At 64.9% G+C, this 51,633-nt stretch carries 48 protein-coding genes and 1 pseudogene (1 of these 49 running past the window's edge); 26 read left to right on the plus strand and 23 right to left on the minus strand.

The window, feature by feature from the left end; genetic code table 11:
• From B3P22_RS15485 to B3P22_RS15520, 8 genes are all read left to right on the plus strand, one after another.
• Positions 1-318: the 3' portion of a chemotaxis protein CheW gene (locus tag B3P22_RS15485; RefSeq protein WP_296271591.1), read on the plus strand. 177 nt of this gene lie to the left of the window's left edge; the window shows 318 of its 495 coding nt (coding positions 178-495); its start codon lies off the left edge, out of view; it ends in the stop codon at positions 316-318.
• A gap of 4 nt (positions 319-322) precedes the next feature.
• Complete coding sequence (locus B3P22_RS15490; RefSeq protein ID WP_296271592.1) at positions 323-1,570, plus strand: CheR family methyltransferase; 1,248 nt, start codon at positions 323-325, stop codon at positions 1,568-1,570.
• Positions 1,563-2,246, plus strand: coding sequence for a chemotaxis protein CheW (locus B3P22_RS15495; RefSeq protein ID WP_296271593.1), 684 nt, complete (start codon positions 1,563-1,565; stop codon positions 2,244-2,246). The genes B3P22_RS15490 and B3P22_RS15495 overlap by 8 nt, the downstream gene beginning before the upstream one ends.
• Positions 2,243-4,507, plus strand: a complete 2,265-nt coding sequence (locus B3P22_RS15500) for a hybrid sensor histidine kinase/response regulator (protein ID WP_296271594.1) — start codon at positions 2,243-2,245, stop codon at positions 4,505-4,507. The genes B3P22_RS15495 and B3P22_RS15500 overlap by 4 nt, the downstream gene beginning before the upstream one ends.
• The gene (locus B3P22_RS15505; RefSeq protein WP_296271595.1) at positions 4,504-5,508 is read left to right on the plus strand and encodes a chemotaxis response regulator protein-glutamate methylesterase; all 1,005 of its coding nucleotides are present in this window, start codon (positions 4,504-4,506) and stop codon (positions 5,506-5,508) included. Before B3P22_RS15500 ends, B3P22_RS15505 begins: the two co-directional genes overlap by 4 nt.
• A 60-nt stretch (positions 5,509-5,568) precedes the next feature.
• Positions 5,569-6,591, plus strand: a complete 1,023-nt coding sequence (locus B3P22_RS15510; RefSeq protein WP_296271596.1) for a response regulator — start codon at positions 5,569-5,571, stop codon at positions 6,589-6,591.
• A 208-nt stretch (positions 6,592-6,799) separates the two neighbouring features.
• Positions 6,800-7,240: a type II 3-dehydroquinate dehydratase gene (aroQ, locus tag B3P22_RS15515; RefSeq protein ID WP_296271597.1), complete on the plus strand. Its 441-nt coding sequence runs from the start codon at positions 6,800-6,802 to the stop codon at positions 7,238-7,240.
• A gap of 4 nt (positions 7,241-7,244) precedes the next feature.
• Positions 7,245-8,096, plus strand: coding sequence for a shikimate dehydrogenase (locus B3P22_RS15520; protein ID WP_296271598.1), 852 nt, complete (start codon positions 7,245-7,247; stop codon positions 8,094-8,096).
• A 60-nt stretch (positions 8,097-8,156) separates the two neighbouring features.
• Here B3P22_RS15520 and B3P22_RS15525 read toward each other — a convergent pair whose 3' ends face one another.
• From B3P22_RS15525 to B3P22_RS15550, 6 genes are all read right to left on the minus strand, one after another.
• On the minus strand, positions 8,157-8,828 hold the full coding sequence (locus B3P22_RS15525) for a TetR/AcrR family transcriptional regulator (protein ID WP_296271599.1): 672 nt from the start codon (positions 8,826-8,828) through the stop codon (positions 8,157-8,159).
• A 98-nt stretch (positions 8,829-8,926) separates the two neighbouring features.
• Entirely contained in the window at positions 8,927-10,834 is a 1,908-nt protein-coding gene (gene quiC / locus B3P22_RS15530; protein WP_296271600.1) for a 3-dehydroshikimate dehydratase QuiC, read from the minus strand.
• A 190-nt stretch (positions 10,835-11,024) separates the two neighbouring features.
• Positions 11,025-11,909 carry a DMT family transporter gene (locus tag B3P22_RS15535; RefSeq protein ID WP_296271601.1) on the minus strand — a complete coding sequence of 295 codons (885 nt, stop codon included), beginning with the start codon at positions 11,907-11,909 and terminating at the stop codon, positions 11,025-11,027.
• 104 nt (positions 11,910-12,013) lie between these two features.
• Complete coding sequence (locus B3P22_RS15540; protein WP_296271602.1) at positions 12,014-12,832, minus strand: sugar phosphate isomerase/epimerase family protein; 819 nt, start codon at positions 12,830-12,832, stop codon at positions 12,014-12,016.
• 13 nt (positions 12,833-12,845) lie between these two features.
• Positions 12,846-13,895: a Gfo/Idh/MocA family protein gene (locus tag B3P22_RS15545; protein ID WP_296271603.1), complete on the minus strand. Its 1,050-nt coding sequence runs from the start codon at positions 13,893-13,895 to the stop codon at positions 12,846-12,848.
• Between the two features lie 325 nt (positions 13,896-14,220).
• Complete coding sequence (locus B3P22_RS15550; RefSeq protein ID WP_296271604.1) at positions 14,221-14,997, minus strand: IclR family transcriptional regulator; 777 nt, start codon at positions 14,995-14,997, stop codon at positions 14,221-14,223.
• Between the two features lie 297 nt (positions 14,998-15,294).
• On the opposite strand from B3P22_RS15550, the gene B3P22_RS15555 reads away from it, so the two are divergent.
• From B3P22_RS15555 to B3P22_RS15570, 4 genes are all read left to right on the plus strand, one after another.
• Positions 15,295-15,498, plus strand: coding sequence for a hypothetical protein (locus B3P22_RS15555; protein ID WP_296271605.1), 204 nt, complete (start codon positions 15,295-15,297; stop codon positions 15,496-15,498).
• Between the two features lie 35 nt (positions 15,499-15,533).
• Positions 15,534-16,004, plus strand: coding sequence for a tripartite tricarboxylate transporter TctB family protein (locus B3P22_RS15560; protein ID WP_296271606.1), 471 nt, complete (start codon positions 15,534-15,536; stop codon positions 16,002-16,004).
• A gap of 13 nt (positions 16,005-16,017) precedes the next feature.
• Positions 16,018-17,532, plus strand: coding sequence for a tripartite tricarboxylate transporter permease (locus tag B3P22_RS15565; RefSeq protein ID WP_275547562.1), 1,515 nt, complete (start codon positions 16,018-16,020; stop codon positions 17,530-17,532).
• A gap of 67 nt (positions 17,533-17,599) precedes the next feature.
• Entirely contained in the window at positions 17,600-18,601 is a 1,002-nt protein-coding gene (locus B3P22_RS15570; RefSeq protein ID WP_197855539.1) for a tripartite tricarboxylate transporter substrate binding protein, read from the plus strand.
• Between the two features lie 93 nt (positions 18,602-18,694).
• On the opposite strand, the gene B3P22_RS15575 is transcribed toward B3P22_RS15570, so the two are convergent.
• Positions 18,695-19,561 carry a helix-turn-helix domain-containing protein gene (locus tag B3P22_RS15575; RefSeq protein WP_419096439.1) on the minus strand — a complete coding sequence of 289 codons (867 nt, stop codon included), beginning with the start codon at positions 19,559-19,561 and terminating at the stop codon, positions 18,695-18,697.
• 121 nt (positions 19,562-19,682) lie between these two features.
• Here B3P22_RS15575 and pobA point away from each other — a divergent pair, with 121 nt between their 5' ends.
• The 8 genes and pseudogenes from pobA to B3P22_RS15610 all read left to right on the plus strand — a co-directional run bounded on the left by pobA (position 19,683) and on the right by B3P22_RS15610 (position 29,471).
• Complete coding sequence (gene pobA, locus B3P22_RS15580) at positions 19,683-20,873, plus strand: 4-hydroxybenzoate 3-monooxygenase (protein WP_296271607.1); 1,191 nt, start codon at positions 19,683-19,685, stop codon at positions 20,871-20,873.
• Positions 20,874-21,078: 205 nt separating this feature from the next.
• Positions 21,079-22,131: a TRAP transporter substrate-binding protein gene (locus B3P22_RS15585; protein ID WP_296271608.1), complete on the plus strand. Its 1,053-nt coding sequence runs from the start codon at positions 21,079-21,081 to the stop codon at positions 22,129-22,131.
• Between the two features lie 58 nt (positions 22,132-22,189).
• The gene (locus tag B3P22_RS15590; RefSeq protein ID WP_197855543.1) at positions 22,190-22,720 is read left to right on the plus strand and encodes a TRAP transporter small permease; all 531 of its coding nucleotides are present in this window, start codon (positions 22,190-22,192) and stop codon (positions 22,718-22,720) included.
• Positions 22,717-24,039 (plus strand): TRAP transporter large permease, encoded by a 1,323-nt coding sequence (locus B3P22_RS15595; RefSeq protein ID WP_296271609.1) that lies wholly within the window; start codon positions 22,717-22,719, stop codon positions 24,037-24,039. Before B3P22_RS15590 ends, B3P22_RS15595 begins: the two co-directional genes overlap by 4 nt.
• Positions 24,040-24,210: 171 nt before the next feature.
• Entirely contained in the window at positions 24,211-25,434 is a 1,224-nt protein-coding gene (locus tag B3P22_RS15600; RefSeq protein ID WP_419096440.1) for an OprD family porin, read from the plus strand.
• A 179-nt stretch (positions 25,435-25,613) separates the two neighbouring features.
• A pseudogene (locus tag B3P22_RS23930) lies at positions 25,614-26,612 on the plus strand (methyl-accepting chemotaxis protein); the annotation flags it as partial.
• The gene (locus tag B3P22_RS23935) at positions 26,604-27,467 is read left to right on the plus strand and encodes a methyl-accepting chemotaxis protein (protein ID WP_419096441.1); all 864 of its coding nucleotides are present in this window, start codon (positions 26,604-26,606) and stop codon (positions 27,465-27,467) included. The pseudogene B3P22_RS23930 and the gene B3P22_RS23935, both read left to right, overlap by 9 nt.
• A 309-nt stretch (positions 27,468-27,776) precedes the next feature.
• A complete protein-coding gene (locus B3P22_RS15610) occupies positions 27,777-29,471 on the plus strand; it encodes an FAD-dependent oxidoreductase (protein WP_296271612.1) in 1,695 nt (564 codons plus the stop codon).
• Between the two features lie 80 nt (positions 29,472-29,551).
• On the opposite strand, the gene pcaC is transcribed toward B3P22_RS15610, so the two are convergent.
• From pcaC to B3P22_RS15690, 16 genes are all read right to left on the minus strand, one after another.
• Entirely contained in the window at positions 29,552-29,947 is a 396-nt protein-coding gene (gene pcaC / locus B3P22_RS15615) for a 4-carboxymuconolactone decarboxylase (protein WP_296271613.1), read from the minus strand.
• A 113-nt stretch (positions 29,948-30,060) separates the two neighbouring features.
• Positions 30,061-30,849, minus strand: a complete 789-nt coding sequence (gene pcaD, locus B3P22_RS15620; protein WP_296271614.1) for a 3-oxoadipate enol-lactonase — start codon at positions 30,847-30,849, stop codon at positions 30,061-30,063.
• Between the two features lie 9 nt (positions 30,850-30,858).
• Positions 30,859-32,211 carry a 3-carboxy-cis,cis-muconate cycloisomerase gene (locus tag B3P22_RS15625; protein WP_296271615.1) on the minus strand — a complete coding sequence of 451 codons (1,353 nt, stop codon included), beginning with the start codon at positions 32,209-32,211 and terminating at the stop codon, positions 30,859-30,861.
• Positions 32,212-32,498: 287 nt separating this feature from the next.
• Positions 32,499-33,704, minus strand: coding sequence for a 3-oxoadipyl-CoA thiolase (pcaF, locus tag B3P22_RS15630; RefSeq protein ID WP_296271616.1), 1,206 nt, complete (start codon positions 33,702-33,704; stop codon positions 32,499-32,501).
• Positions 33,701-34,483, minus strand: a complete 783-nt coding sequence (locus tag B3P22_RS15635; RefSeq protein WP_296271617.1) for a CoA-transferase subunit beta — start codon at positions 34,481-34,483, stop codon at positions 33,701-33,703. Before B3P22_RS15635 ends, pcaF begins: the two co-directional genes overlap by 4 nt.
• Positions 34,483-35,334: a CoA transferase subunit A gene (locus tag B3P22_RS15640; RefSeq protein ID WP_197855553.1), complete on the minus strand. Its 852-nt coding sequence runs from the start codon at positions 35,332-35,334 to the stop codon at positions 34,483-34,485. Before B3P22_RS15640 ends, B3P22_RS15635 begins: the two co-directional genes overlap by 1 nt.
• Positions 35,335-35,658: 324 nt before the next feature.
• Positions 35,659-36,501, minus strand: coding sequence for an IclR family transcriptional regulator (locus B3P22_RS15645; protein ID WP_197855554.1), 843 nt, complete (start codon positions 36,499-36,501; stop codon positions 35,659-35,661).
• A 185-nt stretch (positions 36,502-36,686) separates the two neighbouring features.
• On the minus strand, positions 36,687-37,634 hold the full coding sequence (locus B3P22_RS15650) for an AEC family transporter (RefSeq protein WP_197855555.1): 948 nt from the start codon (positions 37,632-37,634) through the stop codon (positions 36,687-36,689).
• A complete protein-coding gene (gene zapE, locus B3P22_RS15655; RefSeq protein WP_296271618.1) occupies positions 37,628-38,647 on the minus strand; it encodes a cell division protein ZapE in 1,020 nt (339 codons plus the stop codon). The genes B3P22_RS15650 and zapE overlap by 7 nt, the downstream gene beginning before the upstream one ends.
• Positions 38,637-39,245: a protocatechuate 3,4-dioxygenase subunit alpha gene (gene pcaG, locus B3P22_RS15660; protein WP_275547575.1), complete on the minus strand. Its 609-nt coding sequence runs from the start codon at positions 39,243-39,245 to the stop codon at positions 38,637-38,639. Before pcaG ends, zapE begins: the two co-directional genes overlap by 11 nt.
• A gap of 154 nt (positions 39,246-39,399) precedes the next feature.
• A complete protein-coding gene (pcaH, locus tag B3P22_RS15665) occupies positions 39,400-40,119 on the minus strand; it encodes a protocatechuate 3,4-dioxygenase subunit beta (protein ID WP_296271619.1) in 720 nt (239 codons plus the stop codon).
• 125 nt (positions 40,120-40,244) lie between these two features.
• Entirely contained in the window at positions 40,245-41,177 is a 933-nt protein-coding gene (gene pcaQ, locus B3P22_RS15670; RefSeq protein WP_275547576.1) for a pca operon transcription factor PcaQ, read from the minus strand.
• Between the two features lie 68 nt (positions 41,178-41,245).
• Positions 41,246-41,857, minus strand: a complete 612-nt coding sequence (locus B3P22_RS15675; RefSeq protein WP_197855559.1) for a hypothetical protein — start codon at positions 41,855-41,857, stop codon at positions 41,246-41,248.
• A 2-nt stretch (positions 41,858-41,859) separates the two neighbouring features.
• Complete coding sequence (locus B3P22_RS15680) at positions 41,860-43,326, minus strand: aspartate aminotransferase family protein (protein ID WP_296271620.1); 1,467 nt, start codon at positions 43,324-43,326, stop codon at positions 41,860-41,862.
• 13 nt (positions 43,327-43,339) lie between these two features.
• Positions 43,340-43,972, minus strand: a complete 633-nt coding sequence (locus tag B3P22_RS15685) for a class II aldolase/adducin family protein (protein ID WP_296271621.1) — start codon at positions 43,970-43,972, stop codon at positions 43,340-43,342.
• Positions 43,969-45,567 carry a xylulokinase gene (locus B3P22_RS15690; RefSeq protein WP_296271622.1) on the minus strand — a complete coding sequence of 533 codons (1,599 nt, stop codon included), beginning with the start codon at positions 45,565-45,567 and terminating at the stop codon, positions 43,969-43,971. Before B3P22_RS15690 ends, B3P22_RS15685 begins: the two co-directional genes overlap by 4 nt.
• Before the next feature lie 84 nt (positions 45,568-45,651).
• Between B3P22_RS15690 and B3P22_RS15695 the strand changes: the two genes are divergently transcribed.
• The 6 genes from B3P22_RS15695 to B3P22_RS15720 all read left to right on the plus strand — a co-directional run.
• Positions 45,652-46,320: a TetR/AcrR family transcriptional regulator gene (locus B3P22_RS15695; RefSeq protein ID WP_296271623.1), complete on the plus strand. Its 669-nt coding sequence runs from the start codon at positions 45,652-45,654 to the stop codon at positions 46,318-46,320.
• A gap of 76 nt (positions 46,321-46,396) precedes the next feature.
• The gene (locus tag B3P22_RS15700; RefSeq protein WP_296271624.1) at positions 46,397-48,196 is read left to right on the plus strand and encodes a DUF1302 domain-containing protein; all 1,800 of its coding nucleotides are present in this window, start codon (positions 46,397-46,399) and stop codon (positions 48,194-48,196) included.
• Between the two features lie 14 nt (positions 48,197-48,210).
• Complete coding sequence (locus B3P22_RS15705) at positions 48,211-49,575, plus strand: DUF1329 domain-containing protein (RefSeq protein WP_296271625.1); 1,365 nt, start codon at positions 48,211-48,213, stop codon at positions 49,573-49,575.
• Between the two features lie 306 nt (positions 49,576-49,881).
• Entirely contained in the window at positions 49,882-50,658 is a 777-nt protein-coding gene (locus B3P22_RS15710; protein WP_296271626.1) for a sulfite exporter TauE/SafE family protein, read from the plus strand.
• Positions 50,659-50,803: 145 nt separating this feature from the next.
• Positions 50,804-51,046, plus strand: a complete 243-nt coding sequence (locus B3P22_RS15715) for an exodeoxyribonuclease VII small subunit (RefSeq protein WP_013717293.1) — start codon at positions 50,804-50,806, stop codon at positions 51,044-51,046.
• Positions 51,043-51,633: polyprenyl synthetase family protein (locus tag B3P22_RS15720; protein WP_296271627.1), on the plus strand; the 591-nt coding region annotated here is incomplete at its 3' end. The genes B3P22_RS15715 and B3P22_RS15720, both read left to right, overlap by 4 nt.

Below are 51,633 nucleotides of genomic sequence, written 5' to 3' on the forward strand. Positions count from 1 at the left end.
ACCCCGGTGATCGACCTCAGCCGCCGCGTGCTCGACCGCCCGGCCAGGCCACGCAGCAGTACCCGGGTGGTGCTGGTGCGCTTCGACCGGCAACTGGGCGAGCTGTCACCGGTGCTCGGACTGATTCTCGAGCAGGCCACCGACACCCTGCGCCTGCCCAGCGAAGCCTTCAAGGCCAGCGGCCTGGAGGCTGGCCAGGCGGATTACCTTGGCCCGCTGCAACGCGACGCTCAGGGCATGATCCAGCGCATCGAGGTTGCCGGCCTGCTCGACGCCGACGTGCGCGCCCTGCTGTTCCAGCCGACGGATCAGGGCTGACGGCATGATCGAACATATCGAACGCCTGCTGAAGAGCCGCATCGGTCTGGACGCCGAATCGGTCGGCCGCAGTGTGATCGAGCGCGCCGTGCGCCAGCGCATGAGCGCACTCGGCCAACAGAACCTGGAAGGTTACTGGACCACCCTCGGCGGTTCGCCACGCGAGCAGCAGGCGCTGGTGGAATCCGTGGTGGTACCGGAAACCTGGTTCTTCCGCTACCCGGAATCGTTCAATGCGCTCGCCAGCCTGGCCCAAGAGCGTCATGCCCACCTGTACGGCGCCCGGCCGCTGCGCCTGATCAGCCTGCCCTGCTCCAGCGGCGAAGAGCCCTACTCCATCGCCATGACCCTGCTCGACGCCGGCTTCACCGCCGAGCAGTTCCAGATCGATGCGCTGGATGTCAGCGACAAGGTGCTGGATCAGGCGCGTCAGGGCCTGTACGGCCGCAACTCGTTCCGTGGCGAAGCCCTGGCCTTTCGTGAACGCTTCTTTCAGGAGCAGGCCGCGGGTGGTTTTCTCCTCGACGAGCGGGTACGCAGTTGCGTCAGGCTGCGCACCGGCAACCTGCTCGACCCCGGCCTGTTCGCCGGCGAGACCGGCTACGACTTCATCTTCTGCCGCAACCTGCTGATCTACTTCGACCGGCCGACCCAGGTGCGTGTGCTGGAGCTGCTCAAGCGCCAGCTGCAGCAAGGCGGCACGCTGTTCATCGGCCCGGCCGAAGCCAGCCTGGCCAGCCAGAACGGCCTGCAGGCGCTGGGCCGGCAGCAGACCTTCGCCTTTCACCTGGTCGAGGCCAAGCCGGTTGCAAGCGCGCCAACCCGCGCGCCCGGCAGCCGTACGCGACCAGCCGCCTTGGTTGCGCCGCGCCCCACCCCGCCAAGCAGGTCACGCCCTGCGACGCGGACGCGCAATGCAGCGGCACCAGCCATGGTCGCGGTGGATATCTGGACTGAGGTTGCCAACCTGGCCAATGCCGGGCGTACCGACGAGGCGCGCCAGCGCAGCGAGCAACATCTGCAGCAAAACGGCCCCAGCGCCGCTGCCTATTACTGGCTGGGCCTGCTCAGTGATGCGGCAGGCCAGGGCGACCAGGCCTGCTCCTACTACCGCAAGGCGATCTATCTCGAACCGCAGCATCGCGAGGCGCTCACGCACCTGGCCGCGCACCTGCAGGCACAGGGTGATGAGGCCGGCGCCCAGCGCCTGTATCGGCGCGCCCAGAACCCCGAGGTAGGCGAACGTGACTGATCAGGACCTGCTGCACAGCCAGCCGGCGGTGGACGATTGCTGGAATCGCATCGGCGTATTCGGCGATAAGAGCTGCCCGCGTCTGGAGCGACACATCCACTGCCGTAACTGCGAGGTCTATGGCGCGGCGGCCATCGCCCTGCTCGACCGTTACGGCAGCGCCCTGGAGCGTGGCGATGACGATTATGGCCAGGGTGAAACCGAGGAGACACAGGGCGAACAGCGCTCACTGCTGATCTTCCGTCTCGGCGAGCAATGGCTGGCCATCGCCACACGCTGTCTGGCCGAGGTCATGCCGGTCTCGCCGATCCATGTTCTGCCGCACCGTAAGAATCGCGGCCTGCTCGGCGTCACCAATGTACGCGGCACGCTGGTCGCCTGCCTGTCGCTGGGCGACCTGCTCGACCTCGAGCCCCAGCAGGACGCCCGCCGCGGGGAGCGCCGGGTAATCCCGCGCATGCTGATTCTCGAGACCGACAGCGGCCCGCTGGTAGCCCCGGTGGACGAGGTCAGCGGCATCCAGCGCATTCCCCTGGCACGCATCAGCAGCGCCAAGCATGATGACAAACGCACCATCAGCCGCTTCACCGCGGGTGTCCTGCAATGGCGGGAACAGAGCATCACCCTGCTGGACGACGAACAGTTGCTGCAGAACATGATCGGGAGCCTCGCGTGACACCGGACCAGATGAGAGATGCGTCGCTGCTCGACCTGTTCCGACTGGAGGCCGAGGCGCAGAAGCAGGTGCTCGACACCGGCCTGCTGGTGCTCGAGCGCGATCCGGCCAATGCCGGCCAGCTCGAAGCCTGCATGCGCGCTGCCCATTCACTCAAGGGCGCGGCGCGGATCGTCGGCCTGGACAACGGCGTGCAGGTCGCACACGCCATGGAGGACCTGCTGGTCGCCGCTCAGGAAGGCCTGTTGCGCCTGCTGCCCGATCACATCGACGCGCTGCTGCAGGGCTCCGACCTGCTCCTGCGCATCGGCCAGGCGCAGCAGGATGAAGAACTGCAAGCGCGGGTGGAAAGCATCACCGCGCGCCTGCAGATGCTGCTCGGCAACGCCGTACCGGCACTGCGCGCTCAGCCCGAAAATAGCCCCGTGCTGGCGCAGGAAAACGCCGAGCGCAGGCAGCCCGAGGTGCCCGTAGCACTCAGCGCGCAGGTTGCCGAGAGCAGCAGCGACGAACGCACCAGCCGTGTCCTGCGGGTATCGGCCGAGCGCTTCGACCATCTGATCGACCTGTCCGGCAAGTCGCTGGTGGAGTTCCAGCGCACCAAACCGCTCAACGACTCGCTGCACCGCCTCAAGCGCCAGCAGGAATCGGCCCGGCGCACGCTGGAGACGTTGCGCGAGCACCTGCTCGGCAGCGACCTGGACAGCACCGCGCAAGCGCTGTTCAGCGAAAGCCGCAACCTGTTGATCGACTGCCAGCAACAGCTACAGGCGCACCAGGAGCTGTTCGACGACTTCGTCTGGTATGGCGGCCAGCGCACGCAGCAGCTGTACGACCTGGCCCTGGCCTCGCGCATGCGCCCCTTCGCCGATGTATTGGCGGGACAGACGCGGATGCTGCGCGACCTTGGCCGTTCGCTCGGCAAGCAGGTGCGTCTGGAGATCGAAGGCGAGACCACCCAGGTCGACCGCGATGTACTCGAGCGCCTGGAAGCGCCATTGACACACCTGCTGCGCAACGCCGTGGACCACGGCATCGAGCCGCCGGCGCTGCGTGCGCGTAAGGGCAAGCCGGAGGAAGGCGTGGTGCAACTGCGCGCGCGCCATCACGCCGGCATGCTGGTGCTGGAGGTCGGTGACGATGGCGCCGGTGTCGACCTCGAACGCGTCGGCCAGGCCGTGGTCAAGCGCCGCTTCGCCACCGCCGAACAAGTGCAGCAGATGACCGAGGAGGAGCTGCTAGCCTTCCTCTTCCTGCCCGGTTTCAGCATGACCCAGCAGGTCACCGAAGTCTCCGGGCGCGGCGTCGGCCTGGACGTGGTGCAGCACGAAATCCGCCGCATGCGCGGCAACGTACGGCTGTTGCAGCGCCCCGACCAGGGCTGCCTGTTCCACCTCGAACTGCCGCTGACCCTGTCGGTGGTGCGCGCCCTGGTGGTGACCATCGGCGGCGAGGCCTACGCCTTCCCGCTGGCGCAGATCGAGCGCATGCTGCGCCTGCCACGCAGCGCCATCGTCCAACTCGAGGGGCGTCAGCACTTCTGGCTGGAGGACGAACACGTCGGCCTGATTTCCGCCGCCCAGTTGCTGCAATGCAACGAGAAACAGGGTGACGATGACAGCATCCCCATCGTGCTGATCCGCGACCGTGAGCAATATCACGGCCTGGCGGTCGAGGCTTTCCTCGGCGAGTTCACCCTGGTGCTGATGCCGCTCGACGCACGCCTGGGCAAGGTGCGCGATATCGCCGCCGGGGCCCTGCTGCACGATGGCACGCCGGTGCTGATCCTCGACGTCGACGACCTGCTCAATTCGGTGGGCAAACTGCTCGGTGCCGGCCATCTGGAGCGTGTCGACCACGCCAGCCATGCACGCCAGGCCATCAGCAAGCGCGTGCTGGTGGTGGACGATTCGCTGACCGTGCGCGAGCTGGAGCGCAAGCTGCTGCTCAGCCGCGGCTATCAGGTGGCGGTGGCCGTGGATGGCATGGACGGCTGGAACGCCCTGCGTGCCGAGCCCTTCGATCTGCTGATCACCGACATCGACATGCCGCGCATGGACGGTATCGAACTGGTCACCCAGGTGCGCCAGGACCCGCGCCTGCGCTCACTGCCGGTGATGGTGGTGTCCTACAAGGACCGCGAAGAGGATCGCCGCCGCGGCCTCGAGGCCGGTGCCGACTATTATCTGGCCAAGGCCAGCTTCCACGACGAAGCGCTGCTCGATGCCGTACAAACCCTGATCGGTGAGGCCCGCGAATGAGGATCGCCATTGCCAACGACATGCCCCTGGCGGTCGAAGCCCTGCGCCGCGCGCTGGCGGCCGAACCCGAATATCAGTTGATCTGGGTCGCCAGCAATGGCGAGGAAGCGGTCAGCCGCTGCCGCGAGGACCTGCCCGAGCTGCTGCTGATGGACATGCTCATGCCCGGCATGGACGGTGTCGAGGCGACGCGGCGGATCATGAATGACACGCCCTGTGCCATCCTCATAGTCACCTCCGATGTCGAACGCAACATGTCACGGGTGTTCGACGCCATGGGCGCCGGCGCGCTGGATGTGGTCGCCGCACCGTCGCTCGGCCCGCAGCAGGTACTCGATGCCGCCGCGGTACGGCGCAAGATCCACAACATCGCCTGGATGATCGGCCACAAGACCTCGCGCTCGGTCAAACCGACGCCGCTGCGCCGCACCGATAATCGCGGCAAGCGCCTGGTGGCGATCGGCGCCTCGGCCGGCGGCCCGGCTTCACTGGTGGAGCTGCTGCGGCAGATACCGGCGGACTTTCCCGCCAGCATCGTGCTGGTTCAGCACGTCGACGAAGTCTTCGCTGCGGGCATGGCGCAATGGCTCGGCAGCGAAGCGCACATCCCCGTGCGCCTGGCGCGCGAAGGCGAGGTGCTGCAGCCGGCCAGCGTGCTGCTGGCCGGCACCAACAACCATCTGTACCTCGCCCCGGAAGGGCGCCTGGTGTACCGCCCCGAGCCAGTCGACCAGATCTATCGGCCATCCATCGATGTATTCTTCGAGAGCGTGGCCACCCATTGGCGAGGGGAAGCGATCGGCGTGCTGCTGACCGGCATGGGGCGCGACGGCGCCAGGGGCCTGAAGCTAATGCGCGAGCGCGGCTTTCACACCATCGCTCAGGATCAGGCCAGCAGCGCCGTCTACGGCATGCCCAAGGCCGCGGTGGCCCTGGACGCTGCGACAGAGGTACTGCCCCTGGACAGAATTCCGACGCGCCTGATCGAGCGCCTCGGCTAAGAACGCCAACCCGCGGCCCATGTAGCCGCGACTTACCAAAACGCAGGCGGAGAAGCACTTATGCAAGGGCCCCAAGCTAACCCCAACCATCATTACGGTCTGCCCGACTATTCGATGATGGTGCTGCTGGTCGACGATCAGGCGATGATCGGCGAAGCCGTGCGACGGGCACTGAGCGAAGAGAGCGATATCGACTTCCACTTCTGCTCCGACCCGCATCAGGCGCTGAGCGTGGCCCAGCAGATCAAGCCGACGGTAATCCTGCAGGACCTGATCATGCCCGGCGTCGACGGTCTCGATCTGCTCGCCCAGTACCGCACCGCGCCGGGGCTGCGTGACGTGCCGATCATCGTGCTGTCGACCAAGGAAGACCCCAAGGTCAAGAGCGCCGCCTTCACTGCCGGTGCCAACGATTACCTGGTCAAGCTGCCGGACTCGATCGAACTGCTGGCTCGCATCCGCTACCACTCGCGCTCCTACCTGACCATGCTGCAGCGCGACGAGGCCTACCGTGCCCTGCGCGAGAGCCAGCAGCAGTTGCTCGATACCAACCTGGTGCTGCAGCGCCTGATCAAGTCAGACGGCCTCACCGGCCTGGCCAACCGCCGCTACTTCGACGAGTACTTGGAGATCGAGTGGAGCCGCGCCCTGCGCGACCAGAGCGAGCTGTCGCTGCTGATGATCGACGTCGACTATTTCAAGGCCTACAACGACCAGCACGGCCATGTCGCCGGCGACGAAGTGCTGCGCCGCGTCGGTGAATCGCTGCGTGGCAGCTGCACGCGCGCCACCGACCTGGCAGCGCGTTACGGCGGCGAGGAATTCGCCGTGATCATGCCTGGCACCGCCGCCGGCGGCGCGCGCCTGCAGGCGGAAAAGATCCGCCGCGCAGTGGAGGCGATGGGGATTCCCCACGACCTGCCCAAACCGGGCTCGCCGATCAGCGTGAGCATCGGCATCGCCACCATCCGGCCTTCGGCCGAGCATGATCCACTGAGCCTGGTGATCAAGGCCGACGAAGGCCTGTACCTGGCCAAGCACAGTGGCCGCAATCAGGTGGTACAGGGTGGCGAGCGCAGCTGACCAGGCAACAACCGAACCAGCCGGTCGATAACCGCCCACTTTTCCTCCTTTCATCGCCCCCTGCGTAGCCCGCGTATCTACTGACGTTGTCGCCCTGCCGGGGGGCGTGACGCAGCGCTGCGCCCAGGGTGAGCGCACCCTCCCGATTGACTGAATTAACCAGTTAGTACATTTTTCACGGCGCCCCTCACAACAACAAGAGACAGCCATGACGCCCTGCATTCTCGTTCTCAACGGCCCCAACCTAAACATGCTCGGAACGCGCGAACCGGCCACCTACGGGCACGAAACCCTCGCCGATATTTCCCAGCTTTGCGCCGACACCGCTGCCGAACATGGCCTGGCAATCGAGTTTCGCCAGACCAATCATGAAGGCGAGCTGCTCGACTGGATTCATGCCGCGCGCGGACGCTGCGCCGGCATCCTGATCAACCCGGCGGCCTGGACTCACACCTCGGTGGCGATTCGCGATGCGCTGGTGGCCAGCGAGCTGCCGGTTATCGAAGTGCACCTGTCCAACGTGCACAAACGCGAGCCGTTCCGTCATCACTCCTTCGTCTCGCAGATCGCCGTGGGTGTCATCTGCGGGCTCGGCAGTCAGGGTTACCGGCTGGGCCTGCAGTACTTCGCTCAATCGCTCAAGGGTTAAGACCATGTCATCCGTTACCAGCGGCATCCTTGCCGGCCTCATCGGCAAAGGCATTCAGGCCTCGCGCACGCCCGCCATGCACGAGCGCGAAGGCGATGCGCAGGGCCTGCGCTATCTCTATCGGCTGATCGACCTCGACCAGCTGGGCCTGGATATCGATGCCCTGCCGAACCTGCTCGAGGCCGCGCAGCACATGGGCTTTACCGGCCTCAACATCACCTTCCCGGCCAAACAGGCGATCATTCCGCTGCTCGATGAGCTGTCGGACGAAGCACGGGGCATTGGTGCGGTGAACACTGTAGTACTCAAAGATGGCAAGCGCGTCGGCCACAACACCGACTGCCTGGGCTTCGCCGAAGGTTTTCGGCGTGGCCTGCCCAATGTGGCCCGCCGGCGCGTGGTGCAGATGGGCGCTGGTGGCGCTGGCGCCGCCGTGGCGCATGCCCTGCTTGCCGAAGGTGTCGAGCGCCTGTGCATTTTCGAGGTGGAGCCAGGCCGCGCTCAGGCCCTGGCGGACAATCTCAACGCACACTTTGGTGCCGAGCGCGCTTTCCCGGGTGACGACCTGGCCGGTGAAGTCGCCGCAGCCGACGGCCTGGTCAACACCACGCCGGTGGGCATGGCCAAGCTGCCGGGCACGCCACTGCCAAGCGAATTGCTTCATGCCGGATTGTGGGTCGCGGAGATCATCTACTTCCCGCTGGAGACCGAGTTGCTGCGCCACGCCCGCGCCCTCGGCTGCCGCACGCTGGATGGCGGCACCATGGCGGTGTTCCAGGCGGTCAAGGCGTTCGAACTATTCAGCGGCCGCCCGGCCGATGCCGAACGCATGCAGGCGCACTTCGCGAGCTTCTGAGCCTACGCATGCAAAAAGCCCCTGGCAGCGACAACCTGCCAGGGGCTTTTTCATATCTGCTCAGCCCTGGATATAGCGCAGCACGGCGTCGCAGATCATCGTCTTGTGGCGCAGCTTGACCTGTTCGTCAGGCAGGTCGATCTGGAATATTTCGCCGAAGGTGTGACGGTTGGACACCCGGTAGAAGCAGAACGAGCTGATCAGCAGGTGCACGTCGAGCACATCGATACCAGGTCGGAAAATCCCCTCCTCCTCGCCGCGACGCAGGGTCTTGCCGAGGGTATCGAGCACCACGTTACTCATCTGGCGGATGGCCGGCGACTGCTTGACGTACTCACCGTAGTGAATGTTCTCGATACTGACGATACGCACGAAGTCGACGTTGCGGTCGTGGTGATCGAAGGTGAACTCCACCAGTCGGCGGATCGCCAGTACCGGCGGCAGCGAGGCCAGGTCGAGGCGACTCTCGGTACCGCGGATATCGCCGTAGACTTTGACCAGCACCTCGAGGTAGAGCTGCTCCTTGCTGCCAAAGTAGTAGTAGATCATCCGCTTCGAGGTCGCGGTACGCTCGGCGATGGCGTCCACACGAGCCCCGGACAGGCCCTGCTGGACGAACTCCGTGATGGCGGCCTGGAGAATGCTCTCGCGGGTCTTCTCCGGGTTGTTCTTACGTACCTTGCGCACCACCTCGGTAGGTTGGCTGGCCAGGTTGGCAACGGCTTCGGTCATACGGCGATGTCTTTTTTATAGGTATTGGTAGTGCGGATTATGGCAGGCCGGACAGCCGCCAGGCAGCGGCAACCGAGCGGTTGCCGCATCGCCCGGTTTTACAGCCGGGGCCGCTTCAAGCCACCGCTGCGCGCCTTGGCCATGGCCGCCAGGCGTACCGCGACGTTGGCGGCGCCGTAGCCCACGTAGCCGCCCTTGCGCTGAATGATCTCGAAGAAGAAGCGTTCCTCGAACGGCTCGGTGTAGACGTGGAACAGCTCACCGCCCTGAGCATCACGATCGTACAGCACGTTGTAGTAGGCCAGCTCGCTGAGGAACTCGTCGTCGAAATCGAAGCGCGCGGCCAGGTCGTCGTAGTAGTTCAGCGGAATCTCCAGCAGCGGCACGCCGGCCTCCTTGGCCCGCGCCACCTCGGCGAAGATGTCGTCGCAGGAGAAGGCGATGTGATGCACGCCGGAGCCCTGATAGCTGGACAGCGCGTGGGCGATGGCGGTGTTGCGGTTCTCCGAGATGTTCAGCGGCAGGCGGATCGAGCTGCAGCGGCTGCGGATCGCCCGGCTTTTCACCAGGCCGTAGGGATCGGGCAGCACCACTTCGTCGTCGGCTTCGAAATCCAGCAGGCTCTTGTAGAACAGCACCCAGCTGTCGAGCGAGTCGGCCGGCAGCGCCAGGGCCATGTGATCGATGCGTTGCAGCCCGCCACTTGCCTGGGCCTTGGCATCTAGGCTGAAATCGGTGTCGTAGATGGTCTGCCCTTCTCCGCCCTGCTCTACCAGATAGATCAGGCTGCCGTCCGGTGCTCGCACGGCTGGGATTTCCCGCTCGTTGGGCCCTACCAGGCCACGATAGGGCTGGCCGCGGTAGTCGCAAGCACGCTGCAGTGCCTGCACGCCGTTCCTTACCCGCAGCGCGGTGGCGCAGAGCGAAGGGCCGTGCGACTCGAAGAAGTTGTGCGCGAAGGAATAGGGCTCGGCATTGAGCACGATGTTGATATCGCCCTGACGCAGCAGGCTGACGTCCTTGGAGCGGTGCTGGCCGGCGTGGGCGAAGCCCAGGCGCTCCAGCCAGCCGGAGAGACGCGCGCCGACGGCCTCGTCGACGGCGAACTCAAGAAACTCCACGCCGTCGTAGCGGTGCGCCGCAGGCGGGGTGAAGAGCACGCCCGACTCGATCTGATAACCCTCTTTCTCCAGACGCTTGTGGGTCTTCTCCTCCAGATAGAGCAGCGAGCGCAGGCCGTCGGCGGCGTTCTGCCGGGGCGGCGCGGCGCGGAAGCCATCGTTGAAGATCTCCAGCGACAGCGGGCCGCGATAACCGCTACGCAGGATTGGCGCGAGGAAACCCGCCAGATCGAACTCGCCCTGCCCAGGGAAGCAGCGGAAGTGACGGCTCCACTCCAGCACGTCCATCGCCAGGATCGGCGCATCGGCCATCTGCACGAAGAAGATCTTGTCGCCGGGAATATCGGCAATGGCGGCAGGGTCGCCCTTGAGCGACAGCGTATGGAAACTGTCGAGGATCACCCCGACAGCCGGATGGTCGGCCTGGCGCACCAGGTTCCATACCTGCTGGTAGGTGTTGACGTGACGCCCCCAGGCCAGCGCTTCATAACCGATACGCAGGCCACGCGCGCCGGCACGCTCGCCGAGCAGGCGCAGGTCGTCGATAAGGATTTCGTCATCGCCCAGCGAGTCGGCGGCGACGTTGCTGCACACCAGCACCAGGTCGGTGCCCAGCTCCTGCATCAGGTCGAACTTGCGCTCGGCACGGTCGATGTTGCGCTGCAGGCGGTCGCGGCGACAGCCCTCGAAATCACGAAACGGCTGGAACAGGGTGATGGCCAGGCCAAGGTCGGCGCAGCGCTTGCGAATCTCGCCGGGGCTGCCGTCGTAGTAGAGCAGGTCGTTCTCGAAGATTTCCACGCCGTCGAAGCCGGCGGCGGCAATGGCTTCGAGTTTCTCGGGCAGGGTACCGCTAAGGGAAACGGTGGCAATTGAACGCTGCATAGACGGCTCCGGGCTGAGGCGGCGCCGTAGCGGGCGGAGTGGAGGGATCGAGACGTGCTCATGAGCCCTCACTCGGCCGGTTGGTCGGCGCTCATGGATTGTTCGTAGCCTGGATTATTGGCAGGGCTGGGGAGATCAGCAATTCAAAATGAACGAACTGGTTAGTTTTCCGTTCGATAATCGAACACTGTCATTTGCGAGACTGCTGCCGGCTCTGCCAGGCCGCAGCCAGGCCACTGAGGCAGATGATAAGGATGCCGATCAACGCTGTGGTATCGGGCATGTGCTGGAACACCAGCAGACCCAGCAGGCCGGCGAAGACGATCTGCACGTAGCCGAACGGCGCCAGCAAGGCGGGCGCCGCGTGGCGGAAGGCGTGGGTCAGCATCAGGTGGGCAGCCATGCCACAACCGCCCAGCGCCAGCATCATCAGGCCGTGTGTGACGCTCGGTACATGCCAGAAGAACGGCACCAGCAGGCTCATCACCAGGGTATTGACCAGGCCGGCGAAGAAGTTGCTGGTGGTCGCACTGTCCACTTCGCTCAAACGCCGGGTGAGGATCTGGTAGACGCTGAAACACAACGCGGCGCTCAGCGGCAGCAGCACCGCCGGCGTGAACAGGTTGCCGCCCGGATGCACGATGATCAGCACGCCGATAAAGCCGATGATCACCGCCGCCCACTGCCCCGCGCTGACGCGCTCGCCAAGTAGCGGCACCGATAGCGCAGTCACCAGCAAGGGCGCGAGAAAGATCACCGAGGTCGCCTCGGCCAGCGGAATGAACATCAGGCCGGTGGTGAACAGCAGGCTCACACCCAATAGACAAAGCGCCCGCAGCACCTGCAGGCCAGGACGCTTGGTGCGCAGCACGCGTAGCCCGGATTGCGGCAGGAAGATGCCCGCCATCAGCAGGGTGTGCACCAGATAGCGCGCCCAGACGATGAGGATGATCGGGTAGAAACCCGACAGGTATTTGGACATGGCATCGTGACTGGCGAACAGGAAGGTCGCCAGCACCATCAGGCCGATCCCCTTGAGCGGATGATTGGCGCCGGACAATGCAGTGGTGCTCATGAAATACCCGAAAGCGGACGCGCCGCAAAAAGATAGCAAGACAACTAACTATACAGGCCGCAACCGAGCAGCGCCTATCTCGGCAGCGGCAACTGCTGGCGGGATTACGACTGACGGTCAAGCACCTGCCGTGTCGTCTCCAGCGCCATGCTGGCTCGCTGCAACGCACTGACGCCCTGCTCCAGCAACTGCCGGGTAGGAATCTCCAGGCTCAGCGGGATGTTCGCCGGCAGGGTTCGCAGCAGGCCCGGCAGGTCGCAATCGCCCTCGCCGGGGAAACGCCGCTCGTTGCGCGCCTGGCGCAGGATCTCGTCCATGTCATCCGGGCGCGGCCCGGCCACGTCGCACAATTGAGCGTAGCGCAGGCGCTCGGCGGGCATCGCCGCCAGGTCCTGCAGACGCGAGGCCGAACGGTCGAAGTGAAAGGCATCGACCAGTACGCAACCATTGCTGCGCCCCGCCGCGTCGACGATACGCGCCGCCTGGGGCAGGTCGCGAGCGTCGGTCCAGGGCATGAACTCCAGATGCGGATGCAGGCCGTACTGCGCGGAAAGGTCACAGAGTGCGGCGAAGTTGTCGGTCAGGCGCGCCTCGTCCGGGTCGTTGCCGGCCACCAGCAGTTCGCTGGCGCCGCATTCGGCCCCCACGGCGAGAATGGCCTCGAAATCGCTGACACCGGTGTCCGGCTTCAGGCGCAGGATCTCCACATCCAGCACCCGGATGCCGGTATCGCGCAGGCGCTGAAGGGTCTGCGCGCGCAGCGCGGCATCGGCGACCAGCGGGAAGTGATGCTCCTGCGGCGTGGCCGGCACCAGACGCAAGCCAACATGGCTGTAGCCGGCGCGCGCCGCGACTTCGACCATTTCCGGCGGTGACAGCTCGAGTACGGTCAGGGCGGCCAGGGACAGAATGCGTTCGCTCATGATGACTCTCTGCTCAGATGGTTTCGGGAATGCAGGCGCGGCCCGTTTCCGCCGCCTGGCGAATGGCCTCGACCAGCGCCAGGGTACGACCGGCATCGGCAGCGCTGACCAGCGGCTGCGCCTGGCCGCGGGCGACTTCGATGAAATGCAGGAGCTGGCGGCGCAAGGCTTCGTCGACGTCGAAGCGCTCCTGCACCTGCTGCAGCGGCTGATGCCAGCCGGCGCCGGCCTCGGCGTAGTGCCAGCATTTGAGCTGCGGAATGCTCAGGGCCCCGCGCGTGCCGGCGAGCAGGTAGCAGGGCTGGTCGGCCTGGCGCGGGTAGACCGGGTTCTCGCCCGATGTCAGCTCCCAGCTCCAGGGTGCGGCGGCGGCATCAGAACCGGTCAGGCTGCCCAGCGCACCGCCTTCGAACTGCAGCAGCACCGCCGCGCTGTCCTCGTTGGCGAAGCCGCGCACGCCGTTGCTGGTGATGGCCTGCACCTGGCGCACCTCGCCGCACAGGTGACGCAGCAGATCGAGATCGTGGATCAGATTGGTCAGCAGCATCCCGGCACCGGCCTCGCGGCGCCATGGAATGTCGTAATAGCTGTCGGGCTTCTGTACCTGCCACAGCGCGGTCACTGTGGTCAGATGGCCCAGCGTGCCTTGCTCGATCAACTGGCGGGCGCGGGCGATCAGCGGATTGTGCCGGCGATGATGGCCGACCAGCACCGGCACGCCGCTGCGCTCGCTGGCAGCGACCAGCTCGCGCACCTCGTCCAGATGCACGCCGACCGGCTTTTCCAGCAGCACCGGGACACCGGCCGCGATGCAGTCGAGTGCGGTGCCGACATGCAGGGCGTTGGGGTTGGCAACGATTACGGCCTCGGGCCGAACCTGCTCCAGCATCTGCCGGTGGTCGGCGAAATACGCCACGCCGCACTCGTTGGCAAACGCCTCGGCCTGCGGGCCAGGGTCGGCGATGGCGCACAATTGCGCTTCGGCCAGGTTCTGCAGGTGCTGATAGTGCTGACGACCCATGATGCCGGCACCGATCAGGGCAATACGTAGGGGAACGGTCACGCGGTGATCCTCTTGTTGTCGTGCTCGCGTGGGTGCGCCGGATGCAGTAGGCGCTTTTTAATATTTAGAACTTAGTTCCAAAAATTACGCAAGACGAAAATGCGAGGCGTGCGACAGCACCCAGGAGCCGGTGTAGTGAGTTCATTGCGCGAGGCCCCGCCGCAGCGTCAAATCGTGATTAACAACACGTGGGAGGGGCTTTAGCCGCGAGCCTTTGTCGCGGCTAAAGCCCTCCCACGTTTTTTGTGCTGATCAGTGCGTGGCTCAGGATTTTCGCGGCTGAAGCCGCTCCTACGATGGGGTCGGCGTGTCGCTTGCTAACTGCTCAGGCAAACAACTCGGAGGCGGGGCTGGCGGCGGACAGCTCGGCGGCAGCGGCCAGCAGTTCGGGCGCCAGCTGCTCGATGCGCATCAACGGCAAACGGGCGCTGGGCCCGGCAATGCTCAGCACACCGATTACCCGCCCTTCGACAGGGTGGCGGACCACGGCGGCCAGGGCTGCGGTGCCCAGCGACGAGCTTTCCATGACCCAGGCGTATCCTTGCTGACGCGCCAAATCCAGACGCTGCAACAGCTCCTGCTCGCTGCGCGGCGCGTTGGGACCGAGTTCGGCAGGATCGGCGATACCCTGCCGGGCGACCAGCCCCAGGGCCTCGGCATCGCTCATGCTGGCCAGCCAGGCATGCCCCGAGGCGGTGTAGAACAGCGGCGCGTCACGGCCCATGTCGGGGTCGTAGCGCAGGCCGGAGCGTGCGCCCTGGCTCTTGGCGATCCAGGTCTGGCGCTCGCCCTCGATCACGCCCAGACGCACCAGCTCGCCGCTGCTCTGCGCCAGACCGTCGAGGATCGGCTGCAGCACATCGGCGCCGCTGCCCGCCAGGTAGCGAAAGCCCAGCGCCACCAGCTTGGTCGTCAGCCGATAGCGACTGGTCAGCGCATCCTGGCGCACATAGCCCAGGCGGCTCAGCTCGGCGAGCATGCGATGCGTAGCACTCTTGGGAATGCCCAACTCATCGGCCAGCGCCTGCATCGGCACGCCACGGGCGTCGCGAGTGAGACTTTCGAGAAGGCTGAGCGCACGTTCGATCTGACTGCCGGCCATGGGAGGATCCTGGAAAATTTGCGCCGATTCTAAGAGACAAGCGCCCGCCGATGCGAGCCAGACGGGCGCGTACCTCTGGATGCTGAGCCGCTGACGCGCGATACTGCCAGCGCAACGCATAATGTACTAACCGGTTCGTTCTTGTTCGGTTATCGAACAAAACCCCGTTTGGCGAATTGAAATGGCCGGTATGGTCGGCCCACTATTCCAACCACGCCTGAAAACGAAGTGATCTTCTGCCTGTGCATCACGCTTCGAAAGTTTCAGCAGCCAATAAATATAAGAAGGTCAATTGTCATGTCACAGCCTTTGCACCTGCGTGCCCCGACCGCCCGGATCGCTCCTCGCCCGGCGCCCAGCTCGTCGCTCGACGACTGGTCATCGCTGTCCACTCTGGCCATGCCCATCCTCATTCCCGCCTGTCATGACATGCCCAGGGTTTCCTGGCTGCGCCCGATCAGCACGCTGATTGCCAAGCTGCCGCCTGCGCGCAAAGCCTGACTCGGCCCTTACCTCCCCACTGTCGGAGCGATTGCATGAACAAGACAGAAAAGATGCTGGTAGGCGAGCGCACATTCTGTGTCCTGCTGCTGGTTTTCAGCCTGGCGATCTTCTACCTGGCCTATCAGATTTCCGGTTTTTCCTCGGTCAATTCGCCAGGGGCATTTCCTCTCGGCGTCGCGCTGGTGATGATCCTCTCCGCGCTCAAGATCGCCGGCGAGCTGATCGGCAAGGCCAAGCCCGATTGCAGTGGCTGGCTGGATGCGTTCCGGCAGTTTCGCGTCACCCATTTCCCCCGCCGCACGCTGGTCTTCGGTCTGCTGGCAGTGGTGTACCTGGCGGCGATCCAGTGGGTCAGTTTCTACGTCAGCACCTTCCTTTTCCTGGTGCTTTCGATCGTTTACCTGCGCAGTGGCCGCGTCCTCAATGCAATTCTGATCGCGGCGATGTTGCTGGTGCTGATCTACCTGCTGTTCAGCCTGGCCTTCAGCGTTTACCTGCCATAACGAGGCACCCGAGATGAGCGATACCCTTTCCTACCTGCTGATGGCCTGGAGTGACCCGCAGCTGCTGATGCTGACTGCTCTGGGCACCTTCGCCGGCATCTACATCGGCGCCATCCCGGGCCTGTCGGTGACCATGGCAGTCTCCATCCTGGTGTCCTTCACCTTCGCCTGGGACGTCAACGACGCGCTGGCGCTGATCGTCGGCATCTTCATCGGCGGCGTCTACGGTGGCTCGCGCAGCGCCATCCTGCTGAACATCCCCGGCGCACCTTCCTCGGTGGCGACGGCCTTCGACGGCTACCCGCTGGCGCAACAGGGCGAAGCCGGGCGCGCGATCGGCCTGAGCACCGTGATGTCGGTGGTCGGCGGTATCGTCGGCACCCTGATGCTGGCCAGCGCCGCACCGCTGATCGGCGACCTGGCCCTGCGCTTCGCCCCACGCGACTACTTCCTGGTCGCCGCCATCGGCCTGTTGCTGGTCGGCAGCCTGGCCGAAGGCTCGCTGGCCAAGGGCATCTTCGCCGCCGCCCTCGGCGCGGTCATTGGCCTGGTGGGCATGGACCCGGTCACTGCCGAAGGCCGCTTCACCCTGGGCCAGGTCGAGCTGATGGGAGGCATCCATTACGTGGTGCTGATGATCGGCCTGTTCGGCGTCGCCGAGGCCTTCTATCAACTGCACAACCTCGACAACCCGGTGATCCGCCAGAAGGTGGACAAGATCCTGCCCTCCTTCGCCATGGTGCTGAAGTTCCTGCCGCTGTCGATCCGCACTTCGGTCATTGGCGTCATCGTCGGCGTGCTGCCGGGTGTAGGCGGCGACATCGCCGCGCTGATGGCCTACGACCATGCCAAGCGCACCGTGAAGAACCCGACCAAGCCGTTCGGCAAGGGCGCCTACGAGGGCCTGGTGGCGCCGGAAACCGCCAACAGCGCAGCGGTCGGTGGCGCCTACGTGCCGATGCTGACCCTGGGCATGCCCGGGGACGCGGTCACCGCGGTGATCATCGGTGCCCTGGTGGTGCACGGCCTGAATCCCGGCCCGATGCTGATGGTGGAAAACCCGCACATCTTCTACTTCACCGTCGGCAACCTGCTGCTGGCCAATGTGTTCCTGATGATCTTCGGCCTGATGGGCATCAAGCTCTTCGCCAAGTTCGTGGAGATGCCCAAGGCCGTGCTGATTCCGCTGATCCTGGTGCTGTGCGTGGTCGGTACCTACTCGATCAACAGCAGCATGACCGAGGTGTACTGGATGCTCGGCTTCGGAATACTCGGCTACCTGTTGAAGATCTTCGGTTTCCAGATGGGCCCGATCATCCTCGGCGCCATCCTCGGCCCGCTGATGGACACCTCGTACCGCCAGGCCATGTCCTCGGCCGGCGACAATCCGGTGGAGCTGCTGCAGGGCCTGATCAGCAGTCCGCTGTCGCTGATCCTCACCGCCGCGGTGGTGCTGATCCTGCTGGGCAACACCCCGCTATTGAAGAAGATCAAGAGCAAGTTCAGCCCGGCTTCGGCCCGCGGCTGATACCGGTTTCACCAGGCGTGCCCCGGCCTACAGGGGCTCACAACAACAACCGATGGAGAGTCTCCACATGTTCAAATCGCTACTGACTGGCGCCGCTCTCGGACTCAGCGCCCTCACCATGGCTCTGCCAGCCCACGCCGAATACCCCGAGCGCAGCATCCAGGCGGTCATTCCCTGGGGCGCGGGCGGCGCCACCGACAACGTCATGCGCAGCCTGACCCCGTACGTGGAGAAGGAGCTGGGCGGCAAGTTCATCCTCAACAACCGCCCGGGCGGCACCGCAGTGATCGGCAGCACCTTCGTCAAGACCCAGCGCCCCGACGGCTACACCGTCCTGCTTGGTGCGGAAAACCCGCAGCTGTACAAGGTGCTGAAACTGGCCGACTTCGACTATGCCGACTTCTACCCGGTCAGCATCATCGGCCAGAACGTCGTGGTGATCGCCGCCAACGCCGATGCGCCGTTCAACAACATGGCCGAGCTGCTGGCTGCCGCCAAGGCCAACCCGGACACCCTGCGCATGGGTTCCACCGGCGCCGGCGGCCTGCCGAGCACCGTCAGCGCGATGATCAACGCGGTGGACGAACTGAAAGTGCGTGAAGTGACCTTCGGCGGCGACGGCCCCGGCATCACCGCACTGATGGGCAAGCACATCGACTTCATGCCACTGAGCCTGGCCGCCGCGCGCGAGCTGGTACGCAGCGGCAAGCTCAAGGCCCTGGCCGTGTTCGCCACCGAGGAAACCCCGGAGCTGCCGGGCGTGGAGCCGATCACCAAGTCGCTGCCGGCGATTGCCGAGTACCTGCCCTGGGGTCCGTTCTGGGGCGCCTTCGTACGCAAGGACACCCCGGATGACGTCAAGCAGAAGCTGGTCGATGCCTATGCCAAGGCCGTGGCCAACCCTGAGTTCCAGGGCTTTCTGAAGAACTTCGGCGCGCAGAGCCTGAACCTCAACGGCGCCGAAGCCGAGGAGTTCCTCAAGCGCTGGCAGTCGGTCACCACCTGGTCGATGTACAAGGCCAAGGCCATCGAGGTCGCCCCGGACTCGGTCGGCATTCCCAAGCCGTGATCCGTGCCTGAGCCGAAAGGCTCGTGGCAAAAGCCGCTGCCACGGTAATCGTGGCAGCGGCTTTTTGCATTTTGCTCCACGCCTGGCCCGTGCTCAGCGCTGAATGCGGAATACCTTGGGCGACACGCCCACCTCGCGCTTGAAGAACCGCGAGAAATAGGCCGGCTCGGAAAACCCCAGGCTGTCCGACACCTGATTTACCGTCATCACCGTGTAGACCAGACAGCGCTTGGCCTCCAGCACCAGCCGCTGGTTGATCATACGCAGCGCCGACTGCCCGGCCAGACGCCGACACAAGGCATTGAGATGCGCCGCGCTGATGCCGATCGCCTCGGCATAGCGCTCGATGGTCCAGTGCTCGCGAAAGTGCATTTCCAGCAACCGTGCGAACGCCGCGATGTGCTCGCGCCCGCGATCCTGGGTCGATTCGCGAGCGCTCGACACGGCCAGCCAGCGACGATTGACCGACACCAGCAAGACGCTGATCAGCGACTGCAGCATCAGGTCGCGCCCCGGCGCCTGGCGGCCGTACTCCTGAGAGATCGACTCGAACAGCGCATCCAGGTGACGCACCTCATCGCCCAGCGCATAGCAGATCGGCATTCGCGTCACCTGACTGTCCAGGGTGCCGCTGAGCTGCTCCACCAGCGGCAGCGCCATGCTCAGCACATAGCCGCGGATGTCCTGGGAGAAGCGAAAGCCGTGCACGCTCATCGCCGGAATCAGCTGCAGCGACGGTCGCTCCACGCAGTGCACATGGCCCTCCACCTCGAGCTCGGCGCGGCCAGCCTGTACGTACAGCAGCTGCACCAGATCGCCATGCCGGTGCGGGCGGATTTCCCAGCCATGCAAGCGGCTGCGCTCGGGGATCGACTCGCAATGGATGAGATCCGGCGTCGGCCAGGCAGCGGTCTCGCCATAGAGTTTAAAGACCGGTACCGCCACCTCGGGGGATTTCAGCACGCCGCCCTCCAAAACCATGAAAAGTCCAAGAAACGATACCGATAGTGCCTTCAAAGCCCTGCCCTATCCACAAAAAATACAGGCACGGCGCTCAGGCTCCGTCGACAGGAGAACAATAATGAAGACACAAGTCGCCATCATCGGCGCCGGCCCTTCCGGGCTGTTACTTGGCCAACTGCTGCACAATGCCGGCATCGACAACGTCATTGTCGAGCGCCAGAGCCCGGACTATGTACTCGGCCGCATCCGCGCCGGCGTGCTCGAGCAGGGCATGGTCGATCTGTTGCGCGAGGCCGGCGTGGCCGCCCGCATGGAGCGCGAAGGCCTGCCGCACGACGGTTTCCAGCTGGCCTTCGATGGCCGCTGCGAACGCATCGATCTCAAAAGCCTGACCAGCGGCCAAGGCGTGATGGTCTACGGCCAGACCGAAGTCACCCGCGATCTGATGGAGGCCCGCCAGGCCAGCGGCGCCGTCACCCTGTACAACACCAGCCAGGTCCGGCTGCACGAACTCAAGGGCGAACGCCCTTATCTGACCTTCGAGCACGAAGGCCGCGCGCAGCGTCTGGAGTGCGACTACATCGCAGGCTGCGACGGCTTCCATGGCGTATCCCGGCAATCCATACCGGCTGGTGTGCTTAAGGAATTCGAGCGGGTGTACCCGTTCGGCTGGCTGGGCATCCTCGCCGACACGCCACCGGTGCATGAAGAGCTGATCTACGCCAATCATGAGCGCGGCTTCGCCCTGTGCAGCATGCGCTCACCGACACGCACCCGCTATTACGTGCAGGTCGCCGCCGAAGAAAAGGTCGAAGACTGGCCCGACGAACGCTTCTGGGACGAGCTCAAGCGGCGCCTGCCGGAGCCGGTTGCCAGCCAGCTGATCACTGGCCCCTCGATCGAAAAGAGCATCGCGCCACTGCGCAGCTTCGTTGTCGAACCAATGCAGTATGGCCGCCTGTTTCTGCTCGGCGATGCCGCGCACATCGTGCCACCAACCGGCGCCAAGGGCTTGAACCTGGCCGCCAGCGACGTCAGCACGCTGTACCGCATCCTGCTCAAGGTTTATCGCGAAGGCCGAAGCGATCTGCTCGAACGCTACTCGGCGATCTGCCTGCGGCGTATCTGGAAGGCCGAGCGCTTCTCCTGGTGGATGACCTCGATGCTGCATCGCTTCCCTGACACCGACGCCTTCAGCCGCCGCATGCAGGAGACCGAGCTGGACTACTTCGTCAGCTCCGAAGCTGGCCGCAGAACCATCGCCGAAAACTATGTCGGCCTGCCCTACGAACCCATAGAACAGGAGTAATGAGCGCTATTCGCCCGGCACGTTCATCAGCGCGCCGGGCCCATGCAATTCGTTCGTTTATCGCACACTAAGTCGTTAATCGAATTGAATAGCCCCTCGCTAACTCGCACCATGCGAACAGCGAATCCTAGCGGCGGCAGTATTGCAGCCGAATTTGGCTGTACCTGAGTCGCCTACTAACAATGAATAAGAAAGGACATTTGCGATGCACAAGCTTTCCAAGGCTTTGCTGACGCTGCTTGCCACCAGCGTCATGACCTGGGCCAACGCCGACGAGGCCGAGGTCACCCTCAAGGTTCACCACTTCCTGCCCGCCCACTCGGTGACCCAGGCCGACTTTCTCAAGCCCTGGGCAGAGAAAATCACCGCCGAATCCAATGGCCGCATCCAGTTTCAGCTCTACCCGTCCATGCAGCTGGGCGGCACCCCGCCGCAACTGATCGACCAGGCGCGTGATGGCGTCGCCGACATCGTCTGGACCCTGCCTGGCTACACCAGCGGCCGCTTCCCTCTGGCATCGGCATTCGAGATGCCTTTCATGAGCCGCTCCTCCGAAGCCAGCAGCCAGGCCATGTGGGATTTCCTCGAAGCCCATGGGCAGAAGGAGTTCGCCGACGTTCATCTGCTCGCCACTCACCTGACCGACGGTGCGCTGCTGCACACGGCGAAAAAACCGGTGCGCAGCCTGGCCGACTTCCGCGGTCTGAAACTGCGCTCGGCCAACCGCGTGTCTACCAAGCTGATCTCCATGCTTGGCGCCACCCCGGTGGCCATGCCGGTGCCGCAGGTGCCGGAAGCGCTGTCCAAGGGCGTGGTCGATGGCGCCGTGCTGCCCTGGGACGTGGTCCCGGCTCTGAAACTGCAGGAGCTGGTCAAGTACCACACCGAAATGGCCCCGGGCCAGCCGGCGTTGATGCACACCGCCCTGGTGCTGGCGATGAACCCTGCCAAGTACGCCAGCCTGCCCGATGACCTGCGCAAGATCATCGACGACAACAGCGGCCGCGAACTGTCACGCCAGGCCGGGCATATCTGGGACACCAACGTGATCGAGACCGGACACAAACTGGCCGAATCGCGTGGCAACGAGATCTACGTGCTGCCCGCCGACGAGCAGGCCAAGTGGATGGCCATCGGCCGCAAGCTGGACAACGACTGGATCAAGGAAGTCGAGAGCAAGGGCAACGAAAACGGCGCCGCGCTGCTGCAAGAAGTGCGTGACCTGATCGAAAGCTACAACGCCAAGCTGTCGAACTGATCGCCAACCCTCGTTGTCCTGGCCGGCATCTCGGGTGCCGGCCTTGCGGAGTCCGCTCATGATCGAAAACCCTGCCTTGCCTGGGCAGCCCCAGCGCACGCGCCCATTCGGCCAGCTGCTTGACACACTGGCATGCTGGCTGGCGATGGCCGGTGGCCTGGTACTGGTCGCCATTACCCTGCTGTCGGCCTACAGCATCACCATGCGCAGCCTGTTCGATGCACCACTTCTCGGTGACGTCGAGCTGGTGCAGATGGGCTGCGGCATCGCCGTGGTGAGTTTCCTGCCGCTGTGCCAGCTGCGTCGCAACAATGTCATCGTCGATGCCTTCACCCTGCGTGCGCCGGCAGCACTGCGCCGCCATCTCGACACCCTCGGCTGCCTGTTGATGGCCGCCTGCGCGGCACTGCTGGCCTGGCGTTCGGTGATCGGCACCCTGGACACCTACCGTAACGGTGAAGAGTCGATCATCATGGGTATTCCGATGTGGTGGTCGATGACCCCCTTCGCCCCGTCCTTCGCTCTGCTGGCCATCGTTTCCCTGTACACCGCCTGGCTCGACCAGCGTGGCGAAGGGGGCCAGCAATGAGCAGCGTCGCACTGGGCGGGCTGTTTCTCGCCTTTCTCCTGGTTCTGCTGGCCATCCGTATTCCGATTGCCATCGCCATGCTGCTCACCGGTATCGCCGGTTACGTCTCGATCAGCGGCTGGGACCCGCTGCTCAATTACCTGAAGACGGTGGCCTACGCCCGTTACACCGTGTACGACCTGTCGGTGATCCCGCTGTTTCTGCTGATGGGCCAGTTCGCCTCGCGCGGCGGCCTGGCTACGGGCCTGTTCCGGGCCGCGGCCACCATGGTCGGACACTGGCGCGGCGGCCTGGCTATCTCCGCCATCGGCTCGTGCGCCGCCTTCGGCGCGGTCTGCGGATCATCGGTGGCGACCGCGGCGACCATGGGCCAGGTGGCCCTGCCGGAGCTGCGTCGCTACAAGTACTCCAACTCGCTGGCCGTGGGTTGCCTGGCAGCGGGCGGCACCCTGGGCATTCTCATCCCGCCCTCGGTGGTGCTGGTGATCTACGCCATCCTCGCCCAGCAGAACATCTCCACGCTGTTCATGGCCGCCTTCGTGCCGGGCATCCTTGCCGTCATCGGCTACATGATCGCCGTGGCCATCTACGTGCGCCTGTTCCCCGACTCGGGGCCTGCTCAGGAACGCTCGAGCTGGAAACAGCGGCTGCAGGCGCAACAGGGCGTCTGGCCGGTGCTGCTGATTTTCCTGGTCGTGCTCGGTGGCATCTACGGCGGTTGGTTCACCCCGACCGAGGCAGCGGCCATCGGTACCGTGGGCACGGGTTTCTTCGCCTTCACCCTGGGCAAGATGCGCCTTGCCGAACTCAAGGAAGTGTTGCTGGGCACCGGCGTGACCACCGCGATGATCTTCATGATCCTGCTCGGCGCCGATGTGATGAATGCCTTCCTGGCCATCTCGCAGCTGCCCAACTTCATCGCCGAAGCCATCAGCGGAGCAGGTCTGCCGCCGTTTCTGGTGCTGGCCGGGATTCTCATCCTGTACCTGATCCTCGGCTGCGTGATGGACACCATGTCGATGATCCTGCTGACCATCCCGATCTTCTTCCCGGTGATCATGGGGTTGGACTTCTATGGCCTGGACCAGACGGAGAAAGCCATCTGGTTCGGCATCCTGGCTCTGATGGTGGTGGAGATCGGCATGGTCACCCCGCCGCTGGGCATGAACGTGTACGTGATCGCCGGCATGGCACGCGACATTCCAATGCGGGACGCCTTCAGAGGCATCGTGCCGTTCCTGATTTCGGACATCGTGCGCGTGGTCATCCTCGTGCTCTTCCCATCGATCACCCTGTGCCTGGTGCGCTGGCTGACCTGACAGAGGACGCGCATTGCATTCAGACAGACGCCACTGACCCCGAATAACTGCCAACACCCCCGATGTAGAGGCGTTTTCGCCGTTGCGGAGGGGTTCTTAACCTTGCAAAAGGAAGCGATAACAATGAAAAAAGCTCTGTACCTCGCGCCCAGCGCAATCGCCGTTGCCGTCATGGCCTCCAGCCTCTCGGTCGGCGTTCAGGCCGCCGGCTTCGTCGAAGACGCCAAGGTCACCCTCGGCCTGCGCAATTACTACTTCAACCGTAACTACCTCAACGGCACCGACCCGATCGTCAACGGCGAGCGCCAGGGCCAGGCCGAAGGCTGGACGCAGAGCTTCATCCTCGATGCCCGCTCCGGCTACACCCAGGGCACCGTAGGCTTCGGTCTCGATGTGCTCGGCCTGTACAGCATCAAGCTCGACGGCAACCGTGGCGCCGCCAACACCCAGCTGATGCCGATCCATGACGACGGCCAGGCCGCTGATGACTTCGGTCGCACTGCCGTGGCGGCCAAGGCCAAGATCTCCAAGACCGAGCTGAAAGTCGGCGAGTGGATGGCCGTGCTGCCGATCCTGCGTGCCGACGACGGCCGCTCCCTGCCGCAAACCTTCCAAGGTGCGCAGCTCACCTCCAGCGAAATCGACGGCCTGACCCTGTACGGCGGTCAGTTCTGGAAGAACAGCCAGCGTAATGATGCCAGTCGCGAAGACATGTCGTTCACCGTCAACGGCGCCACGCACAACAGCGACGACTTCAACTTCGGCGGCGGTGAGTACCGCTTCAACGGCAACAACACCATGGTCGGCGTCTGGCATGCCCGCCTGGAGAACGTCTACCAGCAGAGCTACGCGCAACTGACCCATAGCCAGCCGGTCGGCGACTGGGTGCTGGGCGCCAACCTCGGCTACGTCACCGGCAAGGAAGAAGGCTCGGCCAAGGCCGGCAACCTCGACAACAAGGTGTACCAGGGCGCATTCAGCGCCAAGCGCGGCAACAACACCTTCATGGTGGCCTACCAGCGTCTGAGCGGCGACACCAAGTTCATGCGGATCGACGGCGCCAGCGGCGGCACCCTGGTCAACGACGGCTTCACCAACAGCTACGACAACCCGGAAGAGCGTTCCTGGCAGGTTCGTCACGACTACAACTTCGCCGGTATGGGCATTCCGGGCCTGACCCTGATGAACCGCTACGTCAGCGGCTCCAATATCCATGCCGGCGGTCGTACCGACGCCGAGGAGTGGGGGCGTGAATCGGAGCTGGCCTACACCATCCAGGAAGGCTCGCTGAAGAACCTGAGCATTCGCTGGCGTAACTCCGATGTGCGCCGCGACGTAGGCCAGGATCTGCACGAGAACCGTCTGATCATCAACTACCCGCTGTCGATTCTGTAAGCACCACGCAACATCGCTGCACAAGTGACTCCTAGTGTTACGGCACGTTCAGCCCGTCCTCGTGACGGGCTTTTTTTTGATGTGCAACTGTTCGAGGAAGTACCACCATGCGCTGGATTATCGAACGCTGCGCCGACCTCAAGGTCGGGCACAAGCTTCTGCTGGGCTTTTCACTGGTCATGCTGCTGACCCTGGCGGTGGCCCTGGGTGGCTGGCGCACCGCCAGCGACATACTCGGGCATGCCGGCCAATCGCTTCAGGTGGCGGACCTGAAACAACAGATCCTGCGGCTGCGCCTGCTGGAGAAGGATTACCTGCTGGCACCGCTGGCTGGCCATGAAGCGGCCATTGCCGATCAGCATGCCGGCATCGCCGACCAATTGGCCGCCCTTTCTTCGCATACCGAGCAACTGCTGCAAGGCAACGACGCTTATCTGCAGCAGTTCACCCAACTGCGCGCGACACAGTCGCAAGCCAGCACCGCGCAGACCGGCATGGCGATCCGCGCCGACGAAGCGCTGATCCAGTTCGAGATGGTCGCTCAGGACCAGTTCAACCTGATTCGTGACCAACTGTTCGAAGGCCAGGCAGGCACGCAGAGCGGAGTCGATCAGGCCGAGGCGGCGGCACGCCTGAGCCAGAACCTGCTGCAGCTGCGCCTGGCGGAAAGCCAGTTCATCCTTAGCGCAGACAATGCCGATGCCGACCTCTGGCAAATACGCTTCACCAGCATGACCGAGGCGGCGCAGCAACTGCGCGCACAACTCGCAGCGCTGCAGCAGGCATCGCTGGACGAAGCCCTGCGCGCGCTCGACAGCTATCGCGAATCCTTCGAGCACTATCGCCAAAGCCGCGAGGCTGAACAGCACAGCCGCAACCGGCTGACCGAACTGGCGCAAGCCATGCTGCAACATGGCGACGCTCTGCAACAGCGCCAGCAGCTCATCATGCAGGAAGGCAACCGCCAATCCCTGCAAACCCTGGCCCTGCTGACCACCGCAGCGCTGGTGCTGGCGCTGCTCGCCAGCTGGCTGATCCGCCGTCTGATCGTCGGCCCGCTACGGAATTGCCTGCTGCTGGCCCAACAGGTGGCGGCCGGTGATCTCAGCGGTTCTCGCACGGCCATTGGCCGCGACGAGGTCGGTCAGCTGCTGGGGGCGCTGCAGAGCATGCGCGACCACCTGCGCGAACTGATCGGGCAGATCGGCGGTAGCGCGACACAGATCGCCGCCGCGGCCGAGCAACTGTCGGCGGTCAGCGAACAGACCCGCGCCGGCGTGCGCGAACAGAGCGAAGAATCCAGTCAGACCGCCTGCGCCATGCAGCAGATGGTCGCCAGCGTGCAACAGGTGGCCGGCGATGCGGAGCAGGCATCGCAAGCGGCGCAGCAGGCAGAACTGCAGGCCCGCGATGGTGACCGGCAGGTGCGCCAGGTCATCGAGCAGATCGAGCGCCTGGCCAGTGAGGTCGCACAGACCGGTCAGACCGTCGATCAGGTGCAGGGCGAGAGCCAGCGCATCGGCACGGTGCTGGACGTGATCAAGGCAGTCGCCGAGCAGACCAACCTGCTCGCACTCAATGCAGCCATCGAGGCGGCCCGTGCCGGTGAACAAGGCCGCGGCTTCGCCGTGGTCGCCGATGAAGTTCGCGCACTGGCGCGCCGCACACAGGATTCCGCCAGCGAGATCGAGGCACTGATCACCAGCCTGCAGAACCGCGTGCACAAGGCCGTGACCCAAACCCAGGCCAGCCAGAGCCTGAGCCAGGACGCGGTGAGCAGCGTCGAGCTAACCGGCCAGAGCCTGGTGCACATCAATCAGGCGGTTGCGTTGATCGAACGAATGAACCAGCAGATCGCCAGCGCCGCCGAACAGCAGAGCGCGGTGGCCATGGAGATCAACCGTAGCCTGGACAACGTACGCAGCATTGGCGAACAGAGTGCCAGCGCCACCGAGCAGACGGCCCTGTCCAGCGCCGAACTGGCCAGGCTCGGCGGTGAACTGCAGGAACGCATCGGCCGTTTCCGCAGTTGAGGCAGAACGCTTCATCCCAGTAGGGCGCGTTAGCCGCGGCAACTAGCAAGCGTGGCTAAAGCCCTCCCACAGGTAAACGCCCACGTATTCAGGCCACACCGTGGGAGGCGCTTCAGCAGCGACAGCTCCTGAACATGTCCACAGGTGAAAGCTGATACCTCCACCTCTCAGTGACGGCAAAGCGAACGACAAATGGCCGCTAACCGCACGACATCCCAAGCCCTTCTCTCCCGTTACTCTTGGCGCCTCCATGCACCCAACGTAAAATCCGGAACATAGTTCCAATAAATACAAATCCGGAGACCTGCCATGCCTCACACCCCACTCGACTGCGACCTGCTGGTGGTCGGCTCCGGCGCTGCCGGGCTGGCCGCAGCCGTCAGCGCCGCGCACCTGGGCAAACGGGTGATTCTGGTGGAGAAGGCACCAGTGCTGGGCGGCGCTACGGCCTGGTCCGGGGGCTGGCTGTGGGCGCCACGCAACCCGCTGGCCCAGCGCGCCGGCATCGTCGAAGACATCGAGCAACCGCGCACCTACCTGCGCAACGAGCTGGGCGAGCATTACCGCCCCGAGCTGGTGGACGCCTTTCTGCAACACTGCCCGGAGATGGTGGCCTTCTTCGAGCAGCACACCGCGCTGCAGTTCGTCGATGGCAACGGTATCCCCGACATGCACGGCAACACGCCCGGCGCGGCCACCGGCGGTCATCAGGTCATCGCCGCGCCCTACGATGGCCGCGAGGTGCTCGACCTGTTGCCACGCCTGCGCAAGACCATGCGTGAGACGTCCTTCATGGGCATGCCGATCATGGCCGGTGCCGATCTTGCCGCCTTCCTCAACATGACCCGCTCGCCCAAGGCGCTGCTGCACGTCATCCGCCGCTTCACCAGCCACCTTTATCACCTGGCCCGCTATGGCCGCGCCATGCACCTGGTCAACGGCGTGGCGCTGATCGCCCGTCTGGTGCGCTCGGCGCAGGATCTCGGTGTGCAGATGCTGGAGTCCACGCCCGCGCAGCGTCTGATCGTCGAGAACGGCAGCGTCTGCGGCGCCGTGGTGCTGCATACCGGCGAGGAAACGACTATCCGCGCCAAAGCCGTGGTGCTCGCGGCAGGCGGTTTCCCCAATGATCCGCAACGGCGCCAGGCGATGTTCCCGCGCGATGCCAGCGGTCATGACAACCTCGCCCTGCCACCGACCAGTTGCTCCGGCGACGGCCTGCGCCTAGGCGAGTCCGCCGGCGGACGAGTCGCCGACGACCTGCGCTCGCCCGTGGCCTGGGCGCCGGTATCGAAGGTGCCCTACCCCGACGGCAGCGTTGGCCACTTCCCGCACATCATCGACCGCGGCAAACCCGGCATCATCGGTGTGCTGCAAAACGGCCAGCGCTTCGTCAACGAGGCCGGCGGCTACTACGACTATGTCGACGCCATGCTCAAGGCCATCCCCGAGGATCAGGAAGCCTGTTCCTGGCTGATCTGCGACCACCGTTTCCAGCGCCGCTACGGCATCGGTTTCGCCCGTCCGGCGCCGCTGCCGGTGTCACCGCATATCCGCAGCGGCTACCTCAAGCGCGGCGATACTATCGAAGAACTGGCCATTGCCTGCGGCATCGATCCGCTTGGCCTGGTCACCACCATCAGCGAATTCAACCACCACGCGCGCCTGGGCGAAGACCCGCAATTCGGCCGTGGCAGCACGCCGTTCAATCGCCGCAGTGGCGACGCCCAGCACCCCGGCCCCAATCCTTGCGTAGCGCCCATAGAGCAGGGGCCGTTCTATGCGGTGAAGGTGCAGCCGGGCTGCTTCGGCACCTTCGCCGGGCTGCGAACCGACGGCCACGCCCGCGTACTGGATGGCGATGGCCAGCCGATCCCAGGGCTCTACGCAGCAGGTACGGATATGGCCAGCCCGCTGGGCGGGCACTACCCGTCCGGCGGCATCAACCTCGGCCCTGCCCTGACCTTCGGCTATATCGCCGGTCGCCACGCGGCGGCGCTCTGACATCCCGCGCGCGGGGGCGCAGGCATAAAAAAGCGCCGCCCGGATGCGTGGTCCGGGCAGCGCCCCATTGCTCGCAGGAGTCAGTCCTGCAGGGACTCGATACCCAGCTCGTCCCACACCGCCTCGGCCAGGTGGAAGGTGGCATTGGCCGCCGGGATGCCGCAGTAAATGGCGCTCTGCATGATCACTTCCTTGATCTCTTCGCGGCTCACCCCGTTGTTCTTCGCTGCGCGCAGGTGCAGCTTTAGCTCGCCCTCGCGGTTCATGCCGATCAGCATGGCAATGGTGACCAGGCTGCGGGTGTGACGCGGCAGGCCCGGGCGGGTCCAGATATCGCCCCAGGCATGCCGGGTGATCATCTCCTGGAACTCTTCGTTGAACGGCGTCAGGTTCTGCAGGCTGCGGTCGACGTGGGCGTCACCGAGCACCGCGCGGCGCACCTGCATGCCGGCTTCGTAGCGTTGTTTTTCGTCCATCGGTCAGTCCTCGAATGAATCCGTAAGAGCGAGCTCTGCTCGCGAAGTGCTGGGTTCGCGAGCTTTACGATTCGCGAGCAGAGCTCGCTCCTACAACAAGAAGGGGGGGGCGCTCAGGCGCGCAGGAAATCCAGCACACGCCGACTGAACTCATCGCCGGCCTGCACGTTGGACAGGTGCGCGGCGTGGAACTCCACCAGCTCGGCACCCGCGATGCGTTCCTGCATGAAACGGCCATGCTCGGTTGTGGTCACCGGGTCGCCACTGCCGCAGACGATCAGCGTCGGCGCGGTGATGCTGCCAAGCTGCTCGCGGAAATCGGCATCGCGCACCGCTGCGCAGTTGGCCGCGTAACCTTCCGGCGAAGTCTGCGCCAGCATGCCGACGATGGGCTCGACCTTGCCCGGATTGGCCTCGGCGAACTCGGCAGTGAACCAGCGCGAGATCGACGCATCGCGCAGCTCACGCATGGCCTGCGCACCGCCAGCGAGCACGCTGTCGATGCGCGGGTTCCACACCTCCGGCGTACCGATCTTGGCGGCGGTGTTGCACAGCACCAGGCGCTCGATGCGCTCAGGGGCATTGATGCCCAGCCACTGGCCGATCAGGCCACCCATGGACAGGCCGCAGAAATGCACTCTGGCGATGCCCAGCGCATCGAGCAGGGCCAGCACGTCGCGGCCGTTCTGTTCGATGCTGTACGGGCCGTCGGTCACCAGCGAAACGCCGTGGCCACGGGTGTCGTAGCGCAGCACCTGAAAGTGCTGGGTGAAGGCAGGGATCTGCGCGTCCCACATGTGCAAGTCGGTGCCCAGCGAGTTGGACAGCACCAACACCGGAGCACCGGCAGGGCCTTCGAGCAGATAATTGAGGTCGCCATCGGCGAGACGTACGACAGGCATGAATGACTCCTAGGACGAAAATTGCGTGTGTTCGGTGATGGCCCGCTCGACCCAGCGGCGGGCCTGCCCCAGGTAATGCGCGGCATCGAGCAGGCGGTCCAGCTCCTCGGCGGAAAGCTCTGCGGCGACCTCGGCATTGGCACCGAGCACGGCGCGCAGGTGGGCGCCCTCCTGCACCGCCTGGCGGCAGCATTGCTCCACCAGGTGATGGGCGGCGTCGCGGCCGATGCGCTGGGCCAGGGCGGTGCTTACTGCCTCGGCCAGCACCAGGCCCTGGGTCAGTTCCAGGTTCTCGCGCATGCGCGCGGCGTCCACCTCCAGGCCCGGCACCACCAGCAGCGCCTGCTGCAAGGCGCCGGAGACCAGGCAACAGAGTTCGGGCAGGGTCTCCCATTCGGCGTGCCACAGGCCGAGGCTGCGCTCGTGCTCCTGCGGCATGGCCGCCAGCATCGTCGCCACCAGGCCCGGCGCACGCGTGGCGGCGCCGATCAGCACGGCGGCGCTGACCGGGTTGCGCTTGTGCGGCATGGTCGACGAGCCACCCTTGCCCGGCGCCGAAGGTTCGAACACTTCGCCGGCCTCGGTCTGCATCAACAGGCTGAGGTCGCGGCCCAGCTTGCCCAGGCCGCCGGCGATCATGCCCAGCAGACTGGCGAACTCCACCAGGCGATCACGCTGGGTATGCCAGGGCTGCTCGGGCAGGTTCAGTTGCAGTTCCTGCGCCAGCGCACCGCTGACCGCCCAGCCGGCGTCGCCGAGCGCGGCCAGGCTGCCGGAAGCGCCGCCGAACTGCAGGCACAGCAGGCGCGGCTTGAGTTCGCTCAGGCGTTGGCGATGACGGGTGATCGCGCCGAGCACGCCGGCCAGTTTCATGCCTAGGGTCACGGGTGTGGCTTGCTGCAGCCAGGTGCGCCCGGCCAGCGGTGTGTCGATATGGCGTTCGGCCTGCGCCGCCAGGGCAGCGGCCAGGCTGGCGAGATCAAGCTCGATCAGGTCGATGGCGGCGCGCAGTTGCAGTACCAGGCCGCTGTCCATGACGTCCTGGCTGGTCGCGCCGAGGTGGACGTAACGCTCGGCCTCGGGGCTTTCAGCGGCGATGCGCTTGCCCAGTGCCTTGACCAGCGGGATGGCGGAATTGCCAGCCGTGGCGATGGCCTGGGCCAGCGTCGGGTAATCGTAGCGTTCGGCCTGGCAGGCGGCCTCGATGGGCGCCACCGCCTCGGCTGGGATCAGCCCGACGCGTGCCTCGGCCCGCGCCAGGGCGGCTTCGAAGTCGAGCATGCCCTGCACGCGGCCGGCGTCGCAGAAGATCGCGCGCATGGCCGGCGCGGTGAAATAGGCATCGAAAAGTTGGTTGCTCACGAGCGAAGCGCTCCTGGGAAAATGTACGGCTAGTGTGGCATCAACCGGCGGCGCCGCGCACGGAGGGTGTCTGTGGGAGGGGCTTTAACCGCGACCGATTACAGGCGTCGCCGCTGAAGCGCCTCCCACAAGGTTCAGTGCGTAGGGTGAGCCGAGCGACGATCTGCTTCAGCCCACCGCCGTAAAATGGTGGGCTGAAGCCCACCCTACGCGTCTGTAGGAGCGAATTTATTCGCGACCCTGACTGGCCGGGTCATCGCGAATAAATTCGCTCCTACAGCTGTCAATCACACCCGCTCGATGGCCAGCGCCAGACCCTGGCCGACGCCCACGCACATGGTCGCCAGGCCGAGCTTGCCGCCGGTCTTCTCCAGGTGATGCACCGCGGTCAGCACCAGGCGGTTGCCGCTCATGCCCAGCGGATGGCCGAGGGCGATGGCGCCGCCGTTCGGGTTGACCTTGGGACTGTCGTCCGGCAGGCCGAGATCACGGGTGACCGCCAGGCCCTGGGCGGCGAAGGCTTCGTTCAGTTCGATCACTTCGAACTGCTCAATGCTCAGGTTCAGCCGCGCCAGCAGCTTGCGCACCGCCGGCACCGGACCAACACCCATGACGCGCGGGGCGACGCCGCCGCTGGCCATGCCCAGCACCTTGGCGCGGGGCTTGAGGCCGTATTGCTTAACCGCTTCGGCCGACGCCAGGATCATCGCCGAGGCGCCATCGTTGAGGCCCGAGGCGTTGCCGGCGGTAACGGTCTTGCCTTCACCATTGACCGGCTTGAGCTTGGCCAGGCCTTCGGCCGTAGTGTCGGCACGCGGATGCTCGTCACGGTCGACGACGATTTCGCCCTTCTTGGTCTTGATCACCACCGGGACGATTTCCTCGGCGTAGTAACCGGCTTCCTGGGCCGCAGCTGCACGCTGCTGGCTGCGCAGGCCAAAGGCGTCCTGGTCGGCGCGGCTGACGCCGTAGTCCTCGGCGACATTGTCACCGGTGACCGGCATCGGGTCGACGCCATATTGCTCTTTCATCAGCGGGTTGACGAAGCGCCAGCCCAGGGTGGTGTCTTCCAGCTTCTGGCCGCGGCCAAAGGCGCTGTCGGCCTTGCCCATCACGTAAGGCGCGCGGGTCATCGACTCGACGCCAGCAGCGATGGCCAGTTCCATCTCGCCCGAGGCGATGGCGCGGAAGGCAGCGCCGACCGCTTCCATGCCCGAGGCGCACAGACGGTTCAAGGTCACGCCCGGCACCGTCTCCGGCAGGCCGGCGAGCAGCAGCGCCATGCGGGCGACGTTGCGGTTGTCTTCGCCGGACTGGTTGGCGCAGCCCATAAACACTTCATCGACCGCTGACCAGTCGACCTGCGGGTTACGCTCGACAAGGGCCTTGAGCGGAATCGCCGCCAGGTCGTCGGCGCGTACCGCGGACAGCGCGCCATTCAGGCGGCCAATCGGCGTGCGGATGGCGTCGCAGATGAATACTTCGCGGCTCATTCCTCACCTCCAGCCTGACCATGGGCGGCGGCAGTGCGCGCTTCCAGGTCGCGCAGCGCGGCCAGTTCCTCAGCTTTCGGCGCCTCGGTGGTGGACACGTTGTCGGCAAAGCGGATCTGCCAGCCGGTGTTCTCGATCACCTGTTCGCGGGTCACGCCCGGGTGCAGCGAGGTGACGATGAATTCGTTGCTGCCGGCTTCCGGCTCCATGATGCACAGGTCGGTGATGATCGCCACCGGGCCGTCGCCCGGCAGGCCCAGGCGCTTGCGATGGTCACCGCCTTCGCCGTGACCGACCGAGGTGATGAACGCCAGCTTGTCGACGAAGGTGCGATGGCCCTGCTTGAGGATGATCAGCACCTTCTTGGCGCTACCGGCGATTTCCGGCGCGCCACCGGCGCCGGGCAGGCGCACTTTCGGCGCGTGGTAGTCGCCGATCACGGTGGTGTTGATGTTGCCGTACTTGTCGACCTGGGCGGCGCCAAGGAAGCCAACGTCGATACGCCCACCTTGCAGCCAGTAGCGGAAGATTTCGCCGGTCGGCACTACGGTGTCGGCGGTTTCCGCCAGCTCGCCGTCACCGATGGACAGCGGCAGCACGCTCGGCTTGGCGCCAATCGGGCCGGATTCGTAGATCAGCACCACTTCCGGTGCATGGGTCAGGCGCGCCAGGTTGGCGGCCTTGGACGGCAGGCCGATGCCGACGAAGCAGACGCTGCCATTGCCGAGGCGGCGCGCGGCGGCCACGGTCATCATTTCGTTGGTGTTGAACTCGCTCATCACTTGGCCTCCCCGTTAACCTTCGCCTGGTACTGCGCAAAATCCTCGGTGCCGCGGATGTACTGATCGATCCAGGCAGTGAAGGTGTCGCGGTCGCGGGCGATCGGATCCCAGTCCTGATAGAAGCGGTTGTCACGCTCGTAGTAGCCGTGCGCGTAGGAAGGCCTGGCACCGCCGGGCACCACGCACACCGCAGTGACGGCCCAGGTCGGCAGCACGCAGGCGTTCATCGGTGCCTGCAGGTCGTCGACAATTTCCTCGACGGTGACGATGCAGCGCTTGGCTGCCAGCGCGGCTTCCTTCTGCACGCCGAGGATGCCCTGGATCAGCACGTTGCCCTTGCGGTCGGCCTTCTGCGCGTGGATCACGGTAACGTCCGGACGCACGCTGGGGATGGCGGCCAGCTTCTCGCCGCTGAACGGGCACTCGATGAATTTGATGTCCGGGTTGACCTTGACCAGGTCGGAACCCTGGTAACCGCGCAGCACGGCGAACGGCAGGTTGGAGGCACCGGCGACGTAGGCGTTGGCCATGGCCGCGTGGCTGTGCTCGCTGATCTCCAGCTTGTGCGGCCAGTGCTTCTCCACCGCATCGCGCAGGCGATGCAGCGAACCGACACCGGGATTGCCGCCCCAGGAGAAGGTCAGCTTGCGTGCGCAACCGGCGCCGATCAGCAGGTCATAGACCAGGTCCGGGGTCATGCGCACCAGGTGCAGATCTTTCTTGCCCTGACGGATCAGCTCGTGGGCGGCGGCAGTGGGAATCAGGTGGGTGAAGCCCTCGAGGGCGATGCAGTCGCCGTCCTGGACATGGCGCGAAATGGCGTCGCGCAGCGTGATGATGTCGGCCATCGTAGTGTTCTCGTCAGGTTGCAGGCGCCACCGGGTGAGGCGTGGCGTATGACTGCAACCTTAGAAAGTGGCCTTGACGAGAACAATCCGATAATCGCCATACAGGGCGATTATCGAACACCTTCGTTTTCCAAGAACCTGTTTACGATCTTGCGAGCTGGAGCCATACAAGGCGCAACGACCAACGGGAGTGACAGCCGAAGGCTGGCCCGAAGGGAGAGCGCCAGCGAATCAAAACGGCGAGGAGCGGTGGGAGTCGCGCTCAAGTTTACGAGCCTGTCTTTAACGCCGTAGGGCCGAAGCGCAGCAGATCGTGAACAGGTTCTAAGGTCGGAACAATTGACCGCTCAGTTCGCGGCTGGCACTGAGCATCAGCGGCAGATAGCGCTTCTCCAGTTCGGCGACCGGCACGCGACCTGCATGGGTGCTGATGTTCATCGCTGCCAGCACGTGGCCGGCCGAGTCGTAGACCGGTACCGCCAGCGAGCGCAGGCCCTGCTCCAGTTCCTGGTCGACGATGCACCAGCCCTGGTGGCGCACTCGCTGCAGACACTCCCACAGCGCGTCGGGGCTATGCAGGGTGCGGCTGGTCTTGGGCTGCAACTCGGCATGGGCCAGGTAGTCCTGAAGCTGGTCGTCATCCAGTGCGGCGAGCAGGATTCGTCCCATGGACGTGCAGTAGGCCGGAAGGCGGCTGCCGACGCTCAGGTCCACCGAGATCAGCCGTTGCGGAATGGCCGAGCGCGCCAGATAGAGCACCTGCTCGCCCTCCAGCGTGGCCAGGTTGCAGGCTTCATGCAGTTGTTCGCTGAGGCGGTCGAGGAACGGCTGCGCAGACACCGCCAACGGCGTGGAAGACAGGTAGGCGTGCCCAAGGGTCAGCACCTTGGGCAGCAGCGAGTAGGTGCGCCCGTCGGTGGTGACGTAACCGAGCTTCATCAGGCTGTACAGGCAACGGCGCACGGCGGCGCGGGGAATCTCGGTGCGGTGGCTGATCTGCGCGATGGTCAGGTGGCGCTTGCGCTCCTGGAAGGCGTTGATCACCGCCAGGCCCCGGGCCAGGGAGGTCATGAAGTTGGGGTCGCCAGCGAACTCCTCGATACGTTTGGCCGGCGACACGTAGGGTGGCGGCGCAAGGCTGGCAAGCGGCGGACGGGATTCGCTCATGATGCCTCCGGAACAGAGTGGACAGCGCCAGGCGATTATCGAACCGTTGTGCGGTAATCGCAAATAGAGTGAGCGAAACAGCGGACGACACTTCTGTTGGGGTCGTCGTGTCGCTCATTCCCGGATTGCATCCGGGCTACGGATGAAAAGCTCGCCGCTGAAGCGCCTCCCACAGGTGCCAGCCATCATCCCGGCAACATGCCCTGCCAGCGCAGCAGCACCAGTAGCGCGCTGACGCTGAAGAAGGCCAGCACGGTGCAGCCCACCAGCGCGGCGGCGCAGCGCTCTTCCAGGCCGAAGCGCTGACCGAGGATGGGGAACACGCTCATCATTGGCGCGCTGGCGAACAGCACGCCGGCGACCATCAGCAGCGGATCGACGCCCGGCACCAGGCTCAGCGCGGCGAACATCAGCAGCGGGTGCAGGATCAGCTTGCCGATGGAGGTCTGCGCCAGATCCGCCGCCATGCCGCCGACCTTCATGCCGTTGAGCGTGGCGCCGATGACGAACAGCGCCACCGGCGCCGAGGCACCGGCAAGCATGTCGATCACCCGCGCCGGCACCACCGGCAGGCGCAGTTGCAGCAGCGACATGCTCAGGCCCAGCACGATGGCGATGATCAGCGGGTTGCGCAGCAGGCGCAGCGCGGTCTCGCGCACCACCGTCCAGCCGCGTCCGCCCTGCTGGCCGGCTTCGGCAATCGCCAGGGCCAGCGGCACCATCAGCAGGTTCTCTACCAGCATGCCCAGCGCCATCGCCAATGCCGCAGTCGGCCCGATCACCATCACCGCGATGGGATAGCCGACGAAGCCGCTGTTGGGCACGGCCATGCCCATCGCCAGGATCGCACTGCTGGACAGGTTCAGCCCGCGCCAGCGCCGCGCTATCAGCAGGCCGACGACGAACAGGCTCAGCGAGGCCAATGCGTAGGCGGCCAGGTACGGCCAGTTGAGCACCTCGCTCAGGCTGCGTTCGGCCAACGCCTTGAACACCAGCGACGGCAGTGCGAAGTAGATGACGAAAGTGCCCATGCCGCGGACCTGGTCGCGGTTGACCAGGCTGACGCGGGCCGAGAGAAAGCCCAGGCCGATAAGAATGAAGATCGGGGCGGTGATACTCAGGACCGCTAGCATGCCAGGCTCTCCGTTTGCGCCTGGTGCAGTTGCCCCAGGCGGCTTCGTGTACGGGAAAAGTCGAGGTGGGCGACGCCTGTGCACAGCGCATCCAGACTGCTTTGGCCCTGCAGCCAGAGTTCACGACCACTGTCGTAGGCGATATCGATGAAGTTGACCAGGCGCTGCTGCTCGTCCGGCGAGCAATGCGCCAGCGGCGGCAGTTCTCCGACGGCGATGTGCGCGAAGCGCTGGCACAGCTGCAGGTAGTCGCCGCTGGCCAACGGCTGTCGGCAGAGCGCGGCGAAATCCAGCCAGATCGTTCGTTCATCCATGCCGCGCAGGGTCAGAGTGCGGCGCTGCAGATGCAGCTGCGGCGCCGCCGGCAGGTGCGCCAGGCGCGCTTCGAGCAACGCCGCCGGGCCTTGCAGATAAAGCCCCCAATGCCGCGCGCTGTGCGTCCGGTAGTCGGGGCCGGCCGCCATCTGCTGGACCAGGCAGCGCCGTTGCAACAGCTCGGCGAACGGCTTGAAGCGGCTGTGATACAACGGGTTGGGGCACAACTGCTCCGGCGCGTAATTGGAGCTGAACAGCAGGATGCAGCCGCGCTCGATCAGCGGCTGCAGCAGCCGCCCGAGCAGGATCGCATCGCCGATGTCGTGCACGTGGAATTCATCGAGGTAAAGCAGTCGGGCTTCACGGGCCAGCTCATCGGCGACACGCTCAAGTGGATCGGCCTGACCGGTGTGCGCCAGCATACGCTGCTGCACTTCCTGCAACAGTGCGTGCACATGCACACGTCGCTTGGGTTGGACGGGCGCAGCGTGAAACAACGCTTCGAGCAATAGACTCTTGCCCCGCCCCACTCCGCCCCAGAGATAGGCGCCAGCAGCAGGACGACGCCAGGCGACCGGCCGCAAGCGCGCCTGCAGCCAGTCGACCAGGCGTGCAAGCACCCGCTGCTGGGCGTCATCGAGATGCAGGCCACGCGCTTCGATGAAGCTCGCGGCCTGCGAGAGCAACTCAGAAGTCAAAGAACACCGTTTCTCCCTCGCCCTGGATACGAATGTCGAAGCGATAGGCCGGCTTGCCGTCCACCTCGCAACGTTTGGCGATCAGCGTCTCGCGGCGCTGTGGCTGCTCGATCAGGTTGAGCACCGGGTCCTTGGCATTGGCCTCGGCCTCGTCTTCGAAGTACAAGCGAGTGTTGAGATGAATATTGATGCCACGGGCGAACAGCGCGACGTTCACGTGCGGCGCCATTGGCACACCCGCCGCGTTGTTTACCACACCCGGTTTGACCGTGTAAGCGAACCACTCGCTGCCGGCATCGAAAGTGGTGGCGGTACGGCCGAAGCCGTTGAACGGTTTGGACTGGTCGTAATCCTCGTCGTAGTGGCCTTGATGATCGGCCTGCCACAGTTCGAGAAAGGCATCACGTACCAGGTGGCCGTTGCCGTCGTAGACGTGGCCGACCAGCACGATGTGTTCGCCCGGGGCTTCAGGGCGCGCCATCTGGTTCCAGATTTCCTGCTCGCGGGTCGGGTTGCCGGCGGCAGCCAGGGCCAGGCCGATATGGACGTAGGGGCCGGCGGTTTGCGAGGGGGTTTCCGGCAGCAATTCAACAGGCATGGTCATCCTCCTATGAGCCTGCTCAGGATCTCGCGAGCTAGAGCCAGACAAGGCAAAAAGGGCTGAGGAAGCGCAATTTACGAGTAGTAAATGAGCATTCCGAAGCCGTTTTTAACGCCGTCTGGCCGACGCGCCGCAGATCCTGGGCGGCTCATCAGTTGTTTTCGAAATGGGTTTTCCGCTGCCCGCGCAGCACGATATCGAAGCGATAGGCCAGGCAATCCATCGGGTTCGCCGTGCTCATGTCGAGCCTGGCGATCAGCGTCTCTACCGCATCAGCGTTGGCGATGGATTTGACGATCGGGCACAGCGGGATCAGCGGATCGCCCTCGAAATACAGCTGGGTGATCAGGCGCGTAGCGATCGACGGGCCGTTGAGCGAAAAGTGGATGTGCGCCGGTCGCCAGTCGTTGGGATTGTTGCGCCACGGGTACGGACCGGGCTTGATGGTGCGGAAGATGTAGCGCCCTTCGCTGTCGGTCAGCGCGCGGCCGACACCGCCGAAGTTGGGGTCGAGCGGCGCCAGGTAGCGGTCGTTCTTGTGCCGATAGCGACCGCCGGCGTTGGCCTGCCACATTTCCACCAGGGTATGCGGGATCGGCTTGCCGTACTGGTCCATCACCCGGCCGGAGACGATGATGCGCTCGCCGATGGGCAGGCCACCGTTGTTGAAGTTGAGCAGCAGGTCGTTGTCGTGCTCGGCGAACTTCAGGTGCGAGAAATCCGGGCCGGTGGTTTCGGAAATCGATTGCGGGATGCTCACCAGCGCCTGACGCGGCGAGCGGGTGATGGAGGTCTTGTAGTCGGAGGTGAAGGCTTTCGGATGCCAGTTGCGGTCGCGAATGGCAAAGCGACGGTTATCCTCGGCAGGCATGGCGCACTCCTGTTATGGCTATTGTGGAGTTTCCCGGGCGCAGGCTGCCCAGGGAATTGCAGCAGTCTCGGCCAAACCCGCCTTGATGAACATTGAAAAGACGCCAGCAGAACATAACCAAATGGTTATGGAAAATCGCCCTCACGGTAGGCCTGCGCCACCTCGCGCAGTGCATCGCAGAAACGTTCGGCCGCCAGCGGCAGGCTAAGGGCGCCGTTGCGGCAGATACCGACCGAGCCACCGGGTTCGCGCACGTGCAACTGCAGTTCGGCCAGTTCGCCACGCTGCACGTCCAGGCACACCGAGTCCTGCGGTGCTACCCATAGCGCATCGCTGCTCAGCACGTAGCGTCTGCTCAGTGCCGGCGACAGGGTTTCCAGGCGCTGGCGCGAAGGCGTTATCCCGCATTGCACGAACAGGCTGTCGGCATGCTTGCGGATCGTGGTGCCGGCGCTAGGCAGCACCAATGGGTAATCGCCGAGGCGATCCGGCAGCGCGTCACCCGCGGCCAGTAGCGGATGACCGGGGCGCACCACCAGGGTCATCGACTCGCTGTACAGATGCTCGAAGGTCAGGCCCTGGATATCCGGGCTGTCGGTCATGCGGCCGATCACCAGATCCAGCTCGCCGACCCGCAACTGGCTCAGCAGGTAGGCTCCCGGCCCGGTGGCGACGCTGACCACCAGCGCCGCATGTCGCTCGTGCAGACGGCGCACCACCTCGGGAATCAGCAGGCTCTCGACCGTCGACAGCACGCCAACCCGCACCTGCCCGGCCTCGTGCTCGCCTTCGCGCAGGCTGTTCACACCATCGCGCAGCGCCTGCACGCATGGCCCGGCGTAACGCATGAAGGCCACACCCGCGGCGGTCAGCGTCACACCCTGCTTGCCGCGCTCGAACAGGCTGGCATCGAGGATGTCCTCCAGCTCCCTGAGCGTCTTGGAAATCGCCGGCTGGCTGACCGCCAGGGCATCGGCCGCCTTGGCGAAACTGCGCTGGCGGGCGATCTCGAGAAAGCACAGCAGGTGGCGGAATTTGATTCGGGTGTCGATGTTCATCGCAGGTACCAGAGGCGGACGCCTGTGATGATGCCGCAAAGCGTCACCGCCTCACAGTCACGCCTAGGTCAGTAGCCACTGGGTTCAGGGCTTCGCTGCCCTCGGGCATGGCAGGCACTGGCCATGGCTTCGTCCTTGAGCAGGCGCCCCCCAGCGACCTTGCGCACGATCCAGGGCAGCTTGCGCACATGGCCCCCGCCGAGGCGGGCGAGCACGTAGGCCATGGCACACTTCTCGAACAGCTCGGCATTGAACAGCAGGCGGTTTCGCGTGATGCCGAGCACCAGCAAACGACCGTCTACCAGACCGGCATTGCCACCTGGCGCCAGCGCTTCGGCCAGTTGCCCGACCTGGGTAGGCGCCCAGTTGCGCCCCAGGTGCCTGGCCTGCTCGTCGAAGATGCCCGGCATTTCCTCCCCCAGCCCCGCCAGCTGCAGGCTCCAGCGCGGACTCAACGTCGCCACCGCCCCGGCATCGGCACGCGCCAGGTAAACCTGGGCATGCGTGCTGGCAATGCCAGTACCGGGATCGCTCAGGCTGAGGCTGCGAACGCCCCCGCCAGGTTCCAGCATCAGCATCCTCGCTTCGCCGACCAGGCGCATCGATAGCGCATCGCCCGGGCGATTGAGCAGGCCCTTGCTACTGAGCCGCAAGGCCGCCTTGATCAGTTCGTCCTGCATGTTCAGACCGCCATCCTGAATACGTCTTCGAAGCGGTTCAGCGCTTCGTCGATGATATCGTCGCTGTCGGCAGCACTGGTATAGAGGCGGCTGCCGGCCAGGGTCACCAGGCCGTGCGCCATATAGGCTGCGCCCATTTCTTCCATCATGTGCTTGCGCGGATTCACCTCGCGCATCAGCTGGATCGGATTGCGCACGTTGAGCAGCAATACGCCGGAGGTCTGCAGGTGCACCACCGAACCCTGGTTGTACACGACGTAGGGCAGCCCCAGACGCTCGATGATCTGCCCCAGCCCGGCGGTTATGCGATCCCCCGCTCGCCCGGCCAGGGCGCAGGCGTTGCGCTTTTCCATCTCCAGCAGGGTGTGATAACCCGCCACGCAGGACAGCGGGTTGGCCGTCAGGGTGCCGCCGACGAAGGCGCGCTTGCCCTGTTTGCCGCCGATGCCACCGGCGAGCATCATCATGATCTCGCGGCGCCCGCCGATGCCGCCCGCCATGGGGTAGCCGCCGGTCAGGCACTTGCCGAAGATGGTCAGATCCGGCATCACGCCGAAATACCCCTGCGCGCCGCCCATGCCGACGCGAAACCCGCTGACCACCTCGTCGAAGATCAGCAGTGCGCCAAACTCGTCGCAGAGCTTGCGCAGGTTGGCGTTGAAGTCCTTGTGCGCCGGTCGCGTACCGCTTTCCGGCCCCAGCGGCTCGACGATGATGGCCGCTGTCCCGCCGCGCAGGCGGTTGAGCTGCAGGCGCCTGCGAATGGCCGAGAGATCGTTGGGAAAACTCTCCTGGGTGAAGCGGGTGGAGCCACCCGGGATACCGACAGCTTCACGCCGGCCAGTACCGGGGATGCGCATGCCGTACACCATCTGGTCGCTCCAGCCGTGATAGGCGCCACCGATCTTGATGATTCTCTTCTTGTTGGTATAGACCCGAGCCAGGCGAATGGCGCCCATCACCGACTCGGTGCCGGAGGCCAGCATGCGGAACATCTCCACCGACGGCACGTGCCTGCAGACCAGCTCCGCCAGCTTGATCTCGTATTCATGCAGCAGACCGGTGACAGGCCCGCACTCGCGCAGGGTCTCGATCACCCTTTCCTGCACCACCGGATCGTTGCTGCCAAGCAGGGTGGGACCACCGGCCTGGAGAAAGTCGATGTAGCGATTGCCGTCGACATCCTCGAGGTGAGCGCCGAGGGCGCTTTTCATGGCCAGTGGGAAGGGATAGTTGAATGCCAGATTATGCTGGATGCCACCAGGAATGACTTCGGCGGCACGGCCAGCGAGCTGCTTGGACGTACGGCAGTCATTGTCGAAATAGTCGTGCACCTTCTGCATGTGCTCGCGGCGGATCGGACGGATCGGTTGCGTGATCAGCGCCTTGAGCCGGGCATCGACTGCAGCGGTGTCGGGCCAGCGCGAAATGCCGGAGTTACCTGGATTCAAGGCAGTGGGAGCGTTCATTGCGAGTGTCCTTCTAGTTGTCGTTCAGGCTGGCAAGGGCGTCGCGGCACAGCGCGTTGTCAGGTTGCGCGAGCAGCGCGCGGCGGAACCAGTCGCGCGCTTCCAGCTCCAGCAATTCCATGACCCGCCCGGCCTGCTCGAAGGTGCTGGCGATACCGATCGCACCGTGGTTACGCATCAGGTAGGCATTCACATCAGGACGCACGCGGCGGCTGACCAGCCAACTCAGCAGCCCGGAGCCGGAAGGGCCGTAGGCGCACATCGGCACTTGCCTGCCGATCACCCTGCGGGCCTCGGCGCCACTGATCGGCAATGCCCGGCCGAGCAAGGTGAAAGCGCTGGCGACCGGTTGATGGGTGTGCAGGCTGGCCTGGCAATCCGGGCGCGCCCTGAACATCCTGGCGTGCAATCCGCTTTCGACAGAGGGTTTGCCGGCACCGGCAAGTTGCTCCAGGGTATCCAGACGCAGGATGCAGATGTCCGCTGGCGACATGGCGTAGTAATCGCTGGCCGAGGGGGTGACGGCGAAGCGCTCGGCGTCGATGCGCAGGGCCAGGTTGCCGCCGATACCGGCGAGAAAGCCCTTGTCGGCCATCTCCACCGCGGTACGCACCAGGGTTTCCCTGGCCCGCTGTTCAAGACTCATTGAGCACCTCGGTTAAGTTGCGCGTAGAACGGCGCGAGCGCCTTGTGCGCGGCGCGAAAGTTCTCGTAGCTGCAGTCGTAGAGCGCGTGCCGGGCGCTGTCCGGTTCGAAGGAGCGGCGAATCGCGACACGCTCGGCAATCTCGGAAAATCCCATGGCGCCGATGCCGACCCCTGCCAGGAAGGCTGCACCGCGCGCATTGGCCTGAATCGGCTGTTCGGGCAGGCGCACGGTGACGCCGAGCACGTCGGCGAAGATGCGGCACCAGACCTCCGATTGCCCGCCGCCGCCGACCAGCGTGATTGCCTTGGTCGGGCTGCCGATGAAGGCTTCCACGGCCTGCATCATCCAGCGCGTATTCAGGGCCACACCTTCTAGAAAGGCACGCACCACATGTTCGCGGGCATGCCCGAGCGTCATGTTGACCAGGCCGGCGCGCAAATTGGCGTCATCCACCGGGCTACGCTCCCCCATCAGCCATGGCAGATAGAGCAGCCCGCGTGCGCCAGCCGGGACTTCGGCCGCGACCTCGTCCAGGATGCGATAGACATCGGGCCCCGCCTCGTTCTGCAGCAGCGCGTCCTTCGCGTAGAGAATGCGATCGCGCAGGAAACTCAGGTTGGCACCTGCGGCCGACTGCATGGCCATCATCAGGTAGCGGTCAGGCAGCGCGCAGGGCACGGCGGCGATCTGCCGGAGCACGTCGGTTTTCTTCTTCGCGACATGGGCACCGATCCACGACGAGGTGCCGACGTACAGGTGCAGCGCGTTGTCCGCGACCGCGCCGGAGCCCAGCGCGGCGGCCGTGTTGTCGACCGCCCCCGCCACCACCGGCAGGCTCGACGGCAGGCCGAGGCGCTCGGCCACCGCCGGCAGCAAGGTGCCGATGACATCCTGGCAGCGCACCAGCTCAGGCAATTGGTCGCGCCTTAACCCCGCCATGTCCAGCAGGCGCTCGTCATAACGAATGCGGCTCGGATCGCGGTTGTCGGTGACCCAGTTGCACAGGGCCGAATCGACCGTCGCGGCGATGCGACCGGTCAGGCGCAGGTTGATGAAGTCGAGAACGTTGAGGAACTTGTCGGTGCGCTCGTACAACTCCGGCAACTCATCGCGGATGAAGGCGATATGGCCGAAGCTGTCCTTGCCGGACAGTGCCGGCGCGCCGCCGGTCAGGCGTAACCAGCGCCACAGTTTGAGCGGATCGTAACCAGCGACTCGCGGCAGCACGCCAGCGACCCGGCGCCTGACCGACTGCTGCCCGCGCATGTCCATGTACAGCAGGGCGCGAGCGAGCGGTTTACCCTCGCGATCCACCGGCAGCGTGCCCTCGCCCTGGCAGGAACAGGCCACGGCCACCACCGCACGACGCACGCCGGCGTCGCCTGCCAGCGCTTCTTCGGCACTCTCCAGCAGCGCCTGCCACCAGTCTTCCGGGCACTGTTCGACGCCAGCGCCCGGCAAGAGGTGGGTTCGCACGGCGCGGAAGGCAAAGCGTATGACGCGCCCGTCCAGGCTGACCAGCGCCGTCTTACAGCCGGAGCTGCCGAGGTCAACGGCAAGCACCAGGCGATCATCGGGGTTCAAGGCTGCCACCTCATATTTTTTTCTTCGCTCTTCCCATTTCCCGCCGCCCGAGCTAAAACATAAGCATTGCTCATGTTTTAAGAGGATGTAGGGGTGAAAGAGGCTTTGTCAAGCGATCAGAAAAAGACCCGCAAACCACGGGTACCGAAGCAGGAACGCAGCCAGGCGCGTCTCGAGGCGATTCTGGATACCTCGCTGCAACTGATCGCCGCGAATGGCTACGAAGCGGTCTCCATGCGCGAGATTGCGCGCGAATCCGGCCTGCCAATCGCTTCGCTGTACATGTACTTCCCGACCAAGCTGTCGATCGCCAAAGAGGTCTGGCTGCGCTACACCACCGCCATCAACGCCTCGCTGGAAGACGTGCTCAAGACCGTCAGCGATCCGACCACCCCCGCCGATTCGGGCGCCCTGATCGAGCACCTGATCGACCTGATGGTGGGCATCCAGAGCAGTCATCCGGGCTTCGTCGAGATCTGGGGCTGCGTCGCAGCGTCTGCAGAGCTGCGCGAACTCAATCGCGAGGACACCTTCCGCGCCGCTCAGGTGCTGGCAACCACGTTTCGCGTAAGCAACCCCTCGCTCGACGAGACGCAGGCAGAAGGCCTTGCGCTGGTGCTCACCGAGGGCGCCACGGCGGTCACCAAACTGATCCTGACGCTTCCAGAGGAGCAGCGCCCGGCACGCATCAGGCAGCTCAAGAACAGCCTTCGACTCATTCACAGCAGCACCGTTGGTTCACTCACCCAACCGGCCGGCTAGCGCCTGGCATTCGAGCGGGTGCGCCCGCCTCAGCCTCAGGTGTCAGCGGTCATTCCGAGCGCAAGCAGAGGTCACCATGTTGCATAACAAGAAGAAAATGGCATTGGTTGTGGGGCTTAGCCTTTGTGGGGCAAAGGCGCCAGCCTTCCAGATCGACACCGGGCCGAACGTCACCACGACCCTGGAAAGCGTCGCCGAATTCACCTCGATCTACCGCACGGGCTCGCCCGAGCACATCGAGCGGGGTGGAGAGAACATCTTCATCAACAACAACGATGGCAGCGAGTACTACGACAAGGGCTTCGTCTCCAACGAGTTCAAGCTGACCTCGGAGCTGCACGTGCGCACCCAGCAGGATGGCCTGTTCGTCCGCGGTACCGCCTGGTACGACACCCAGATCATGGACAACGCACCCACCGGCGACGGCTTCGCGACGCACAACACCGACAGTGACAAGCGCTATCCCTCCGATCTGAAGAACCGCTCCGGGCATCGCGCCCGCCTGCTCGACGCCTACCTCTACACCAACCGCTATCTGGACGAGATGCCGGTGAGCGTGCGGCTCGGCCGCCAGGTACTGAACTGGGGCGAAGGCATCTTCTACGCCGACGGGCTCAACGTGATCAACCCGGTGGATATCGGCCGCGTGGTGCTGCCCAACGCCAGTTTCAAGGATGCCCTGCTGCCGACCAACATGATCTCGGCCCAGTTCGGCCTGACCGATGCCCTCAACTTCGAGACCTTCTACGGGCTCGAGTGGAAGGGCCACGAACTGATGCCAACCGGTGCCTTCTTCAATAACCAAGACTATTTCGGCAAGGGCAGCAATGGTGTGCTGATCGACCTGCGCAACCAATTGGGACCGTTAACCGACCTGGTGCCAGGGCTCAACGGCGAGAACGGCATCGTCGCCGGCGCTCGCTACGGACGCGAGCATGACGCGCGTGACAGCGGCCAGTACGGCTTCGCCCTGCGCTACCTGGTCGAGGACTGGAGCAACACCGAGTTCAGCCTCTACTACCTCAACTACCACAGCAAGGTGCCCTTCCTGCGCGTGCAGAAGGGCCTGTCCAGCGCCTGCAGCGCTGGCAGCGGCGGCCGCTTCGCCGACCTGTGCGGCCTCGCCCAGCTGTTCGATCCTGCGTCGGTACCATTGGTCGATGGCCTCGCCTTTCTCGACAGCACCCGTTACGACTTCATCTACCCCGAAGATATCCGCCTGTTCGGCTTCAGCGTGTCCGGCACGGTCGGCGACACCAGCCTGGCCGGCGAGCTGACCTATCGTCCCAATGCTCCGCTGGAGCCGTCGATGACCTACGAGCTGGAACAGATGGCTGAAGGCGCTCTGGGCGCGGGAGGGGCCAGCGGCGCCAGCATCGATCTCGGCGAGTTCGGCGACGGCTCGGCCAACGACCCACGTAGCAGCATCGATCTGTACAAGCGCCACGAGCTCTACACGGGATCGGTATCGGCGATCCATACCTTCGGCCCAACCGCCGGCCTGGACGATCTGATGGTGCTGGCCGAAGCGGCCTTCAACCATATCCCCGGCGGCCTGCTGGACTCGGTCAACTACGCCTATCTGGACTCCTTCGCCTGGGGCTACACGGTGAACTTCACCGGCCTGATTCAGGACGTGCAACCGAACCTCGATCTGATGCCTGCCGTCACCTTCCGCCAGGACGTCTCGGGCACCTCGCCGACACTCAACGAGAACTTCGTGCAGGGGCGCAAATCGGCCACGCTCGAAATTGGCCTCAAGTACGGCCAGAAGCTCGGCGGCAAGCTGGCCTACACCTCGTTCTGGGGCGCTCGCAAAGACAACTCGCTCATCGATCGCAATCACCTCGCGCTCAATGTCTCCTACTCCTTCTGACGGCGGAAACGACAATGAATAAGAATGTTCTACGCCTGAGCGCTCTGCTGCTGGCCATCGGTCTGCAGATGCCCCTGCTCGCCCATGCCAAGGTCAGCGACGAACGTGCCGCACAACTCGGCAGCACGCTCACTCCATTCGGTGCCGAGCGCCAGGGCGACCCGGCCAAGGGCGTTCCCGAATGGACGGGCGGCTTGCAGGAACTGCCTGCCGGGTACAGGGGCCCTGGCAGTTTTCATGTCGATCCATTCGCCAACGAGACGCCGCTGCGCATAATCGACGCGCAAAACATGGGCAGCGACGAAGACAACCTCAGCCCGGGCGTGAAAGCCTTGTTGAAGTCCTTTCCCCAGACTTTCAAGATCCCGGTGTATCCGAGCCACCGCAGTGCTGCGGCGCCAGAAGACATCTATCAGAACACGCGGCGCAACGCGGTCGATGCCGCTCTGGCAGAAGGCGGCAATGGTCTGGATGGAGCTTACGCCGGTATCCCCTTCCCGATCCCCAACAACGGCCACGAAGCGATCTGGAACCACATCACTCGCTGGCAGGGCCGCTACGTCGTGGAAGTTGCGAACACTGCGCAAGTGACCACCAGCGGTAGCCATTCGATCATCCGCGAACGAATGGAGATGTTTTCCACCTACTACGACCCGAGCAAGAACGTCGGCACATTGGCGAACGTGCTGCAGAACTTCATGAGCGAGCTGCTGCCACCGTCACGCGAGGCAGGCCGCAAATTGCTGGTGCGGGACTTCATCAATCAGGTCGAGGAGCCACGGGCAGCCTGGGTCTATACCCCCGGACAACGCCGTGTGCGTCGCGCTCCGACCCTGGCCTACGACACCCCCAATGACGGTATCTACGCCGACGATACCGACATGTTCAACGGCGCCACCGATCGTTACGACTGGAAGCTGATCGGCAAGCAGACACTGCTGGTGCCCTACCACAACTACGCCATGGAGCAGCCCGGCGTCACCACTGCAAAACTGCTCATGCCGGGCCATCTCAACCCTGACTACACCCGCTGGGAAACGCACCGTGTGTGGGTGGTGGAGGCCACGCTGCGCCCTGGCCAGCGCCACGTGCATGCCAAGCGCCGCTTCTACCTCGACGAGGACAGCTGGTACGCCCTGATGGTGGAAAACTACGATTCGCGCGGCTCGCTCTGGCACGTGAATCTGGCGTTCAGCAAGAACGCTTACGAAGTGCCGACGATCACCCCGGTGAACGTCGTGTACCACGACCTCAATGCTCGAACCTATACCGTCATCGGCTTGCGCAACGGCGAGAAGACGCCGCGCCAGTTCCACCTGCAGGCACCGCCGGCTGGTTACTGGACACCGGCCACCCTGCGCCGTACAGGCACCCAGTGATCCCACGCGGCGGGAGCGCTCGCCTGCCGCCGCGCTCACCGCCCTGGTGCTCTGGGCCAATCAGACACAGGCGTGTTTTCTCATCTCGCAACCGGCGCGTATACAACTGCACTATCGCCAGGGCGAATGGGCAGTGCTGCAACCACTGTTCGTGACGACCTGCCGCGCCATTCGGCAGCGGTGAGCCATAGCGGCAAACCGTGCGAAGCCATTCACCACGGGCATCTTCCCGCGGCAGCCGGGCAAGGGTCTGGCTGAGACAAACGTCTGGTCTTATGCTGCGCTCTTTTCGTGCGAGCCTGACCGATGACGCTGTTCGACCTGCTGCTGTTGGCCCTCGCCGGTTTCGCCGCCGGGGGCATGAATGCCCTGGCTGGCGGCGGCACCTTCTTCTCCTTCCCCGCCCTGCTCGCAGCGGGCCTGCCGCCGGTGACGGCCAATGCCACCAACGCCGTGGCGCTATGGCCCGCCAGCCTGGCCGGCGCCTGGGCCGCGCGAGCGTCGCTAGGGCCGCTGGGCCGTTACCTGATCCCGCTGCTGCTGGCCGGTCTGGCCGGCGGTTTGCTCGGTGGCCTGTTGCTGCTGGCTGGCGGCGATGACGTATTCCGCGTGCTGATCCCCTGGCTGCTGCTGGCGGCCACCGCGCTGTTCGCCGCCAGCCCCTGGCTGGGGCGCTGGCTGGCCGCGCGACGCAAGCACAAGGCAACCGAACATCCACCGCACACGCCGCTGTCGCTGGGCGCGCATATTGGCGTGTCGATCTACGGCGGCTTCTTCGGCGCCGGCATGGGCATCCTGCAACTCGCCGCGTTCTCCATCGAAGACCACCCGCTGGCTCGCGCCAACGCCCTGAAGAACCTGATTTCGGCGGTGATCTACAGCATCGCCACACTGACCTTCATCGTCGCCGGTCGGGTCAGTTGGTACGAACTGGCCATCCTGCTCACCGGCGCCACGATCGGCGGTTACGTCGGCGGTGCATTGGGCGAAAAACTGCCGCCCGCACTGTTGCGCAGCTTCGTCATCCTGGTGGGCAGCACGATGACCCTGTACTACTTCTGGAACACCTATCTCGCGGTCTGATACGGACAGGTAGGAGCAAATTTATTCGCGATGGAGTGAATGTCGCCCCCGCCAGAATCGCGAATAAACTCGCTCCTACACTTTGCCCGAGTGGCGCGGCTCTGCTAGTGTCGCGCCCGTTCCAGAATCAGCGAGAACCCGCATCATGGCCCGCAAGAAAGCCGCCCCCGACTTCGAACACTCACTCGCCGAGTTGCAGACTCTGGTCGAGCGCATGGAGAGCGGCGAGCTGTCGCTGGAAGACTCGCTGACCGCCTTCGAGCAGGGCATCGGCCTGACCCGCGAATGCCAGGCCGCCCTGGCCCAGGCCGAACAGAAAGTGCAGATCCTGCTGGAGCGCGATGGCGAGCTGCAGCCAGCGCCCTTCGATACGGACGAAACGGCATGATCGCGGCGTACCAGAAACGCTGCCAGACCCGCGTCGACACTGCCCTGGAAGCCCTGTTCCAACCTCCACGCACAGAACTCGAACGGCTTTACCAGGCCATGCGCTACAGCGTCATGAATGGCGGCAAGCGCGTGCGCCCGCTGCTGGTCTACGCCGCCTGTGAAGCGCTGGAGGGCGATATCGAGCGCGCCGACGGCGCCGCCTGCGCGGTGGAGCTGATACATGCCTATTCGCTGGTGCATGACGACCTGCCGGCGATGGACGACGACGATCTCCGTCGCGGCCAGCCGACCACCCACAAGGCCTTCGACGAGGCCAGCGCCATACTTGCCGGCGACGCCCTGCAAAGCCTGGCCTTCGGCGTACTCGCCGACCGCCGTAGCAACCCGCAGGACACGGAGATACGCCTGCAGATGGTCGAAGTGCTGAGTCAGGCCGCTGGCCCGGCCGGCATGGTCGGCGGCCAGGCCATCGACCTTGGCTCGGTCGGCCTGCAACTCGACCAGCAGGCGCTGGAAGTCATGCACCGGCACAAGACCGGCGCACTGATCGAAGCCAGCGTGCGCCTCGGCGCCCTGGCCAGTGCC

The organism is Pseudomonas sp. UBA6323, assembly GCF_002439135.1.
Taxonomy (GTDB): domain Bacteria; phylum Pseudomonadota; class Gammaproteobacteria; order Pseudomonadales; family Pseudomonadaceae; genus Aquipseudomonas.

Coding starts and splice junctions, on each gene's coding strand:
- B3P22_RS15490 (WP_296271592.1), top strand. CDS start 323: ATGATCGAACATATCGAACGCCTGCTGAAGAGCCGCATCGGTCTGGAC.
- B3P22_RS15505 (WP_296271595.1), top strand. CDS start 4,504: ATGAGGATCGCCATTGCCAACGACATGCCCCTGGCGGTCGAAGCCCTG.
- B3P22_RS15510 (WP_296271596.1), top strand. CDS start 5,569: ATGCAAGGGCCCCAAGCTAACCCCAACCATCATTACGGTCTGCCCGAC.
- aroQ (WP_296271597.1), top strand. CDS start 6,800: ATGACGCCCTGCATTCTCGTTCTCAACGGCCCCAACCTAAACATGCTC.
- B3P22_RS15520 (WP_296271598.1), top strand. CDS start 7,245: ATGTCATCCGTTACCAGCGGCATCCTTGCCGGCCTCATCGGCAAAGGC.
- B3P22_RS15525 (WP_296271599.1), bottom strand. CDS start 8,828: ATGACCGAAGCCGTTGCCAACCTGGCCAGCCAACCTACCGAGGTGGTG.
- quiC (WP_296271600.1), bottom strand. CDS start 10,834: ATGCAGCGTTCAATTGCCACCGTTTCCCTTAGCGGTACCCTGCCCGAG.
- B3P22_RS15535 (WP_296271601.1), bottom strand. CDS start 11,909: ATGAGCACCACTGCATTGTCCGGCGCCAATCATCCGCTCAAGGGGATC.
- B3P22_RS15540 (WP_296271602.1), bottom strand. CDS start 12,832: ATGAGCGAACGCATTCTGTCCCTGGCCGCCCTGACCGTACTCGAGCTG.
- B3P22_RS15550 (WP_296271604.1), bottom strand. CDS start 14,997: ATGGCCGGCAGTCAGATCGAACGTGCGCTCAGCCTTCTCGAAAGTCTC.
- B3P22_RS15555 (WP_296271605.1), top strand. CDS start 15,295: ATGTCACAGCCTTTGCACCTGCGTGCCCCGACCGCCCGGATCGCTCCT.
- B3P22_RS15560 (WP_296271606.1), top strand. CDS start 15,534: ATGAACAAGACAGAAAAGATGCTGGTAGGCGAGCGCACATTCTGTGTC.
- B3P22_RS15565 (WP_275547562.1), top strand. CDS start 16,018: ATGAGCGATACCCTTTCCTACCTGCTGATGGCCTGGAGTGACCCGCAG.
- B3P22_RS15570 (WP_197855539.1), top strand. CDS start 17,600: ATGTTCAAATCGCTACTGACTGGCGCCGCTCTCGGACTCAGCGCCCTC.
- pobA (WP_296271607.1), top strand. CDS start 19,683: ATGAAGACACAAGTCGCCATCATCGGCGCCGGCCCTTCCGGGCTGTTA.
- B3P22_RS15585 (WP_296271608.1), top strand. CDS start 21,079: ATGCACAAGCTTTCCAAGGCTTTGCTGACGCTGCTTGCCACCAGCGTC.
- B3P22_RS15590 (WP_197855543.1), top strand. CDS start 22,190: ATGATCGAAAACCCTGCCTTGCCTGGGCAGCCCCAGCGCACGCGCCCA.
- B3P22_RS15595 (WP_296271609.1), top strand. CDS start 22,717: ATGAGCAGCGTCGCACTGGGCGGGCTGTTTCTCGCCTTTCTCCTGGTT.
- B3P22_RS15600 (WP_419096440.1), top strand. CDS start 24,211: ATGGCCTCCAGCCTCTCGGTCGGCGTTCAGGCCGCCGGCTTCGTCGAA.
- B3P22_RS23935 (WP_419096441.1), top strand. CDS start 26,604: ATGCGCGACCACCTGCGCGAACTGATCGGGCAGATCGGCGGTAGCGCG.
- B3P22_RS15610 (WP_296271612.1), top strand. CDS start 27,777: ATGCCTCACACCCCACTCGACTGCGACCTGCTGGTGGTCGGCTCCGGC.
- pcaC (WP_296271613.1), bottom strand. CDS start 29,947: ATGGACGAAAAACAACGCTACGAAGCCGGCATGCAGGTGCGCCGCGCG.
- pcaD (WP_296271614.1), bottom strand. CDS start 30,849: ATGCCTGTCGTACGTCTCGCCGATGGCGACCTCAATTATCTGCTCGAA.
- pcaF (WP_296271616.1), bottom strand. CDS start 33,704: ATGAGCCGCGAAGTATTCATCTGCGACGCCATCCGCACGCCGATTGGC.
- B3P22_RS15635 (WP_296271617.1), bottom strand. CDS start 34,483: ATGAGCGAGTTCAACACCAACGAAATGATGACCGTGGCCGCCGCGCGC.
- B3P22_RS15640 (WP_197855553.1), bottom strand. CDS start 35,334: ATGGCCGACATCATCACGCTGCGCGACGCCATTTCGCGCCATGTCCAG.
- B3P22_RS15645 (WP_197855554.1), bottom strand. CDS start 36,501: ATGAGCGAATCCCGTCCGCCGCTTGCCAGCCTTGCGCCGCCACCCTAC.
- B3P22_RS15650 (WP_197855555.1), bottom strand. CDS start 37,634: ATGCTAGCGGTCCTGAGTATCACCGCCCCGATCTTCATTCTTATCGGC.
- pcaG (WP_275547575.1), bottom strand. CDS start 39,245: ATGCCTGTTGAATTGCTGCCGGAAACCCCCTCGCAAACCGCCGGCCCC.
- pcaH (WP_296271619.1), bottom strand. CDS start 40,119: ATGCCTGCCGAGGATAACCGTCGCTTTGCCATTCGCGACCGCAACTGG.
- pcaQ (WP_275547576.1), bottom strand. CDS start 41,177: ATGAACATCGACACCCGAATCAAATTCCGCCACCTGCTGTGCTTTCTC.
- B3P22_RS15675 (WP_197855559.1), bottom strand. CDS start 41,857: ATGCAGGACGAACTGATCAAGGCGGCCTTGCGGCTCAGTAGCAAGGGC.
- B3P22_RS15680 (WP_296271620.1), bottom strand. CDS start 43,326: ATGAACGCTCCCACTGCCTTGAATCCAGGTAACTCCGGCATTTCGCGC.
- B3P22_RS15685 (WP_296271621.1), bottom strand. CDS start 43,972: ATGAGTCTTGAACAGCGGGCCAGGGAAACCCTGGTGCGTACCGCGGTG.
- B3P22_RS15700 (WP_296271624.1), top strand. CDS start 46,397: ATGTTGCATAACAAGAAGAAAATGGCATTGGTTGTGGGGCTTAGCCTT.
- B3P22_RS15705 (WP_296271625.1), top strand. CDS start 48,211: ATGAATAAGAATGTTCTACGCCTGAGCGCTCTGCTGCTGGCCATCGGT.
- B3P22_RS15710 (WP_296271626.1), top strand. CDS start 49,882: ATGACGCTGTTCGACCTGCTGCTGTTGGCCCTCGCCGGTTTCGCCGCC.
- B3P22_RS15715 (WP_013717293.1), top strand. CDS start 50,804: ATGGCCCGCAAGAAAGCCGCCCCCGACTTCGAACACTCACTCGCCGAG.